Consider the following 57,671-nt stretch of genomic DNA (forward strand, 5'->3'; position numbering starts at 1 on the left):
CCCCCCGCCCTCTCCCGGGGGGAGAGGGAGCCTGACCGAGTTGTCTGGAAAGAATTTTGCAGTCTCAAAAAACATGACTGACTGGCCCGGCCTCAACAAGCAACCGCGATCAGTCCCCTCTCCCTCCGGGAGAGGGCTAGGGTGAGGGGTGGTTCCAACTGGCACCGCGCTCACCGCAACAACCACACAAATCTGCCCATATGGATTTCAAACGATGGACCTGACCCCACGCGAAAAAGACAAGCTGTTGATCTTCACCGCCGGCCTCGTCGCCGAGCGGCGTTTGGCCCGTGGTGTGAAGCTCAACTACCCGGAAGCCATGGCCTACATCTCCGCAGCCTTGCTCGAAGGCGCCCGTGACGGCCAGACCGTGGCCGAGCTGATGCACTACGGCACCACCCTGCTCAGCCGTGAGCAAGTGATGGAAGGCATCCCGGAAATGATCCCGGAGATCCAGGTCGAAGCGACGTTCCCCGACGGCACCAAACTGGTCACCGTCCACCAACCGATCGTCTGAGGCCGCGCCATGACTTACAGCATTCGCGATGCTTTACATGCCGACCTGCCGGCGATCCGCGACATCTACAACGATGCCGTGCTCAACACCACGGCCATCTGGAACGAGTCGGCCGTCGACCTCGGCAATCGTCAGGCGTGGTTCAGTGCCCGCCAAGCGCAGGCCTATCCGATCCTGGTGATCGTCGACAGCGACAACAGCGTGCTCGGCTACGCTTCCTACGGTGACTGGCGACCATTCGACGGTTTCCGCCACACCGTCGAACACTCGGTCTACGTACGCAGCGATCAGCGCGGCAATGGCCTGGGGCCCAAGCTGATGACGGCATTGATCGACCGCGCGAAACGCGGCGGCAAACACGTGATGGTTGCCGCCATCGAAAGCGGTAACGCCGCCTCGATTCGTCTGCATGAACGCGCCGGATTCGTCACCACCGGGCTGATGCCGCAAGTCGGCACCAAGTTCGGCCGCTGGCTCGACCTGACCTTCATGCAACTGACCCTCAACCCTGGCGCGGAGCCGCCCGATACCAACAAGGAGTGACACCGATGAACCCTGCCCAACTGCGACGCGTCAATGCGGAAAGTTTTGCGCACTATCGTCAGGGCCTGATTGACCTGCTGCTGGATGCCGTGGGTTATGGCGCCAGCGTCGGCTTCATGGCCGACCTCGATGCCGCTCAGGCCCGCGCCTATTTCGATGACGTTCAACAACAAGTGAACAAGGGCAGCGTGTTGCTCTGGGTGGTGGTCAAGGACGAACAGGTGCTGGCCAGTGTGCAACTGGGCCTGTGCCAGAAGGCCAACGGCCTCAATCGCGCCGAGGTGCAAAAACTGCTGGTGCGTGAACACGCCCGGCGTCGCGGTCTCGGTCAGCAACTGATGCAGGCGCTGGAGCAGGAAGCCCCCAAGCACAAGCGCGGCATGCTCTACCTCGACACAGAAGCGGGTTCGCCGGCTGAAGATTTCTACAAGGCCCTGGGTTACACCCGCGCCGGGGAAATCCCCGATTACGCCTGCGACCCGAATGGCACGTATCGAGCGACCGCCCTCTATTACAAGATTCTGCAAGGAGCCCAGTGATGATTCCTGGCGAGTATCAGATCCAGCCCGGCGACATCGAGCTCAATGTCGGCCGCCGCACCGTCAGCCTGAAAGTCGCCAACAGCGGCGACCGGCCGATCCAGGTCGGCTCGCACTTTCACTTTTTCGAAACCAACGACGCGCTGACCTTTGATCGCGCGGCCAGTCGCGGCATGCGCCTGAACATTCCGGCGGGCACGGCGGTGCGCTTTGAACCGGGGCAGAGCCGCGAGGTTGAGTTGGTCGATTACGCCGGGCATCGGCGGGTGTTCGGCTTTGCCGGGCGGGTCATGGGTGATCTCTAAATCATCGGGTGACTGCAAGAAAGCCATCGCGAGCAGGCTCACTCCTACATGAGACCGCGATCCCCTGTAGGAGCGAGCCTGCTCGCGAAAGCGAGCTATGCGAGCGATCTCAAATCCAATTGAATCCCAAGGCAAGCACATGAAGATTTCTAAACAGGCCTACGCCGACATGTTCGGCCCCACCGTCGGCGACAAGGTGCGCCTGGCCGACACCGAACTGTGGATCGAAGTTGAAAAAGACTTCACCACCTACGGTGAAGAAGTGAAATTCGGCGGCGGCAAAGTGATCCGCGACGGTCAGGGCCAAAGCCAGTTGCTGGCCGCCGAAGTCGTCGACACGCTGATCACCAACGCTTTGATCATCGACCACTGGGGCATCGTCAAAGCCGACGTAGGCCTCAAGGACGGGCGCATCGCCGCGATCGGCAAGGCCGGCAACCCGGACGTGCAGCCGAACGTGACCATCGCCATTGGCGCCGGCACCGAAGTGATCGCCGGTGAAGGCATGATCCTCACCGCCGGCGGCATCGACACGCACATCCACTTCATTTGCCCGCAGCAGATCGAAGAAGCGCTGATGAGCGGCGTCACCACCATGATCGGCGGCGGCACCGGGCCTGCCACCGGCACCAACGCAACGACGTGCACTTCCGGCCCATGGCACCTGGCGCGCATGCTGCAGGCCGCCGATGCCTTCCCGATGAACATCGGCCTTACCGGCAAGGGCAACGCCAGTTTGCCGGAGCCGTTGATCGAGCAGGTCAAGGCCGGCGCCATCGGCCTCAAGCTGCACGAAGACTGGGGCACCACGCCGGCGAGCATCGACAACTGCCTGAGCGTCGCCGACCAGTACGACGTGCAGGTGGCGATCCACACCGACACCCTCAACGAATCCGGCTTTGTCGAGACCACCCTCGGCGCGTTCAAAGGCCGCACCATCCACACCTATCACACCGAAGGGGCTGGCGGCGGTCATGCGCCGGACATCATCAAGGCCTGCGGTTTCCCCAACGTATTGCCGAGTTCGACCAACCCGACCCGACCGTTCACTCGCAACACCATCGACGAACACCTCGACATGCTGATGGTCTGCCACCACCTCGACCCGAGCATTGCCGAAGACGTCGCGTTCGCCGAAAGCCGCATCCGCCGCGAAACGATTGCCGCCGAAGACATCCTCCACGACCTCGGCGCCTTCTCGATGATCAGCTCCGACAGCCAGGCCATGGGCCGCGTCGGCGAAGTCATCACGCGCACCTGGCAGACCGCCGACAAGATGAAAAAGCAGCGCGGCCCGCTGCCACAGGACGGCGAAGGCAACGACAACTTCCGCGCCAAACGCTACATCGCCAAATACACGATCAACCCAGCCATCACCCACGGCATCAGCCATGAAGTCGGTTCGATCGAAGTGGGTAAGTGGGCGGATCTGGTGCTCTGGCGTCCAGCGTTTTTTGGCGTGAAGCCGACGTTGATTCTCAAGGGCGGCGCCATTGCGGCGAGCTTGATGGGTGACGCCAATGCCTCGATTCCAACGCCGCAACCGGTGCATTACCGCCCGATGTTCGCCAGCTATGGTGGCTCGTTGCATGCGACCAGCCTGACCTTCATCAGCCAGGCGGCGCAGGAAGCCGGATTGCCGCAAGCTCTGGGGCTGAAGAAGAAAATCGCCGTGGTCAAAGGTTGCCGTGAGGTGCAGAAAACCGACCTGATCCACAACGACTATCTGCCGAACATTGATGTTGATCCGCAGACTTATCAGGTCAAGGCAGACGGCGTGTTGCTGTGGTGTGAGCCGGCTGAAACTTTGCCGATGGCGCAGCGGTACTTTTTGTTCTGACAACAAAAAAGGCCCTTCGGGGGCCTTTTGCTTGTCTATCAATTACACCGCGTTTTCGTTCATCGCTGGCAAGCCAGCTCCCACAGGGTTTTGAGTTGAAACAGGGGTTTAAACTCGACGCAGGACTTGTGGGAGCTGGCTTGCCAGCGATGAGGCCAGATCAGCCCCACAAAACCTTCAGACAACCTACTCGCCCACCAACCGCCCCAGACGCTGGCGCAACATGCGGTTCTCGGCACGCAGTTCGCGCACCTCTTCGAGCAGATCCAGCGCGAGAGCGACGCCTTCCCACTCCAGGTCCAGATCGCGCCGCAGCTTGGCGGCGCGCTTGGCCAGGGCCAGTTCGTAATCGGTGAAACGCCATTCCCGGGGCTGCTTGCCCTGAGGTTCGAGGATGCCGTGCTCGACGATTTCGATCACGTAGACGTCCGATAAATCGGCTGCCTCACAGAATTCTGCCATGTCCAGTTGAACGATCAGGGGGGTGCTCATGATGGGCTACTCCATCGTCGGATTCAGAAGTTCTCTCGCGGATTGAAGGCGGCTTTCTTCGCCAGTTCCTGCCACAGCGCCTTGACCTCATCGTCGGACGCTTTCGGCATCACGGCCTTGAGTTGCACGAACAGATAACCGCGCTCGCCGGCCTTGTTTTTCAGGCCATGGCCCTTGGCGCGCATGCGCTGGCCATTCTGGCTGCCGGCCGGGACCTTGAGGTTGATCTTGCCGGTCAGGGTCGGTACGGCCACTTCAGCGCCCAGCGCCAGCTCCCACGGTGCCAGCGGCAGCGTGATGATCAGGTTCTCGCCTTCGACATCGAATTTCGGGTGCGGCGCAAAACGGATGGTCAGGTACAGATCGCCATTCGCCCCGCCACCGACGCCCGGTGCGCCCTGGCCCTTGAGGCGGATGCGCTCGCCGTCAGTGACGCCCGCCGGGATCTTCACGTTCAGGCTCTTGCTGGTGTTGCTGACGTGCTGGCCGTTGGCGTTGTATTGCGGCACCTGGAAGGTGACTTTCTTCGACTCGTTCGACAGCGTCTCTTCGAGGAAGATTGGCAGTTCCATTTCCACGTCTTGCCCTCGGCGCCCTGCACTGCGTTGTTGCCGACCTTCGCCGCCACCGAAACCGGGGCCGCGATTGCCGAAGATCGAACTGAAAAAGTCCGAGAAGTCGCCGGTGTCACCACCGCCGCCGCCAAAACCGCCACGGCTCTGCCAGCCCGGTGGGCCCTGGAACGGCTGACCGTGCTGGCCGTAGCGGCGCAGTTCGTCGTATTCGGCGCGTTTGTCGGCGCTTTTCAGCGCTTCATAGGCCTCCGAGGCATCCTTGAACTTGGCCTCGGCGTCTTTTTCCTTGCTGACATCGGGGTGGTATTTGCGCGCCAGCTTGCGATAGGCAGCCTTGATTGCCTTGTCGTCCGCTGTCGGTTCCACGCCGAGTATCTTGTAATAGTCTTTGAAGTCCATCGAAGGAATCACCATCCGTTATCGATTTCGCGCCGATGCCAGCATGCGCTCATTCGCGCGTGCCGGGTTGACCGATCTCAAGTTTGTGACCGGGTGGCGCAGCAAAAGTTTATCGGCAGTGGACGGCGGTTCTTGCGACCACCGGTGGTTCTGCCGACCCATGCCAGCAAGTTTGGGGCAAAGCCTGGACTTTCAACCCAGTCTAGTCGCGAAATAGCTGATGACCGGCCTTCGATTCTGCCGCGCACTGACATACACTGCGCGGCCGTTTTTTTGACCGGAACCGAAAGACATGAAAGACGCCTCTCCAGCCCGTGCCTGCGGCATTGACTTCGGCACGTCCAACTCCACCGTCGGCTGGCTGCGCCCCGGCATGGAAACGATGATCGCGCTGGAAGACGACAAGATCACTCTGCCGTCGGTGGTCTTCTTCAACATCGAGGAACGCCGCCCGGTGTACGGTCGTCTGGCGCTGCACGAGTACCTGGAAGGCTACGAAGGCCGCCTGATGCGCTCGTTGAAGAGCCTGCTCGGTTCCAAGCTGATCAAGCACGACACCAGCGTGCTCGGCACGGCGATGCCGTTCAAGGACTTGCTCGGCCTGTTTATCGGCCAGTTGAAGAGCCGCGCCGAAACGGCCGCCGGTCGGGAATTCGAACAAGTAGTGCTCGGCCGCCCGGTGTTCTTCGTCGATGACGATCCGCTGGCTGACCAGGAAGCCGAAGACACCTTGGTCGATGTGGCGAAGAAGATCGGTTTCAAAGAGGTGTCGTTCCAGTACGAACCGATTGCGGCAGCCTTCGACTACGAGTCGACCATCGAAAAGGAAGAGCTGGTACTGATCGTCGACATCGGCGGTGGTACGTCCGACTTCTCGCTGGTGCGCCTGTCGCCCGAGCGTCGTGGTCTCGATAACCGTCACGACGACATCCTCGCCACCGGCGGCGTGCACATCGGCGGGACCGACTTCGATAAACAACTGAGCCTGCAAGGCCTGATGCCACTGTTCGGCTACGGCAGCCGCATGAAGAGCGGCGCCTACATGCCGACCAGCCACCACATGAACCTGGCGACCTGGCACACAATCAACTCGGTGTACTCGCAGAAATCCAGCCTGGCGCTGGGCAGCATGCGCTACGACATCGAGGACACTGGCGGCATTGATCGCCTGTTCAAGTTGATCGAACAGCGCGCCGGGCACTGGCTGGCGATGGAAGTCGAAGAAACCAAAATCCAGCTGACCCACGCCGACAGCCGTCATGTGCCGCTGGACCGGATCGAGGCCGGGTTGAGCGTGGAACTGACTCGGGCGCTGTTTGAATCGGCCATCGATGCGCTGCTGGAGCGAGTGCGCGGCAGCGTCACGCAGTTGCTGAACGATGCCGGCGTGGCGGTGGAACAGGTCGATACGGTGTTCTTCACCGGCGGTTCGAGCGGGATTCCGGCGCTGCGCAACAGCGTTTCGGCGATGCTGCCGAATGCGCGGCATGTTGAAGGCAATATCTTCGGCAGCATCGGCAGCGGCTTGGCGATTGAAGCGATGAAACGCTACGGCTCCATGAACTGATCCGAGACCGCGTTGCGCCTATCGCTGGCAAGCCAGCTCCCACAGGATTGATGCCGCACTCAAAAGCGACGCATAACCTGTGGGAGCTGGCTTGCCAGCGATAGCATCAGTTCAGACAACACAGCTATACCGGTTCAAACCATCCCGCCCAGCTTCAACTCACTCTTCAGATACGCGTAATAAATCGGTCCCGCCACCACCCCCGGCAGGCCGAACGCGGCCTCGAACACAAGCATCGCCAGCAGCAACTCCCACGACTTGGCACTGATCTGCCCGCCGACAATGCGGGCGTTGAGGAAGTACTCGAGCTTGTGGATAAAAATCAGATAGCCCAGTGCGGCAAGCGCTACCCAGATCGACAGCGACAGGCCGACGATGGTGATCAGCGTGTTCGACATCAGGTTGCCGATCACCGGCAACAGACCCAGCAGGAAGGTCAGCACGATCAGGGTCTTGGTCAGCGGCAGCTTGATGCCGAACATCGGCAGGATCACCGCGAGGAAGATCCCGGTGAAAACGGTATTGAGCAGGGAGATCTTGATTTGTGCGAAAACAATATTGCGAAATGCTTGCACCAGCAGGTGCAGACGGTCGAACAGCGCAGCGGCCAGCGGTTTACGCTTGGTGACGTCCGGCACCCGCTGCAACGCGATGATCGCGCCGAGCACCATACCGATCAGCAACGTTACGAACATGTGCGCCGCGTCCTTGCCCACTAGTTGCAGGTCGGCCAGGTGCTTGCTCGCCCATTCGCCAATCGCGACGCGAAATTCGGCGGCGCTGGCCGGCAGATAGGCGTCAATGAACGGCGGCAACTGACCGCGTGCGCGATCGACCACGCCCATGAATTTGTCGAGCGAAGCCCCGGGATTTTCCGCCTCGTGCAGAAGGAAGCTGATCGCCCCGGCAAAGATCAGCGCCAGCACGCTGACCACCAGCGTGCCCAGCAACGCTACCGCCAGCCAACGCGCGCGACGCCCTTCGATCAGGCGTTGCAGTTGAGGGGTGAGCATGTTGACCAGCTCGAACACCAGCAACCCGGCCAACAGACTGGGCAACAAGCGCAGCGGCAGCACCAGCAGCAAACCGCCGAAAATGATGATGCAACTGACCCAGAACACTACATGACGCTCAGAAAACGTTGGCATACAGCCTCAAAACGAACGGCGTAAAAGGATTGGCAGTCTGCCAGCGATCCGGGATGAGCACTAGAAATATGCGGGCCAACCCCACGGGCCCCATCGCTGGCAAGCCAGCTCCCACAGGTTAAGGGTCGTACACAAAATTTTGTGGCCCAACCGAAACCCTGTGGGAGCGGGCTTGCCCGCGATGGGGCCAGCCCAGACGCCACAGGACCAGAGTGATTATTTTTTCTTCAGGCAATCACTCATGAACGTCTTGCGCGCATCGCCGGTCAGGGCTTTGGTTTTCGCGTCGGCGTTACAGGTTTTCATCTTTTCCTGCTGTGGGGTCAGGACCTTGGCGTCGTTGGCCGCTGGCGCCGCTTTCAGGCAGGTGCTCATGAAGGTTTTGCGCTCATCGCCCTTGAGGCTCTTGGCGGTCGCATCAGCATTGCAGGTGGTCATCTTGTTCTGTTGCGCCGTGGCGGCGAAACCCTGGGAACACAGGAGCAAACCAATCATCAACAAAGGGACACGCAACATCTTCATGGAGTTTTCTCCTTGTCGCCGCATCGATGGAGGCGGCCTCTGCAGGAGTGTAGCCAAATCCTGTTACATCTTCCTGCCTTCGAGGTGGCTGCGGCGGTACTGCTCCGGCGTGCATCCGGCTTGACGGGCAAACATGGCGATAAACGCCGAACCGCTGCTGTAGCCCAGGTCGAAAGCGATTTCCTGCACGCTGCGGGAAGTTTCCAGCGCTTCGATCGCGGCGAGATAACGCAGACGCTGGCGCCACTCGCCAAAACTCATCCCCAGTTCACGCACGAATTGCCGTGCCAGCGTGCGCTCGCTGACGTGCACCTGCATCGCCCAGTGCGCCAGCGGCTGATTGTTGCCAGGCTCGGCCTGCAAGGTTTCGAGGATCGTCAGCAGACCGGGGCTGCTCGCATAGGGCAGATAGCACTCATGCACGCGGGCCTGTTGCAGTTGATCGACCAACACCTGGGCCAGACGCTGGTCGGCATCGAGTTCGGGAATCTTCACGTCACGGGCGGCGAAGTCCTTGAGAATTGCCTTGAGGATGTCGCTGATCGCCAGGGTGCAGGCACGCTGGGGCAACTCGGCACAGACCTTGGGATCAAGACACACCGCCCGATAGTTGACCGGTTGATGGCTATAGAAACTGTGCTCGACCTGCGGCGGCACCCACACCGCGTATTGCGGCGGCGACATGAAGCGACTGCCGTCGACATCCATGTGCAACACTCCGTGGGCCGCATACTCCAGCGTGCCCCACGGATGGCGATGCGGCGCGGCGAATTCGTGGGCGTTGAAATCGGCGTAACGGAAGTACACCGTCGACGGCAGTTCGCTGAAATCCAGCAGATCGATGTGTTTACTGTTCATGCTGTCCGGTTTCAGAGGCAGGTTGTCCGGTTCGAAGTATAGGCCTGCATCCAGACAAGGGATAATCACGCTTCATCAACGTACTGGTTTCAAACTCATGCAATACGCGTTTCCTCTGCTGGCGATCTTTATCTGGGCCGGCAATACCGTGATCAACAAACTCGCGGTCGGGGCGATTTTCCCGGCCGAGATCGGTTTCTACCGCTGGCTGCTCGCCGGCCTGCTATTCACGCCCTTCATGCTTAAAGCGGTTATCGCGCACTGGCCGCAGATTCGCCCGAACCTTGGCAAGATTTTCATCCTCGGCGTACTCGGCATGGCGGTGTATCAAAGCCTCGCCTACTTCGCTGCGACCCTGACCACTGCGACCAACATGGGCATCATCCTCTCGCTGATGCCGTTGATGTCGCTGGCCATGGCGATCATCAGCCTCGGTCAGCGCCTGACAGCGGGCGCGTTGTTTGGCGCGGTGCTGTCGTTTGCCGGCGTGCTGGTGGTGGTGTCGTCCGGCAGTCTCAGTGCGTTGTTGCAGCACGGGGTGAATATGGGTGACGCGATGATGCTGATCGCGACCCTGGCCTACGCGATCTACAGCACCTTGCTGAAAAAATGGCAGCTGCGTCTACCGCCGCTGGTGTTGCTGTATTTGCAGGTGCTGGTGGCGATTGTGGTGTTGTTTCCGCTGTACGCCACTTCACCGAAAACCGGACTGACGCTGCAGAACATTCCGCTGGTGCTGTACGCGTGTCTGTTGGCTTCGATGGTTGCACCACTGGCGTGGATGCAGGCGGTGCAGCGCCTGGGGCCGAGCCGCACGACGCTGTTCTTTAACTTGCTGCCGTTGATCACGGCGCTGATTGCGGCGGTGGTGCTTAAAGAACAACTGGCGATGTATCACTTGGTCGGTGGCTTGCTGACCTTGGGCGGGGTGATTCTTTCCGAGCGCTGGACCACCGTGTTGGGACGAAAACTCAGCGTTGCCTGATCAGGCCTCATCGCTGGCAAGCCAACTCCCACAGGGTTGGGGTCGAACACAAATCTTGTGAACACCCGAATCAATGTGGGAGCTGGCTTGCCAGCGATGAACGATAACCCGGTGTGCCTGCTAAACCCCGGCAGCCTTGAGCCGCGCCGCATGCTCGACAAACAGCCGCACCGGATCGGCGCCCTTGCCGACCAATCCCAGCGACTGATTGATGATGTCGAAATGATCCAGCGGATAGTCATCGCCAATCACCGTCCCAAGATGCGAGCTGTAACGCCCGACCATCCCGTCACACTGCCCCGTTTCCCGCACAAAGGTTTTCGCGAACAAACGACAGCTGCGATTGGTCCCGTCAAACAAGTTGCCGCCGCGATCAGTCTTGCCCGGCTGCAACGTTCCCGACCATGAGTAATACCGCACGCCGTTGACCTCCTCCGGCCCGTGCCCGCCCCACGTTTGCGGCAAGCCCTGTGGATAACGCTGATTGAACAGCGCCACGCCCTCGGTGGTCAGCGACTGGTGCGAAGCGTGGATATCCACCGGCAGTTTCGGCCCGCGATATGCGGTTTCCAGTAAAGCCATCAGCCAGCCGACAAAGCGCAACAGTGCTTCAAGGATGCGCCCCTTGGCCGTGTCCGCCGGATAGTGTTTCTGCAGATAGTCGGCCAGTTCCGAACCATGGTTGGGCCCGGCCACCGAAGTCACCGAGGCCACTAGATCAGGGCGTTTCGCGGCGGCGTAACGGGCGGTGAGAGAACCCTGACTGTGACCGAACAGATTGACCTTCGCGGCGCCGGTTTCGCGCAGGATTTCATCGATCCGCGCCAGCAATTGCTCGCCGCGCACCTCGGTCGAATTCAGCGGCGAGACCTGCACGGCAATCACCGTCGCCCCACCCCGGCGCAACGCCTTGATGATCCCGTACCAGTACGGATAAATGATCAGCCGGATAAACCCGAGCATGCCCGGCACCAGCACCATTGGATAACGCGTCGACATGGGCGGACATCCTTGTGATCAGTGAGTGGCTGCAAGGCGTGCAAAACGCCCGCCAAGCATCCGTGCTGATGATGACAACTCGATGAGCAGCCTACTTCAGCCCCACCACTCCCGCCACAATCAGGCCGACCGACAGCAGTTTGACCAGCGTCAGGCTCTCGCCGAGCAGGACAAAGCCGAGAAACACCGTGCCCAACGAACCGATGGCGGTCCAGATCGGATAGGCGATGCTCACTGGCAAATCACGCATGGCCAGGGTCAGGAACCCGATCCCGCCGACCGCCGCGATCAGCGTGATCAACGAAGGTCACAGCCGAGTGAAGCCTTCGGCGTACTTCATGCCCATCGCAAAAGTCACCTCAAACCCCGCCGCGATCAGCAGGAACAACCAGGCCACCTAGAACTCCCGGGCCAGGTCGAGCAAGCGCTGCTCGGCCTCGGCCACCGACACCGCGAAGGTGCGCTCGGCAGACTCTTCTCCCTCGGCGGCGACTACGCTGACGTCATTGATGCCGACGAAACCCAATGCGCTGCGCAACCATGGATCGGCATGGTTGAGCGCCTCCAGCTCGCCGCCCGGGCCGAAACCGAAACCGCCACGACTGGTGACGATCAAGGCTTTCTTGCCCTGCAACAGCGGCGTGTACTGAGCGATACCGTTGTCCAGCGTGTGATCGAAGGTCAGGCCCAGCCGCACGATCTGATCGACCCAGGCCTTGAGGCCACTGGGCACGCTGAAGTTGTACATCGGCGTGGAAATCAGCAGCAGGTCGTGATCGAGCAATTCGCCGACCAGCTGATCACTCAGCGCCAGATCGGCCTGCATCGACAGCGGCCGCGCCTCAGGCTGTGGATAAAACGCCGCCGCAACGAAGGCTTCGTTGACCGCTGGAATCAGTGCGCGGCCGACTTCGCGTCGGGTCACCTGCGACTGCGGATGACGCAATTGCCAGGCACCGAGAAAACCTTCCGCCAGACGTCGCGAGTGCGAACGTTCCCCGCGAGGACTGGCATGGATTACAAGAATCTTGCTCATCTGAAACTCCTTGGGACTAGACTTGGGTTGCTGTGTGGCTGCAGATTGCAGCGCACTCGCATCCGTCTCAAATGAGCAAAAATCAGTCGGGATGAATCCATTTCATCCATGGAGTGTTCAATGTTCGCCTCGTTGCCGCTGACCGCCCTGCGCGCGTTCGAATCTGCCTCGCGCCTGCTGAGCTTCAAGGCTGCCGCCGAAGAACTGGCGGTGACGCCGACAGCGATTTCCCATCAGATCCGTGCGTTGGAGGACTGGCTCGGCGTCGCTCTGTTCGAACGTATGCCGCGCCAGGTGCGCCTGACCGAAGGTGGCGAACGCCTGTTCCGCAGCCTGCACGGCGCCTTTCTCGAAGTGGCGCAAAGCGTCGACACCCTGCGCCCGCAACGCAGCGCCAGCAGCCTGACGCTGTCGACCACCGCCGCGTTCGCCGCGCTGTGGCTGGTGCCGCGCCTCGGCCGCTTTTATGCGAAACACCCGGCCATCAATGTGCGTCTGGATACGCACTGCGAAGTCATCGATCTGCATCAGGACGCCAGCGTCGATCTGGTGCTGCGCTATAGCCTCGACGATTATCCGAACCTGTATGGGTTGTGCCTGTTCGACGAATCCTTCGGCGTCTACGGCTCGCCGGAGCAAGTGGCGCTGGCCGCTCGGCGCACGCCGACGCTGATCAGCGTGCGCTGGCACAATTCGAAGCTGTACGCCCATGGCTGGGAAGCCTGGTGCGCGAAGTCCGGCGAGAACTGGCTGCACCAGCATCCGGCGGTTCGTGAATACGATGAGGAACACTACGCGCTGCAAGCGGCGATTGCCGGGCAGGGGCTGGTGTTGGCGAGCAATATTCTGCTGTCGGAGAGCGTCGCCAGTGGTTTGCTGGTGCCTTACAAAGGTGATGTTCAGGTCGATGGCGCGGGCTATAGCGCGTTGTGTGTGCCGGGGCGGGAGCGGCATCCGCCGGTACGCGCTTTTTTTGCGTGGCTGCAGGAGGAGGCGGTTTTGTCAGGACTGACGCCGAGACCGCAACAAATTGCATAAAACTTTTTGCCGCGCGCATGACTCACAACCTGGGTAGGCGATTACGTCCGTAGAACGTGACGCCAATCGGATTAGCCTCCAGGAGACTGAAATGAGCGACCTGCATTTGTCTGATGTTCAAACCCTGCGCGAGCGCGCACGGCAACACGTGGAAAACGGCGCGGTGACGGAAAGCTACAGCGCCAACCGTGAAGAGGTGCTGCGCCTGCTCAATGAATCGCTGGCCACTGAACTGGTCTGCGTCTTGCGCTACAAACGTCACTACTTCATGGCCAGCGGTCTGAAAGCCAGCACGGCCGCCGACGAGTTTCTCGAACATGCTATCCAGGAATCACAACACGCCGACCGTCTGGCCGAGCGCATCGTGCAATTGGGCGGCGAGCCGGAGTTCAACCCTGACCTGCTGTCGAAGCTGTCCCACGCGCAATATGTCGCCGGGAACAGCTTGAAGGAAATGGTCTACGAAGATCTGGTGGCCGAGCGGATCGCCATCGACAGCTACCGCGAGATCATTCAGTACATCGGCGAAAAGGATCCGACCACCCGGCGCATCTTCGAAGACATCCTCGCGCAGGAAGAAGAGCATGCCGATGACATGGCCGACATCCTGAAAGACCTGTAAACCTTCGACATCGACATCGACATCGCCATCGCGGGCAAGCCCGCTCCCACAGGATTGCGCTGTACCTGTGGGAGCGGGCTTGCCCGCGATGGCGTTATGACAGGCGCTAAAGATTTACCAGGCTGAAGAATTACTTGGTTGGCTTGACGGTCACTGGTGCCTTGCCCGCCTTCATCTGTTCCAGCAACGGCGCACATTGATTCGGTTCGCCACCACTCGGTGCGACCAGCGCCAGCAATCCTGCCGCGGGTGCCGCAATCACCCCCAGCGCGACCATCCCGGCCCCACGCAGCAACAACGGCACAGCCTTGACCCCCGCATCCGGTTTGATGAACTTGCCACGCACGTACAACGGCGAACGCAAGGAGATCAAACGCCATCCCTTGGATTCCGGCGTCACCGTCAGATCGAGTTGCTCGGTGGCCATGTTCGCCGTGCCATCGATATAGATAATCGCGTTCTCGGTATCGAAGACAAACAGTCGCGTAGTCGCTAGCCCGGTCTTGATGTCGAAGTCAGCCGCCGCACAGTTGATCTTCACTTCCTTGTCGCCAAAGATCTTGCCGACCACATAGTTGCCGACGTTAAGTCCGGCCAGTTCCATCAGTTCACGGCTGATCGCGCCATCATTGATCAGCATCTTCAGATTGCCGTTGGCCCCGCCCAGCAGCTTCGCCACCGAATTACCGCGACCAGTAATATCGGCGTCGCCATTCAGCTCACCGAAACTGGTTTTCATCGGTTCGAAGGTCGGGAACAGCTGCTTGAGCTTGAACCCGCGCGCGGTCAGTTTGGCGCGGCCTTCCAGTGGCTCGGTACGACCGTTCAGGCGGATCTGCGCATCGAGATTGCCACCGGCCACGCCGAAGCGCAGCGGTTCGAGGCTGAGCTCGCCATCATTGAGTTTCAGGTGGGTATAGAGGTCAGTGAAGGGCAGTTTTTCACTGTGAACGATGCGCTTGCCGGTGAACTCGACGTCAGCGTCCATTGCGCGCCAGCGGTCAGTCTTGAACTCCTCCACTGGCAGCACTTTGTCCGTCGGTTGCTTGCTCTCGCCGCCGCGAGCCTTTTGCTTGTCGTTGGAGTCGGCGCCAATCAGCGGCGCGAGGTCGGCGAACAGCAATTGATTGGACAGCAGCGCCCCGCTGAGTTTGGGCCGTGGCTGACTGGCGACATAGTTGAGGTCGCCATGGATGTCGCTGCCGCCGATCTTGCCGTTGAATTTTTCATAGGTGAAATTCGCACCGCCAGCGTCGTGCAGTTTGGCAATCAAGTGGCCGTCGGTGGCATACGGCGGCGTGTCCGGCAGGGTCACACCGGTCAAAGGATAGAGATTGCCGAGGCTGGCGCCGGCGAGTTTCAGACGCAGGTCGAGGGCGCCGAGGTTGAGCGGATCAGTCAGGGTGCCGGCCAGTTCGATGCTGGTGTCGCCGATCTTCGCCTGCGCCTGGAGCGGGAACGGTTTGCTCGCGTCCTGCAAGGCGAGCAGCCCGCCGAGCTTGCCCTGGCCAGCGAGATTCTGACCGTGATACTGACCTTTTACTTTCACCGCGAAGGCATAGTCCTGCGGTGCAGCACCCTTTTCCTGCGCGGTTTTCGCTGCTTTGTCACCGACGATTTCGCTGAATGGAATCGGCTTGCCCAGCGGATCGATCAGCACATCCAGATTGGTCTTGAGGGTCTGGTCATCAAGCGTGACGTGACCTTTGTCGAACTTGATCGCGCCAATATCGACGACCCAGTTTGACGGTTCGGCATTCGGATCCTTGGGGTCGAACTTGAACGTCCAGTTCGCGCGGCCATCGGCCAGACGCTGCAACTCGGCGTTGGGTTCGGTCAGATCGATCCGCGGAATCACTACCCGTTGCGCCAACAGCGCCAGCGGCGAAATGCGCAGTTCGACGCGCTTGAGCGTGACCATCTGCGGCTTTTTCGACCAGTCCGGATTGCCCAGGCTCAAATCCTCGGCGACCACATGCGGCCACGGCACCCAGGCACGCCAGCCGCCCTCATCCGGCTCGCGCTGCCAGATCACCGCGAGGTTGCCGTTGATGGCAAACGGTCGGTGCAGCTCTTCCGAGACTTTGGCGTTGAGCGGCGGTTTGATCCGATTCCAGTCAAAAAACACGATGACCAACACCAGCACAGCCAAAAGCAATACAAGGGTGGCGAAGGTCCAGCTGAAGATTTTTCCAGTGCGCGTCATGCACAAAACTCCTGATCACGACCGCACGCCGAAAACCCGGCGCACAGCTGAAACGGCGGGCCAAAACGGCCCCTATGAAACCTGTGACTGGCAAAAGGCCCGCAGGTTTAATCAAAAGACAGATTAAGGCGCGAAAAGCCGCGCGAAATCTGACCAATCGGTCGAACAGCGTTACCGCGTCCCGCACTTTTGCGAGGCATGAGTGGGTCGAAAATACCCACAGCGGTGCAAAAGCCCTCCTCTGAAAGGCCCGAGCTAGAGCCTCCCCGCAGAACAATCAATTCTGTTGATTATTACCATTGCGTTTATGAACTTTTATATCGACTTATCGAGAGTAGCATTGCCCTCGTACCCACTTTATCGCCCTCCCAAGGAGCAACCCATCATGAAACGCCAATTACTGCTCAGCCTTACCCTGTCGATGCTAGCCAGCACTGCTTTCGCTCTTCCTGCTGCCGATCAAGCCACGCCGCAAGTCAAGGACAGCCACTCGGTGTTCAGCCAGACCCTCGCCGAAGACGGCTATGACCGCACACCACAAGGTCAGACCTTGGCTGAAGATGGCTACGACAAGACCCCACAAGGTCAACTTGCCGAGAACGGTCGCAACCGCCTGGAAGAAAAAGGCCTGGTTGAAGACGGCTATGACAAGACTCCACAAGGTCAATCGGTTGCCGAAGGTGGTAACGATCGTTTGAAAGAGAAAGGCCTGGTCGAAGACGGTTACGACAAGACGCCTCAAGGTCAGCTCGCCGAAGGTGGTGGTGACCGTGTGATCGAACGCAACAGCGCTGTGAGCTAAGCCCATGGCGGCCCTGAAAAAAAGCCCAATCCCCGGATTGGGCTTTTGCCTTTTCAGCCGAAGCCAATAAGAAGTCGCCCTGTCCCCACTGCATCTCCCCGCTGCCGTTCGACGCCGATTAGGCCGATTTGCTAGAGTGCGGCGCTTGTCTTGCCGAAGAACACACCTGCGATGCTGCCCCGCGCCGAACAGAAACAACAGACCCGCAACGCCCTGATGGATGCTGCCCGCCATTTGATGGAAAGCGGCCGAGGTTTCGGCAGCCTGAGCCTGCGCGAAGTGACCAAGACCGCCGGCATCGTGCCCACCGGTTTCTACCGACATTTTGCCGATATGGATGAACTCGGTCTGGTGCTGGTCAGCGAAGTCGGTCAGACCTTCCGCGAAACCATTCGCCTGGTGCGCCATAACGAATTCGTCATGGGCGGCATTATCGATGCGTCGGTGCGGATTTTTCTTGATGTGGTCAACGCCAACCGTTCGCAGTTCCTGTTTCTCGCTCGCGAGCAATATGGCGGCTCGCTGCCGGTGCGTCAGGCCATTGGCCGTTTACGCGAGAACATCAGCGCCGACCTGGCGGCGGATCTGACGTTGATGCCCAAGCTGCAGCATCTGGATGCTGCCGGGCTGAGCGTGATGGCTGACCTGATCGTCAAATCGGTGTTTGCCACTTTGCCGGACATCATCGATCCGCCCGCCGAAGCGTTGCCTGAACATCTGACGCCGCAGGCGAAGATTACTCAGCAACTGCGCTTCATCTTTATCGGGCTCAAGCACTGGCAAGGGCTGGGCAGTACCGAGTAGCGCCCCTCTTCCCGCAACACCACAAATCCCCTGTAGGAGTGAGCCTGCTCGCGATAGCGCTCTCTCAGTCAAATATTTGCTGACTGATAGAGCGCTATCGCGAGCAGGCTCACTCCTACAAAGGCGCAGCGTCTCGGCCTCTATTTGGTGCATGTAAAAAACTTCATGCACCAAAACCTCTCAGAATCCCGCAACATCTTGAAACATCCACTACGCTCCGACAGGGATTTCCTACATCTCGTCCGATTGGCAAGCCCCTTGCTCTAGCCTGAGTATTGTCCACTGCTGGAAGCTTTCCCCATGCTGGTGATTCATCGCAGAATCGACCCTCAACCCGTCTGGGCCGCCGAGTTGCACCTGACCTTCGAAGCCCGGAGCAAAAGCCGTTTGCGCTGTTTCAGTGCCGAAAACGAAGACGTCGGGTTGTTTTTGGAGCGCGGTCAGCCACCGTTGTATGACGGCGAATGCCTACAGGCCGAAGACGGCCGTATCGTCCGCGTCTGCGCCCGGCCCGAACAATTGCTGCACGTCACCTGCGTCAACGCCTTCGAACTGACCCGCGCCGCCTATCACCTCGGTAACCGCCATGTCGCCCTGCAAGTCGGCGATGGCTGGCTGCGTTTGCTCGACGACTACGTGCTCAAGGCCATGCTCGAACAGCTTGGCGCGCAAGTAGAAGCGATCGAAGCGCCGTTCCAGCCGGAACACGGTGCCTACGGTGGCGGCCATCACCATTCGCGACACGGCGACGAGGACTTCAACTACGCGCCGAAACTGCACCAGTTCGGCGTTCGTTTATGAACCCAGCTTGGGCGCTGCTGCGCCTGGCCAGTCCGCAATTGCCGATTGGCGGCTACAGCTATTCGCAAGGCCTGGAAATGGCGGTGGATAACGGCCGGGTGAACAACCCGGACGGCGCCCGCCGCTGGATCAGCGATCAGTTGTTGCTGAATCTGTCGCGCTTTGAAGCGCCGCTGTTGCTCGCGCATTGCCAAGCAGCGGCGGACGAGCAATGGGCCGAGCTGCTGATCCTCTGCGAAAGCCACCGCGCCAGCCGCGAGACTCGCGAGTTGCACTTGGAGAGCCGGCAGATGGGTTATTCGTTGCAGCAGTTGCTCAACGGCTTGCCCGAACTCGACACGCCGGCCCGTGACTTTCTCGCGCAGTGCACCGAACCGCATCTGGCCCTGTGCTGGGCGCTGGCCGCGCGCGCCTGGGGCATCAGCCCGCAAGACGCGCTTGCTGCGTGGCTGTGGAGCTGGCTGGAAAACCAGCTCGCCGTGCTGATGAAAACCCTGCCGCTGGGCCAGCAAGCCGCGCAACGACTGACCAGCGAACTGCTGCCATTGCTGCAACGAGCGCAGCAGGATGCCACCCGAATCAATCCCGAACACATCGGCAGTGCCGCGTTCGGTCTGTCATTGGCGTGCATGGCCCATGAGCGCCAGTACAGCCGCCTGTTCCGCTCTTAGGAGAAACAACCATGAATACACAACCTCTGCGCGTCGGCATCGGCGGCCCGGTCGGTTCCGGCAAAACCGCGTTGACCCTGGCCCTGTGCCTGGCGCTGCGCGAGCGCTACAACCTCGCCGTAGTCACCAACGATATCTACACCCGTGAAGATGCCGACTTTCTGGTGCGTAACGAAGCGCTGGCACCGGAGCGCATCATCGGTGTGGAAACCGGCGGTTGCCCGCACACGGCCATCCGTGAAGACGCCTCGATCAACCTGGAAGCGGTCGATCAACTGAACCGCCGCTTTCCCGGTCTGGACCTGATTCTGGTGGAGTCGGGCGGCGACAACCTCTCGGCGACCTTCAGCCCGGAACTGTCCGACCTGACCATCTACGTGATCGACGTTTCGGCCGGCGACAAGCTGCCACGCAAGGGTGGGCCCGGAATCTGCAAGTCGGACCTGTTGGTGATCAACAAGATCGACCTCGCGCCGCTGGTGGGTGCCTCGCTGGAAATGATGGACAGCGACACCAAGCGCATGCGCAACGGCAAGCCGTTCGTGTTCAGCAACCAGAAAACCGGCCAGGGCCTGGAAGCCATCATTGCCTTCATCGAACGCCAAGGGTTGCTGAGCGCAGCCTGATTCATTTATCAACAAGGAAGCTTATCCATGACACTCAATCGTATTCTCGGCGCCGTGGCGCTGCTGCTGACCCCGGCACTGGCCTTTGCTCACCCTGGGCATGGCGACAGCGGTTTGATCGCCGGCATCAGCCATCCGATCGGTGGCCTCGACCATTTGCTGGCGATGGTTGCTGTCGGTCTGTGGGCGGCGCAGCAACAAGGCGCAGCACGCTGGGCGCTGCCGTGCACGTTTGTCGGCACCATGCTGATCGGCGGCATGCTCGGTTTTGAAGGGCTGGAATTGCCGGCACTGGAAAGCGGGATTGCCGCGTCGGTACTGGCGCTGGGCCTGGCCGTAGCGCTGGCGGTGCGTCCGCCGCTGGTGATGGCGGTGGCGGCGACGGCGGTGTTTGCGCTGTTCCATGGCGTGGCACATGGCCTGGAATTGCCGGAGATGACCAGCCCATGGGCGTATGCCGCTGGTTTTGTGGCTGCAACGGCTGCATTGCATGCTGCCGGTTACGCCGTGGTGCGTTTCCTGCCTCAGGCGGCTGCACCGTTGGTGCGCCTCGCAGGGGCTGCCTCGGCTGTGACCGGTGCCTGGTTGCTGGCAGGCTGATCGCTGTCGCCTGTACCGGCCTCATCGCTGGCAAGCCAGCTCCCACAGATTATTGGGTAAGCCCACAATTGTGTGAACACCAATGATCCCTGTGGGAGCTGGCTTGCCAGCGATGACGGCCGATCAGACACCGGGCCTCTAATGTCGGTCTCTCTGCTACCATGTCGCGCAATCGCCCCAGCCGTGACGACGTCCGCCAATGCCCCATGCTTCCCGCTCCGCCTCCCTGCCTGAATTGACCGCCCTGTTCAGCGATGTGCAACAGCACTTTGTGAACGTGATCGTGCCGCTGTGGCAAGGCCCGGGCTGGAATGCCGACATGGCCCTGCCTTACGAAGCGCTGGACGCCGCCCACCAACCGCTGCCACCGCAACGCTATCGGGCGATGGCCTGCGCACGGCAGTTGTATCTGTTTTCCAGCCTGATCGGGGTTGTGGATAACGCCGAAGTACGTGCAGCGGCGCTGTTCCGTTCCCTGCAACGGCACTTTCATGACGCCGAGCACGGTGGCTGGTTCTACAGCATCGATGCGCAGGGCAAACCGCTCGATCAGCGCAAGGATCTGTACACCCACGCCTTCATCCTGTTCGCCTGCGCGCATTATTGGGAAAAGTCCCGTGAGCCGCTGGTGGAATCGACGCTGAACGCCGCGCTGGAAGTCATCGGCCGACGTTTTGCCACGGGTGACGGCTTGTACGAAGCCTGCCTTGAGCGCGACTGGGTCACCTTGCAAACCGGCCCTTTGCAAAACCCGCTGATGCACTTGGCCGAAGCGTTTCTTGCCACCCTTTCAGTGCGCGAAGATGCCGCGACGCAGCAGATGCTGATCGAGTTATGCACAGCCATGCACAAGCACTTCGTCGACCCGCAACAGGGCGTGTTGATGGAGAAACCGCTGGGGGCTGTGGATAACTGGTACGAGCCGGGGCATCAGTTCGAATGGTATTTCCTGCTCGAATCGTCGCCATTGCTGCGCGGCTCGAAACTGCATGCCGCGCTGGACAAGGCTTTCGCGTTTACCGAGCAATTTGGCGTCGAACAGCCCTCCGGCGCGGTGCGGGCGATGCTCTATCTGGAACTGGACGGTCGCCCGAAAGATTCGACTCAACGGATCTGGGCTCAGGCTGAATACCTGCGCGCCCTGACGTTGCGCCCCGACAGCGAAGCCGCGGTGTTACGCCAATTGCAGGCGCTACAGCAGCGCTTCCTGCATGCGGGTGGCTGGCATGAGTGTCGTGATGAGCAGGGTGAAGTCAGCCGCAAGGACATGCCGTCGACGACGCCGTATCACCTTGCGACTTGCTACAGCGGCCTTACCGAATACCTACGCTGATCTCATGCAAATGAGATCTGCTGTGATGAAGGGATCTATTGTGGCGAGGGGATTTATCCCCGATGGGCCGCGAAGCGGCCCTGAAGAAAGCGCGGCCCATCGGGAATAAATCCCCTCGCCACAAACTGTGTTCTCAGCAGAGAACCGGGTTACATCAAGCAACCCACTTCTTGTCGCCCGTAAAGCTGATGGTCAACCACCGCGCCGCATCCGGCTTGCCCAGCTTCGCCGAAATATCCTCGCGCAACACATCCAGCTGGCCGACGCTGCTCAGCGCGTAATCCGCCGGCAGCACCACATGAATCTCGATAAACCGCGCCCGCCCGTGCTTCTGCACGTACGACACGTAATCATCGAAACCATGCTCGACTTTCGCCGCATCCATCACCTGACGCACCTGGTCATCCAGCGTGTCCGGCGCGATACCCAACACGTCGCGCAACGCCGGGCCGAGAATCTTGAACGCCGGTGGCAGCATGGTCAGAGCCAGCACGATCAGGATCAGCGGGTCGACAAACCTTGCCCACTCGCCATAGCCCTGGGACTTGAGCAACAGCGCCGCGAGAAAACTGATCAACAGGCCGACCGACAGCATCGCGTCCACCAGCCAACTGATGTTGTCGAACTGAATCAGTGTGGATTTGAGCTTGCGATTGCGCCGGCGCACGTAGAAGAAGTAGCCAAACTCAACCACGGTAAACACTGCGGCATAGATGATCACCAGACCCAACTCGATCTCGCGCCCGCCATTGATGATGCCGAACACACCGTTGAGAAACGCATAGATGGCGATCAACAGCAGGAAACTGCCTTCGATCAGCAGCACCATCGGTTCCAGATGCCAGAAGCCGAACTGGAAGCGGTGATTGCTTTCCTTGGCGATCAACCTGGCGGTGATCAGCATCAGGACTTTGATGAACGTTGCGATCAGCGAAAAAAAACCATCGAACAGGATGGATTGGGAACCCGATACAAAACCGGTGACGATCCCGGCGATCGACACCGCGAACATCAGGATGGTCGATTGTTTGAGCAGCGACTGCTCACCTCGGTTACTCACTTTGACTCCTCGAAAAACCTTGAAAACCGCAGGGTGCGGTTGGGTTGTTGCGAGGGGAGTTTACCTTATTGCCATGTTTTGACCGTTTCGGCCTCTTCGCGAGCAGGCTCGCTCCCACTTTGGAACGCATTTCAATGTGGGAGCGAGCCTGCTCGCGAATGGCCTCAACGCGGTGTTATGCCTTGTTACGCTCGATAGCAAAACCGGCCCAGGTCTGGCTCACCGGCATCAACTCCAGGCTGTTGATGTTGATGTGCGCAGGCGCATTCATCACCCAGAAAATCGTCTCGGCGATGTCCTGCGGCTGGATCGGCTCGGCACCGGCGTAGGTGGCGTTGTAGCGCTCCTGATCGCCCGCGAAGCGCACCAGCGAGAACTCGCTCTCGCATAGCCCCGGCTCGATGTTGCTGACCCGCACGCCCGTCCCCTGCAAGTCGCAACGCAGGTTCAGCGAGAACTGTTTAACGAATGCCTTGGTCGCGCCATAGACGTGGCTGCCCGGATACGGATAGTTACCGGCGATGGAGCCAAGGTTGACGATGCCGGCGCCACGGCCATGGGCGATCAGGCGCGGCAGCAGCAGACGAGTGGCGTACATCAGGCCTTTGACGTTGGTGTCGACCATGGTGTCCCAATCATCCAGATCGCATTTCGGCGCAGGGTCCACACCCAGCGCCAGGCCGGCGTTGTTGATAAGTCCGCGCAGCTTGGCGAACGATGGCGGCAGGTTGGCAATTGCCTCCTCCATCGCCTTGCGATCCCGCACATCGAGTACCAGGCCATGCACCTCGGTTTGCTTCGACAACTCGGCGCACAGCGCGTTGAGGCGTTCTTCACGACGACCGGTCAGCACCAGTTTCCAGCCAGCCTCGGCAAAACGACGGGCGCAGGCTTCACCAAAACCGGACGTTGCGCCGGTGATAAACAGGGTGTTGGACATCGTGTTCTCCTTGCTTCGGCCACCGGGGCAGCCCTTGGAATAGAAAATCAGCAGCCAGCATGCCCGGCCCCGCATTCACGGGCAACACCCACGCGCTGTACAAAAAACAACCAACCGTACCAACGGCACAGCCACCGTGGCCTGCAGCCATATGCGCGCACGTTATCCACAAGCCCTTCCACAGTTTCCGGGGGCAAGTGGAAATGCGCAAAGCCGCGCCACACAAGGCTTTGCGGCGTGAATAGAAAGTTTTTTGCTTGACCCTGAAGGAACAGATGTGCGGGACAGGGCATTTTGCACGACCGAACAGTCACAGCAGTGATTGCGCGAGGCCAGCAATTACGCTGCCTAGCGCAGTCTTTCCAGAGTTTAATCACAGACTTATCCACAGGTCAGCACACAGCGAATCGCCTGCTCTGTGCCCACCATAAAAAGGTTGACAACCACGCCTGACGCTCCTGCCAAATCACCTGATCAAAAAACAATCACAACGCCACAGGCCACGCCATACAAGGCTTTCAGCCAGCTACTCCCACGTTATTCACAGCCAGCTCCACAGCAAACGGGGACAACTCAAAACTGTGGAAAAACAGCCATTTGCAGCGTCTATATGTCGCGCTTTGGCAGGTAGCGGAATTTGTTTTCCACAATTTTGGCGAAGGTCGCACTTTTAACTGTGGGAGCTGGCTTGCCAGCGATGAGGGAGTCACTGCCAACATCATTGTTTAGGGGGAAACCGCTATCGCTGGCAAGCCAGCTCCCACAGGAGTTATGGTGGGTTTCCGGGCATGAAAAAGCCCCGGGACTTGCGTCGCCGGGGCGGTGTGTAGCTGGGGATAACTCAGTGGCCGCCAAGATAGGCGTTACGCACCTCCTCGTTCACCAGCAATTCCTTGCCGGTACCGGACAGGCGAATCTCGCCGTTGACCATCACATACGCCCGGTCAGACAACTTCAACGCATGGTTGGCATTCTGCTCGACGAGGAAAATGGTCATGCCGGTTTTCGCCAGTTCGCGCAGGGTCGCGAAGATCTGCTTCACCACGATCGGCGCCAGACCCAGGCTCGGTTCATCGAGCAGCAACAACTTCGGCCGGCTCATCAACGCACGGGCAATGGCGAGCATTTGCTGCTCACCACCGGACATGGTCATCGCCCGTTGCGTGCGGCGCTCTTCCAGCCGTGGAAACAGCTCGAACATGCGCTGCATGTCTTCCTTGGCGTACTTGTCGCCAATCGGAATGGTGCCCATCAGCAGGTTTTCCTCGACGGTCATGTCAGGGAACACCCGCCGCCCTTCCGGCGACTGCGCAATACCGTTGGAGGCGATGTAGTGCGATGACTTGTGGGTAATGTCGACGCCTTGATAAAGGATCTGCCCGCCCGCCGCCCGTGGCTGGCCGAAGATCGACATCAGCAACGTCGATTTACCCGCACCGTTGGAGCCGATCAGGCTGACGGTTTCCCCTTCGTTGATCTGCAGTGATACGCCTTTGAGCGCCTGGATCGGCCCGTAGAACACGTCCAGGTCTTTGAGTTCGAGGATCGGTTGGCTCATACCAGCTCCTCTTCGTCGGCGCCCAGGTAGGCGGCAATCACTTTCGGGTCGTTGCGAATGGCTTCAGGCCCGCCTTCGGCGATGACGATGCCGTGGTCCAGCACCACGATGTGGTCGGAAATGCTCATTACCATACCCATGTCGTGTTCGATCAGCACCACGGTCAGATCGTGCTCGTCGCGCAGCAGCCGGATCATCGCGCTCAGCGCTTCGGTTTCCTGAGGGTTGAGGCCGGCGGCCGGTTCGTCGAGGCAGATGATCTGCGGGCGCGTGCACATGGCGCGGGCGATCTCCAGACGGCGTTGCTGACCGTAGGACAGTTCACCGGCGAGACGGTTGGCGCAGTCCACCAGATCGACCACTTCCAGCCAGTAGAACGCGCAATCCAGCGCATCGCTTTCTGCCTTGCGGTAGCCCTTGGTGTTGAGGATGCCGGCGAGCATATTGCGGTTGACCCACATGTGCTGGGCCACCAGCAGGTTTTCCAGCACCGACATTTCCTTGAACAGGCGAATGTTCTGGAAGGTCCGGGCCAGGCCTGCGCGGTTCACCAGATGGGTGCCACCGAACATCTTGTAATACAGACGGCTGAGGAAGTTTTTCGGCGAGACGAAATCGGTCGGTTTGAACGACTCGCCCAGCAGCTTGATCACGTTGGTTTGCTGGCCACGCACGTTGAGTTCGATCTTGCCGCCGGAGGCTTTGTAGAACCCGGTCAGGCAGTTGAACACCGTGGTCTTGCCGGCGCCGTTCGGGCCGATCAGAGCGAAGATCGAGTTGCGTTTGACCTTCAGGCTGACATCACTCAGGGCCTTGATACCGCCGAAATGCATCATCAGTTTTTCAACAGAGAGTACGACTTCACTCATGGCGCAGTCCTCTCATAGTGAATGGCACCTTTGCGTGGAGTGACCCCGGTGCGGCTGATGCGGATCAGCCCACGTGGTCGCCAGATCATCATCAACACCATCAGGATGCCGAACAGCAGCACGCGGTATTCAGCGAAGCCGCGCAGCAGTTCCGGCGCGACGGTCAGCACGAATGCGGCGATCACCACGCCGATGGTCGAGCCCATGCCGCCGAGCACGACGATGGCGAGGATCAGCGCCGATTCAAAGAAAGTGAACGAGGTCGGGTTGACGAAGCCTTGATACGTGGCAAAAAACACCCCGGCGAGACCGGCAGTCGAGGCACCGATGGTGAACGCCGAAAGCTTCACCAGTACGTGGTTCAGGCCCATCGAACGGCAGGCGATTTCATCTTCACGCAAGGCTTCCCAGGCGCGGCCGACCGGCATTTTCACCAGACGATGCTTGATGTACAGCACGGCTAATACCACCAGGAACAACACCGCGTAGATGAAGTAGTACTTCACGTCCGGGTTGTAGGCGATGCCGAAGAACTCGTGAAACGGCACCCCGCCATCCTTCGCCCGCTTGCCGAACTCCAGACCGAAAAATGTCGGCAGCGGCGCCGGCATGCCGTTCGGGCCGCCGGTCAGCGACAGCCAGTTGTTGAGTATCAGACGGATGATTTCACCGAAGCCAAGAGTCACGATCGCCAGATAGTCACCGTGCAGGCGCAGCACCGGGAAACCGAGGATGCAACCGGCCAGACCTGCGGTGATCGCCGCCAGTGGCAGCACCGTCCAGAACCCCAGACCGAGATACTGATAACCGAGCGCCAGACCGTAGGCGCCGATGGCATAGAACGCCACGTAACCGAGGTCGAGCAAACCGGCCAGGCCCACCACGATATTCAGCCCCAGCCCCAGCAACACGTAGATCAACCCGAGGATGACCACGCCCAGCAGATAGGAGTTGGAGACGAACGGCACGATGACCGCCAGCACAATCAGCAGCGGGATGATCCAGCGCAGCGAGGATTTGTGATCGGCAGGCAACACATGAACACCGGAACCGGTGCTCTCGAATCCGTCGAGAATCTTCAGGCCCTTGGGCGTCTGCAGAAACAGGCTGAGGGCAAACCGGCCAATCATGACAATGCCGATAATCCACGCGACGCGGGTCGGCTCAAGATTGAAGCTGTAGCCCTCGAGCACGACGCCGACAATCGGGCCGAACACGATCAGGGCAATGAGGCCGGCAAGAATCGCCTCAACCAGGCTTTTTTTGATATCGATGTTTTTTTGAGTGGTTGAAGACATCGCTTACACCTTCGACACAAGAGGACGGCCCAACAGCCCCTGCGGCCGGAAGACCAGAACAAGTACGAGCAGCGAGAAGCTGAACACGTCTTTGTAGTCGGAGTTGACCAGACCGGAGAACAGCGACTCGGAGATGCCGAGAATGATCCCGCCCAGCATCGCGCCCGGCAGCGAACCGATCCCGCCGAGTACCGCGGCAGTGAAGGCTTTGATGCCGATGACGAAACCGGCGTAGAAGTCGAACGTGCCGTAGTTCATGGTGATCAGTACGCCGGCCAGCGCCGCCATGGCTGCACCGATGATGAACACATAGGAAATCACCCGGTCGGTGTTGATCCCCAGAATCGAGGCCATCTTGCGGTCTTGCTGAGTGGCGCGGCACATGCGGCCGAGCTTGGTGTACTTGATGACATAGGTCAGCAGGCCCATGCCGACGAAGGCGGCCACCAGAATGAAAATCTTGGTGTAGGTGAGCTGCACGAAGCCGGTGCCGATATCGATGCGCCAGGCGCCGGTGAGCAACGTCGGAACACCCTGTTGGCGGGCGCCCTGGCTGATCTGGGCATAGTTTTGCAGGATCAGGGAGATACCGATGGCGCTGATCAGCGGTGCCAGTCGGGTGGAGTTGCGCAGCGGTTTGTAAGCGATGCGTTCGATGACCCAGCCATACACCCCGGTAACGACGATGGTGAAGACCAGTGTGCCGAGCATCAGGAGCGGGAAGGATTCAATACCGAAGTAAGCCAGCAGAGCCAGACTGATTGCCGCCAGGTAAGCAGAAATCATGTAAACCTCGCCGTGGGCGAAGTTGATCATGCCGATGATGCCGTAGACCATTGTGTAGCCGATGGCGATCAGGCCATAGACCGACCCGAGGGTCAGGCCGTTGACCAGTTGCTGCAGGAAAATACCATCCATAACGCAATCTCACGCAATGAGAACCTGCACACCTGTGGGTGTGCGGTTCTTCTAGGAAAAATACAGATGTACGTCGGAGCAATGTCAGAGCGCGAGTTCAGCCCCACTGATCTCCTGTGGGAGCTGGCTTGCCAGCGATAGCGGTAGAACATTCAACAAAGGTGTCGACTGTCGAGCCGTCATCGCGGGCAAGCCCGCTCCCACAGGGCCTTGTGGGTTGAACTGATCGCGTCAGCCCTTACTTCTGTTTTTCCAGCTGATGGTATTTGCCGTCCTTGTCCCACTGGTAAACCACGTAGTCGGAGACTTTCAGGTCGCCCTTCTTGTCCCAGGCCTTCTCGCCCATGACGGTTTTCACCGGGTTGGTTTTCAGCCACTCGGCGGCTTTCTCGCCACTGTTGGACTTGGCGCCGTTGAAGGCGGCAGCCAGGGTCTGGACCGAGGCGTAGGCGTACAGGGTGTAGCCTTCAGGTTCGGTGCCGGCCTTGCGGAATGCATCCACTACAGTCTTGCTGTCTGGCAGCAGGCGCGGGTCGGCGCCGAAGGTCATCAGCACGCCGTCGACGTATTGCGGGCCGCCAGCGGTGGTCACCAGTTCGTCGGTCACGATGCCGTCGTCAGACATGAATTTCACGTCTTTCAGGCCTTCGGTACGCAGCTGTTTAACCAGTGGACCGGCTTCCGGGTGCAGGCCGCCGAAGTAGACGACGTCGGCACCAGCCGCGCGGATTTTTGTGACTACGGCGCTGAAGTCTTTCTCGCCACGGGTCAGGCCTTCATACAGCACCGGCTTCACGCCGCGTTTTTCCAACTGGGCCTTGGTGGCGTCCGCCAGGCCTTGGCCGTAGGTGTCCTTGTCGTGCAGCACCGCGACTTTCTTGCCCTTGAGCACGTCGACGATGTAGTCGCCGGCAACGATGCCTTGCTGGTCATCACGCCCACACATACGGAACATCGCGCTGAGGCCGCGCTCGGTCACTTGCGGGTTGGTGGAACCCGGAGTGATCGCGATGACACCGGCTTCGTCGTAGATTTCCGAGGCTGGAATGGTGGAAGAAGAGCAGAAGTGCCCGACCACGCCGGCAACCTTCTGGTTGACCAGGTCCTTGGCGACCGTCACCGCTTGTTTCGGCTCGCAGGCGTCATCGCCCTTGACCAGAACGATTTTTTCACCGTTGACGCCGCCTGCCGCGTTGACCGCATCCGCCGCTGCCTGTGCACCCTTCATGTACTGCTCGCCAAATGCCGCGTTGGCGCCAGTCATTGGACCCGCTACACCGATTTTCACATCAGCTTGAGCAAACGCAGAAACACCCAACGCAGTAGCCACTGCGAGGGCCAGAAAGCCTTTCTTGTAAAACGTCTGGGACATGAGGTGGTGCTCCAAGGTTTTTTTTAGTTGGCACTGCGACTTCACTTCACTGAATGCTCTGAGCAAGCGCCGTGCCATCGGTTTTTTATTCTTCAAAAAGTCGCTGCTTTCTTGTTATTTCGACTGTTTCGTTCCCATTTTCATTGGGCGTGCAACCGTCTAAACCGCGGAAGGTGAAACCATTTATTTTTTCAGGCGCAACCCGCATGCGCCATCATTGCAACCGCGGCGCCAAACGACGTGCAACCAGCCTGTAACAGCCCGCGTCACCGAACTGCACACTGCTGGTGCGGGACTGCTACAACCCGCACCATTACAGGCTAGTCGCTACATCGAAAAGCGCCGCTTCCGGCAACATATTTCAACACTCAAATCACGATGCGCAGGCACTGGCCTGCGTGATACAGCGAGAACCCGGCCTCATACAGGCAACTGCGCAAGCCCACGCCCGCCAGAGGCTGCATTGGTGCAAAGGGAATCGGCAGGGCTTGCGGATTGCCGTGACACAGGTAATCAGCGAAAGCCTTGCCGACCACGGTGCCGGTGGTCACCCCGCGACCGTTGTAGCCGGTGACAGCCACCAGTCCCGGCGCCGGTTCGAACAAGCGCATGAGGTGATCAGGGGTAAAGGCAATGCGCCCGGTCCAGGTGCACTCCCACTCGACCGGTTTCAGATTGGGAAAATAATGCTGCTGAACGCGGTCGGCCCAGGCCTTGAGAAACCAGGTCGGCTTCTGGTTGCCGTTGCCGAGACTGCCGAGCAGCAGCCGCCCTTCCTTGTCGCGGCGAATGCTGCTCAAAACCTGGCGGGTGTCCCACGAGCCCTGCCCGCCCGGGAGAATTTCTTGCGCGGCGTCTTCACTCAGCGGCACCGAGGCGACCTGATAGTAATAACCGGGAAAGAAGTTGCGCTTGAGTTCGGTCCAGTCGCCTTCGGTGTAGGCGTTGGAGGCGATGACCACCTGCTCGGCCAGTACCGAACCGTGCTCGGTCTGCACGGACCATTGCGGGCCGATGCGCTCAAGACGAGTAACCGGCGAATGATCAAACATCTGCCCACCGAGCCCCTTCACGGCGTTGGCCAGCCCGGTGACATAGGCCATCGGATTGAGCGTGCCGGCGCGTCGGTCGAGCAACGCGGCGGCAATTTTTTGCGTGCCGGTCGCTTGCTCGCACGCCTTGCCGGTCAGCAGCTCAACCGGTGCGCCGCGACGTTTCCATTGCTGTTCGCGACTGCGCAAATCCGCCTCACCCTTGGCGTTGTGCGCCATGTGCAAGGTGCCTTCGCGGCGCAACTGGCAATCGATGTTGTACTTATCCACAAGGCTGAACACCAGCGCCGGTGCCGCACCCAACATGCGGTTGAGCTGACTGCCGACCGCCTCGCCAAACCCGGCCTCGATCTCGTCCGGCGGGATCCACATGCCGGCGTTGACCAGCCCGACGTTGCGTCCGGAACCGCCGTGACCGGCCCGATGGGCTTCCAGCACGCAAACGGTCTTGCCTTGTTCCAACAGATGCAGCGCCGCCGACAATCCGGTGAACCCGGCGCCGATCACGCAGACATCGACTTTGACTTCGCCCCTGAGCGCGGTGTTATCCGGCCTTTGCGGCGTGAGTTTTTCCCACAGACATTCTTCGCGTAACGGCATTGCCAGACTCCAACAGAAACCTGCCAAACACAGCAAAATGATCGTTCCCACGCTCTGCGTGGGAATGCAGTCAGGGACGCTCTGCGTCCCAAAAGCGAACGCGGAGCGTCCGGTGAGGCATTCCCACGCAGAGCGTGGGAACGATCGACCTGACCGGAAAGACTCAGTCGAAGGTGATGCCCTGCGCCAGCGGCAACTCCAGCGAATAGTTCACGGTATTGGTCTGGCGACGCATATATGCGCGCCAAGCGTCGGAGCCCGACTCACGACCACCACCGGTCTCTTTCTCGCCACCAAAGGCGCCGCCAATCTCGGCGCCGCTCGGGCCGATGTTGACGTTGGCGATGCCGCAATCGCTGCCGACCGCCGACATGAACTGCTCGGCCTCACGCACGTCAGTGGTGAAGATGCACGACGACAGGCCTTGCGGTACAGCGTTGTTCAGGCGCAACGCTTCCTGGAAATCGCTGTAACCGACCACGTAGAGAATCGGCGCGAAGGTCTCGCTGCAGACCACATCGCTCTGTTCCGGCATTTCAACGATGGCTGGCGACACGTAATAGGCATTCGGGAACTGATCTTCCAGTTGGCGCTTGCCGCCGAACACCCGGCCGCCTTCGCTCAACGCTTGCTCCAGCGCGTCCTGCATGTTTTCGAAACTGTGTTTGTCGATCAGTGGGCCAACCAGATTGCCTTCCAGCGGATGGCCGATGCGCACTTTCGCGTAGGCGGCTTTCAGACGGGTGACGATTTCTTCTTTCACCGACTCATGGGCGATCAGGCGGCGCAGCGTGGTGCAGCGCTGACCGGCGGTGCCGACTGCGCTGAACAGAATGGCGCGTACCGCCATGTCCAGATCGGCGCTTGGGCCGAGGATCATCGCGTTGTTGCCGCCCAGTTCGAGAATGCTGCGGGCAAAACGTGCGGCGACTTTCGGCGCCACTTCGCGGCCCATGCGGGTGCTGCCGGTGGCGCTGATCAGCGCCACACGCGGGTCATCAACCAGCGCTTCGCCGGCATCGCGACCACCAATGATCACCTGGCAGAGATTCGCCGGAGCATCGCTGAAATTCTTCACCACACGGTCAAACAGGGCCTGACAGGCCAGTGCTGTCAGCGGAGTTTTCTCCGACGGTTTCCATACCACCGGGTTGCCGCAGACCAGCGCCAGGGTGGTGTTCCACGCCCACACCGCGACCGGGAAGTTGAACGCGCTGATCACCCCGACCACGCCCAGCGGATGCCAGGTTTCACGCATATGGTGGCCCGGGCGCTCGGACGCGATGGTCAAACCGTACAACTGGCGGGACAGGCCGACAGCGAAGTCGCAGATGTCGATCATCTCCTGAACTTCGCCCAGGCCTTCCTGGGTGATCTTGCCTGCTTCCCAGGAAACCAGCTCACCGAGATCGTTCTTGTATTCGCGCAACACCTCACCAAACTGGCGCACCAATTCACCGCGACGCGGGGCCGGGACTTTGCGCCAGGCTTCGAACGCATGATCTGCGCGACTGATGTGCTGCTCGACTTCCGCCGGACCTTCCCAGTTCACGGCGGCGATGCGGCTGCCGTCGATGGGCGAATGCACCGGCACTTTGCCGTTCTGGTACAGGGCCGGGTTCACACCAAGACGATCAAGCAATGCGGCAACCATGGGTCACTCCTCAAGCAAAAAACTGAATGTGTGCGGCCGCTGTTGCACGACCGGGCAGGCCTTTAGTTGTAGCGTCAGTACGGCGAGTCAACAAACGACCTTTACGCGAGATATCATTCCGTTTATTCATGCTGCGCATAGAAAGACAAGAAAAGGATCCGTCATGCTGAACAAACGCCACCTGCCGTCGATTACTGCGTTGCAGTGCTTTGAGGCCGTGACCCGGCACCTGAGCTTCACCCGGGCCGCCGAGGAACTGAACCTGACCCAGAGCGCCGTGAGCAAACAGGTCGCGCAGCTTGAGGAATTGTTGCAGCACTTGTTGTTCCGCCGCGTACGTCGGCGTTTGCAGATGACCCCGGCCGGGGATTTGTATCTGGTCGAAGTACGAAAAATCCTCACGCAAGTGGAAATGTCGACGCATTACCTGCGTTCCTACGGCGGCGAGACCGAAGTCCTGCGCGTCTCCACACCATCGACCTTCGGCGCCCGCTGGCTGGTGCCGCGTCTGAAGGGCTGGCGTCTGCGCCATCCCTCGATTCATCTGGATTTGTGCAACGAACAGGAAGCGGATGATCTGCTGCAAGGCCGCAGCGATCTGGCGTTCTATTTTGGTCAGGGCTCACGGCCCGGCACCGAATGCCTGAAGCTGTTCGGTGAAGAGCTGGTACCGGTCTGCGCCCCCGGCAGCCTGCCCGATCAACCGTTTACTGACCCGACGCAACTCACCGATCTGGTGTTACTGCAGAATGCCTCGCGGCCACAGGCCTGGCATGACTGGTTCGACAGTCAGGGTTATCAGACCGAACACAGCTACCACGGACCGCGCTTCGAAACCTTTTATATGTGCATCCGCGCCGCGCAGGTCGGCTGCGGCGTGGCGCTGTTACCACGGTTTCTGGTGGAAGAAGAGTTGGCCGACGGCAAACTGGTCATTCCCTGGCAGCATGCAATGCCCAGCAGTGACGCCTACTACCTGGCGTACCCGGAGCACTCGGCGGAGGTGCCGAAGGTGCGCGATTTTGTAAAGTGGATGCTCGAACAGATCGACACTCCGGGCTGAAACCCGCCCCCTTTGGCGAGGGGATTCATCCCCGATGGGTCGCGCAGCGGCCCCAAAATCTCAAGAGCGACGACTGCTTTGCAGCCGGTCGGGGATAAATCCCCTCACCACAATTGACCTGACCCAGAACAGAAATCGCTGGCAATTCCCACCGCTGATATGCGCCACTAGCGCCATTGATTGATACCGCGCCAACGCGCGGCGCACCCGGAGACCCGTTTATGAGCGAGAGTGTGTTTGCCGATCGCATCGTGCAGAACCTGCTCGACACCGACTTCTACAAGCTGACGATGATGCAGGCGGTGCTGCACAACTACCCCAACGTCGAAGTCGAATGGGAGTTTCGTTGCCGTAACAGCGAGGATCTGCGCCCGTATCTGGCCGAGATCCGCTATCAGATCGAGCGTCTGGCCGAACTGAGCCTGAGCGCCGATCAACTGAGTTTTCTGGAGCGCATCAGTTTCCTCAAACCGGATTTCCTGCGCTTTCTCGGACTGTTCCGCTTCAACCTGCGCTATCTGCACACCGGTATCGAAAACGGCGAGCTGTTCATCCGCCTGCGTGGGCCGTGGCTGCATGTGATCCTCTACGAAGTGCCGCTGCTGGCGATTGTCAGCGAAGTGCGCAACCGCTATCGCTACCGCGAAACGGTGCTGGAACAGGCCCGTGAACAGCTCTATCGCAAATTTGACTGGCTGACCGCCAACGCCTCGGCCGACGAACTGGCGCAATTGCAGGTCGCCGATTTCGGTACCCGCCGCCGTTTTTCCTACCGTGTGCAGGAAGAAGTGGTGAACGTGCTCAAGCACGATTTCCCCGGGCGTTTCGTCGGCACCAGCAACGTGCACCTGTCCCGCGAACTGGACATGAAACCGCTGGGCACCATGGCCCATGAATGGATCATGGCCCATCAGCAACTCGGCCCGCGATTGATCGACAGCCAGATCGCCGCGCTCGATTGCTGGGTGCGTGAGTACCGGGGTTTGCTCGGGATCGCCCTCACCGACTGCATCACCACGGATGCTTTCCTCGGCGACTTCGACCTGTTTTTCGCCAAGCTTTTCGATGGCCTGCGCCACGACTCCGGGGACCCTGTGGCCTGGGGCGAAAAATGCATCGCCCACTACCACAAGCTCGGCATCGACCCGATGAGCAAGACCCTGGTGTTTTCCGACAGCCTGACGCTACCCAGGTCTCTGGAAATATTCCGCGCGCTGCACGGTCGGATCAACGTGAGCTTCGGCATCGGCACCAACCTCACCTGCGACATTCCGGGTGTCGAACCGATGAGCATCGTGCTTAAAATGACCGCCTGCAACGGCCAACCGGTGGCGAAGATCTCCGACGAGCCAGGCAAGACCCACTGCAAAGACCCGAATTTCGTCGCCTATTTGCGACACGTTTTCCAGGTTCCTGCCGATTCCAGTCTATCTAGCAAGGAGTGAATTCATGCAAGCCGTACAGCGTGAGATTGCTGAACAGCTCAAGGTGCAACCGCCGTTCGCCGACTACAAGGCCCTGCAGGCCGAAGTCGCCCGGCGCATTACCTTTATTCAGGATTGCCTGGTCAATTCCGGGCTCAAGACGCTGGTGCTGGGCATCAGCGGCGGTGTCGACTCGCTGACCGCCGGCCTGCTGGCCCAGCGCGCAATGCGTGAATTGCGCGACCAGACCGGTGACAACAGCTACAAATTCATCGCCGTGCGTCTGCCGTATGAAACCCAGTTCGACGAACACGATGCCCAGGCCTCGGTGGACTTCATCGCCCCGGACGAACGCCACACCGTCAACATCGGCCCGGCGGTGAAATCGCTGGCCAGTGAAGTGGCAGCGTTTGAAGGCAAGCACGCGGTGTCGGTGGACTTCGTGCTCGGCAACACCAAAGCGCGCATGCGTATGGTCGCCCAATACACCATCGCCGGCGCGGCGAACGGATTGGTGATCGGCACCGATCATGCGGCGGAAGCGGTCATGGGGTTCTTCACCAAATTCGGTGATGGCGCTTGCGACCTGGCCCCGCTCAGCGGTCTGGTGAAAAACCAGGTGCGCGCGATTGCACGCAGCTTTGGTGCACCGGAATCGCTAGTGGAGAAAGTCCCGACGGCGGATCTCGAAGACCTGTCGCCGGGCAAACCGGACGAAGCGTCGCACGGCGTCACCTATGCCGAAATCGATGCGTTCCTGCATGGCGAGGCGGTGCGTGAAGAGGCGTTCAACATCATTGTCGCGACCTACAACAAGACCCATCACAAACGCGTGATGCCGTTCGCGCCTTGATTGGCAACGCGCATCGGGTTTCCCGGCCCGGTGCGCGTGACAAACAGGCTTATGCTATTACGGCAATATACTGACAACCCATGATTCGGACTCACGGTCCGCCGTGGACCTCGCAATGAAGCGATATTCTCGACGCTCCAGATGAGGAATATTGACCTCCCAGTCGTTGTTTTTGTCGGCCTGGAACGGAAATAGATCTTGTGGAGGGCTGACGGAACCATCAACGATGTAACCGTGCTCTCCCCGCTCTGCTCGACCTATCAGCTTCAAAGTAGTGAACCGAGTCTCACCCGGGTTTCCAATAGGAACCAGATCATCGCCCCTGACTGATTGTATAAAGAGCTTGGTCTTTTCTCGGACCTGGACTTTCCAAGCGTTGGAACGCTGCTCGGAATCTGACGCTTTTGCAAAGAACACATAATCCTTGATCTCTGACAGTGAAACGCTGGCAGTCCAGTTCCCGTTATCGAGAACCGTTGCATCAGTCAGATAATCATCACCGTCATAAATTTTCAGTCCCAACGTATTTTCGGGTGCTCTGCCACGAAGTTGCAGTTGCAACTCCCCCGTTTCACCGCCGTCAGCAATTTCACCCTGGCTGTCTCTTATGCTGTCGATAGTTAGCAGCAATGCCGGTTTCACGGTAATACGCCACGCAACCGACTGCTGCTCCCCGTCCGGCGTCTTTACAATGAAGTCATATTCCTTTTCTGCAAACGTGTGGGCAGGCGTCTGCCACCGCCCTTCACGAATGTCGAGGCCGCTGAAAACGAGCTGTTCACCATCATAAAGATCTAATTTGCCTGCCCCGCGGGAAAACCAGCCGAACAATTGCAGTTCGGGGTCATACGTACTACCACCATTTTCAATAGGTCGCAGAGAGTCCCTGATTTGATCTATCCCCAGATCCACTCTCGGATTGACCGTGAAAACCCGTTGTTCCGAAGGGAACGTCAAATCATCCGTCTTCGCTTGAATAGCATGCAAAGTGGGCTTGAGATTCACCAGTTCCGCGATCCAGGTACCCGATTGCGTTGCAATCACATGCACGCTGTAGACGCCTCCTACAGTCGATCCTACACGGACGGAAATAAAAGGAGACGCTCGCCCGGTCACGGTTACTTGAGTTTCGTAAGTAGTGCCATTTTGTAGAATTTCCCCTTTGGAATCTCTGACAACGTCAATGAAGACCGGACTGGGGGCCTTCATATTGATCCTCCAATCATCCGACGGTAGACCATCGCCACCTGTTGCAGTGAGAAAATACATCTTCACTTCGTTTGCAAAGGGTCTGGCTTTCCAGTTTCCCAAGTCGTCAGCTGAAACCGTATCAAGCAGGCGCCCTTCATCCTTGATATGGATCTGATCAAAAGGTTGCCCCCTGCCGAATATCGTCAATAATGCGTCGGTAGTGTCAGCGCCAGACTCCAGGAGTCGTTCGTTCGTATCCTCCACCCTATCGATCGTCGTCTGATTTTCTTGACTGCGCATCATGAAGTTCCTTTTCGCGAAAAATGAAACCTCATTCAGCTTCGTTTCGCGTAACTCGTCTACTGTCAGAAATTACAGGGTGGTACGTTTTTCCGACCAACGGTCTCCGAGAAACCAAGGCAAAAAAACACTCCAAATCAGATGCAAAAAAACGCCGCTGCGACCATGCCGCAACGGCGTTTCCAGTGAAAGCTGCCCCCTGAATTACTTCAGGGTCACAGTGCCTTTCATCATCGAAATGTGGCCAGGGAAGGAGCAGAAGAAACCATATTTTTCGTTGGCATCGAGCTTCGATACATCAAAGGTCAGCGAATCGGTTTCCTTCGCGCCGATGATCTTGGTATGCGCGATGACGCGAGCATCACCGTCCTTCAGGTAGTTCTTGTCGATCCCGGCAGCCAGGCCATCGGTAGCGATAGGCTGCATGTCAGCTTCTTTGCTGATCACCAGGTTATGCCCCATGACGTTCTTCGGCAGGCTGCCGGAGTGGGTCAGTTCGACGGTAAAAGTCTTGCAGCTCTTGTCGATCACGATTTCCTTGGTGTTGAAGGACATCTGATCGGTGGAGTCAACGGTGGTTTTGCACTCGGCAGCCATCAATTGGCTGCTGGCCAGCGCCAGCAGGGATACCGCAACAACTTTGGAAAACATGGTGAATCTCCAAGGCAGGGTTAACAAAATCACGAATGGTTGAAAGACTGCCTGAAATCTTCGCAAGTTCCTATGACTTGAGTCAAAAATTGTATACAACTTTCAGGCTATGACACTCATCGACACAATCTAACGGCCAGATTCTCCTGCCAGCCCTATGATCGGCGCATCTACTGAGACGGAGTGCCTGTCATGTTCTTTAACGGTCTGTTGTGCAGTTTGCTTGCCGCCTACGCCTGTGGTGCCAGCGGTACCTTTGAATCGCCGGAACGCGAAGTCTAGACCTTGGATCAAGGCGTGCCAGCCAGTACCCTGTGACGGATTGACCCAGGAGAAAGGCATGTCTCTGAAATCCGTGTGTGTATTTTGTGGTGCCAACGCTGGCACTGTTCCGGCTTATACCGAAGCGGCTGTTGCCCTTGGCAAGGCCCTCGCCGAGCGCAAGCTGACGCTGGTCTACGGCGGTGGCGCTGTCGGTTTGATGGGGATTGTCGCCGACGCCGCGCTGGCCGCTGGCGGTGAAGTGATCGGCATCATTCCGCAGAGTCTGATGGACAAGGAAATCGGCCACAAAAGCCTGACGCGTCTGGAAGTCGTCGACGGCATGCACGCCCGCAAGGCACGCATGGCCGAACTCAGTGACGCCTTTATCGCTCTGCCGGGCGGCCTTGGCACGCTGGAAGAACTGTTCGAAGTCTGGACCTGGGGCCAACTCGGCTACCACGGCAAGCCGCTGGGCTTGCTGGAAGTGAACGGTTTCTACAGCAAACTCACTGCTTTTCTTGACCATATCGTCGGCGAAGGCTTCGTTCGCGCGCCACACCGTGACATGCTGCAAGTGAGCGAATCGCCGCAAACACTGCTCGAGTCTCTGGATAACTGGCAACCGACCGTCACACCCAAGTGGGTCGATCAGAAACCCGGCTAACCGTCGGGCACCGATACAGGGCAGAATACGCGCCGCTCAACCTCACCTTCGACCTAGAGGATCGCCCATGGCCAAACCCAATTATTCCTTCGCCAAACGTCAACGAGACCTGGCAAAGGAGCAGAAGAAAGAGGAAAAGCTTCAGCGCAAGAAACAAACCGCTGAAGAAGCAGCACTGAACCCTGAGGGTGAAGTGGCAACAGAAGATGATGTTGATGCAACCGAAACACCGAAAGATCAGGCGCCTGACGCCTGAGCCCCACCGGGTTTGATCATCGAATCAGACCCAGCGGATTTGTGACGGGGCTGGCGGCTTCACCGCCGGCCCTCACAGCCTTCACTCCTCAGAATTCGATACGAAACCCTGTGGGAGCGGGCTTGCCCGCGATGGCTGCGGCACATCCAACAAAGTCGTCACAGACACTCCGTCATCGCGGGCAAGCCCGCTCCCACAGAATTCGTTATCACTCATTCAATGGCATTACCGTAACGCGGACCTCGGGATCGTGGCTGCCGCCACCGAGTATCACCCCACGCAACGGCGAAACATCGGAAAAATCCCGCCCCCACGCCAATGTGATGTGCTCCAGCGCGGGCCGCACGTTATTGGTCGGATCAAAATCCACCCAGCCCAGTACCGGGCAAAACACCGAAACCCACGCATGCGACGCATCGGCACCAATCAGCCGTGGCTGCCCCGGTGGTGGCTGCGTGAGCAAATATCCGCTGATGTAACGCGCCGCCAACCCTCGCGAACGCAAACAGGCCAGCATCAGGTGGGCGAAGTCCTGACAGACACCACGGCGCCGCTCCAGCACTTCCACAAGTGGCGTTGCCACCTGGGTCGCTTCGGCATCAAAAGTGAATTCGCTGAAGATCTTCTGCATCAACGCCTGCACGCCCAGCATCAAGGGCTGGCCCGGTGGAAAACAACTCTGTGAAAACTCGACGAAGCTGCGTTTCAAATGCACGTACGGCGACTGAAAACGGTAGCGGCACGCCTCAAGCAACTCGGCAGACAACGGCTGGCTGCTGTAGGTCAGCGCATTGCGCGTCAGCTCCCACGCCGGCGACTGAGTGAAATCCAGCGCCGGCCGCGCCAGCACTTCGACGGTAAGGCGAGCATTGACCTGCAACTCATCATGCGGTCGCTCGAACGCCAGCCGGGTCAGCGGATTGCCGAACACATCCAGCTCATCACGCCGAGCCGTCGGCTCCGGGCTGATCAGCAATTGCTGCTCGGTGCAGCGCTGCCAGCTGCACTCGCGCGGCCACAGGTGCGCCAGTTGCTGCGCCAGGGAAACCGGGCTGTCGTAGTGATAACAGGTGTCGTGAAAGATTTGGTAATGCGCGCTCATCAGACGGACACCGTACGCTGGCTGACATCATCGACGTGGGCGAAATGGCGCAGGGCCAGGCGATCCGACACCTGTCCGCTGGCATCGGCAATCTCTTGAAGCAGATCCGCCAGGCCATCGAGTGCCGCACGAACGCTGGACTCGCCGAACAACGGATTCTCCAGGCAGCCCAGATCAAATCGCGCCAGATGCTCGACCAGTTGCGGCAATCCGGTTTCCCGTGGCACGCCGAAATCATCGTTCAAGCGCTTCAAGGTGCGGGTCACCAGTTTCAACTGGAACAGCACCGCATGCGGGTTCTGTTCATCGAGCAGCAACAGGTCGAGCACCGGAATTAATTGAGCCACCGCCAGATAACGGGAACGGTAGGTGATGCTGCTGTTGCCCAACTCCAGCAGCCATTCAAGACCTGCCTGATCAAACGCCCCGGCCCCGCGCAGGAACGCCGCCAGACTGCTGCTGAGAAACTGCAGGCGCTCGATGCGCCGACCGATCATCAGGAAGCGCCAGCCTTCGTCGCGGGTCATGTCGTCGAGCGCGAAACCCGATAGCGCCGCCAGCGACATCACCAGACGGTTGAGAAAATCCAGCAGTTCGCCGAAGTCCGGCTCGTCGGTGTCCAGCTCCATCGCTTCGCGCTGCAATTCGACCAACGCCTGCCAGTTCTCCCGCGAGAGCTTGCCGCGCACCTGCGAGGCCGCCCACTGCAAGCGTTGCAGGTTGGAGCGCAGGCTGAATGACCAGTCCTCGCCCAGCAACGCCGCCAGCAATCGCTCCGGCAACTCGCCCTCCTCCGGCAGCAGCATCAGGCGCTCGCCCAGTTCGACAGCCGCCTGTAAGGCTTGCGGATCGTCGCCATCGACATAGCGCGCGAGCATGATCCGCAGCAGTCGCGCACTGTCATCGCAACGCTCGCAATAACGCCCGAACCAGAACAGGTTTTCCACCACTCGCGATGGCAAATAGGGATCGCGGCGCACCAGATCGTGCACGCCGACATTGCGTTGGGTTTTCCATTGCTCGCCACTGGGCGGTCGATCACCCAGCACCCACGTGTCCTTGCTCGCGCCGCCGCGCTGCATCGACACCACTTCGGCATCCGCCTCGGCAGCCACGCGGGTCAAACCACCGGGCAGCACTCGATAACCTTCTTGACTGGCTGTAGCGTAAACACGCATGCCGATGGCTCGCGGTTGCAGCTGTCCGTCCTCGGCCTGCCAGATCGGCGCCTGCGACAGCTGGGCCAGTTCTTGCGCTACATACGCATAAGGTCGCGCCTGCATGCGCTCGGCGAGGGACTGGCGCTGTTTTTCACTCAGATCACGGCCAAATACCGGTGCGAAGCTTTGTGAGGGAAACGCCGGTTTGATCAACAGCTCAGGCAGTTTTTCCAGCGCCTGGGCCAATACCGGCGCCTCGCCACACCACCAGGTCGCAATGGACGGCAGAATAAGTTCTTCGCCGAAGAGGAATTGGTTGATCCTGGGCAGAAAGCCGAGCAAACCCGGCGACTCGAGCACACCGCTGCCGAGCGCGTTGGCGACCAGTACCCGTCCCTGGCGTACCGCCTCAAGCAAGCCGGGAACGCCCAGCGCAGAGTCCGTGCGCAACTCCAGTGGATCGCAGAAGTCGTCATCGAGCCGGCGCATGATTGCGTGTACCCGGCGCAGGCCGCTGAGGGTTTTCAGGTACACCGTGGCATCGCGCACCGTGAGGTCGCCGCCCTCTACCAGCGGATAGCCGAGCTGGCGCGCCAGATAAAGATGTTCGAAATAGCTTTCGTTGAATCGTCCCGGCGTGAGCAATACCACCAGCGGCGCGTCATCGTCGCAGGGTGCCTGCCGGACCAGGGTTTCCTGCAAGGTGCGAAAGAACCCCGCCAGATGCTGCACCTTCAGATCACGGTACAACTCGGGGAAGGCGCGGGAGACGATGGTGCGGTTTTCCAGCGCATAGCCCGCGCCCGACGGCGCTTGCGTGCGATCTGCGGTGACCCACCAGCGCCCGTCCGGCGTGCGCGCCAAATCGACTGCGTATAGATGCAGAAACGCTCCTTCCGGCGGCGCGATGCCCTGACAGGGCCAGAGAAAATTGTTGTGCCCGAACACCAGTTCCGCCGGCAGCAGGCCTTCGCTGATCAAGCGTTGCGGCCCGTACAAGTCGGCCAGCACGGCATTGAGCAACCGCGCCCGCTGGGCAATCCCGGCCGACAGTTGCTGCCACTCATCCGCCGCAATCACATGGGGCAGCAGATCCAGCTCCCACGGGCGATCTGCACCTTTGGGGTCGGCATAGACGTTATAGGTGACGCCGTTTTCCTGAATCTGCCGCGCCAGCAACGCCTGACGCTGCACCAGTTGAGCGGGTGTGCTGCGCTGCAATTGATCGAACAGCCGTTGCCAATGCGGACGCACCGCACCACTGCTATCAAGCAGTTCGTGATAAGTGCCCGCCGTCAGCGGGTAGCGGTCTAGCAGGTCAGGCATGGAAAGCTCGGCAGACAGCAAGGAACGGTCAGACTAACGCAGGCACATGACGCGCGGATATACGAAAAATCCGCGTGTCGCGTGCGATTCAGAAACGTCGTAAATCGAGAGTCATGGGTAGCTCGTCGGAGATGGTCAGATCAGGTACAGGAAGTTTCCCAGGCGTGTGTCCGATCCGGAAAAACCGCGCCATGCGCCGGCTCTCCGCTTCGTTGGCGTTTACCGGCAGCGTCTCGTAATTGCGCCCGCCCGGATGGGCGACGTGGTATTGGCAACCACCCAGAGAACGGCCCATCCAGGTGTCGAGCAAGTCGAACACCAACGGTGCATGTACCGCAATCGTCGGTTGCAAGCAGTTGGCCGGTTGCCAGGCGCGATAACGCACGCCTGCCACGAACTCGCCAACACGCCCGGTCGGATGCAGCGGCACCGCAACGCCATTGCACGTCAGCAGATAGCGCTGCGGCGGCAAGCCCTTGAGCTTGACCTGCAAGCGCTCCAGCGATGAATCGACGTAACGCACCGTGCCGCCCGTCGCACCCTCCTCCCCCAGCACATGCCACGGCTCCAGCGCCTGACGCAGCTCCAGTTCGATACCGTTGACGGCGTAATCGCCGACCTTGGGAAAACGAAACTCCAGATGCGCCGCAAACCATTCCGCCCGCAGCGGATAGCCAGCGCTATTGAGCTCGACGATCACGTCGGCGAAATCCTGCTCGATGAAGTGCGGCAGCATGAAGCGGTCGTGCAACTCAGTGCCCCACCGCGCCAGTTTCGGCGGCGCATACGGCTCGCGCCAGAAGCGTGCAACCAGCGCCCGCAGCAACAATTGCTGAGCCAGGCTCATGCGCGCATGCGGTGGCATTTCAAAGGCGCGCAATTCCAGCAGGCCAAGCCGCCCGGTAGCGCCGTCCGGCGAATAGAGTTTGTCGATGCAAAACTCGGCTCGGTGCGTGTTGCCGGTAACGTCGATCAGCAAGTTGCGCAGCAGGCGATCCACCAGCCACGGTGCACATTCCTCACCTGGCTCGGGCATCTGCGCGAAAGCGATTTCCAGTTCGTACAGTGCGTCGTTACGCGCTTCGTCGACCCTCGGCGCCTGAGATGTCGGGCCGATGAACAACCCGGAAAACAGATACGACAACGACGGATGGTTGTGCCAATAGCTGATCAGGCTGCGCAGCAGATCGGGACGGCGCAAAAACGGCGAGTCCCCAGGCGTCGCGCCACCGAGGACGAAGTGGTTACCGCCGCCCGTACCGGTATGGCGACCGTCGATCATGAACTTTTCAGTGGTCAGGCGCGTCTGCCGCGCCTCTTCATAGAGAAACTCGGTGCGCTCGACCAACTCATCCCAGGTCGCTGACGGCTGCACGTTGACCTCGATCACGCCCGGATCCGGGGTGATGCGAAAATTACTCAGACGCCCATCACTCGGCGGCTCGTAGCCTTCCAGCAGCACCGGGCAATGCAATTCTTCGGCGGTGGCCTCGATGGCCGCGACCAACTCCAGATAATCCTCGACTCGCTCCAGCGGCGGCATGAACAGGTACAAGCGCCCTTCGCGGGCCTCGGCGCAGAACGCGGTGCGGGTCAGCCAATCGGCGGACTCGTCGATCTGCGGCGCACGCTCGTCCGCCGTTGCCGTTTCGCCATGACTGTTGAGCTGTGCGGTATCCGGCAGCGCCGGGAAGTCCTGATTCGGGTCCTGAGCATGAATAAACGGATACTCGGCCGCTTTTACCCAAGGCTGCGAGCCCAACGGCAAACGGTAGCCCAGCGGTGAATCCCCAGGCACCAAGCGGCAATGCTCGTCGCGCAGATACCAGCGCCCGCTCTGCCATTGATCGCCCTTGGCGGTGCGTGCCAGCGGTAGCACTTGGCCGATCACCTTATCGAGGCCCTGACTGAAGACCTTGCGCAGCCGCGCACGCTCCAGCGGCTCTTCCAGACGCGAATCTTCGGCGCTGACGTTGCCGGGCAATGTGCCCTCGCGCCAGAGGTAATAGAAATTGTCCTCGTAGGCCGGGAATACAAACCGCGTGGGAATTTTCAGGCGTTCGGCGACGCTCCTCAGAAAGCGTCCGGCCAACTCACCATCAGCGCCGTAATCTTGCTGTTCGTCGGCAATCAACGCGGCGTTTTGCCAGATCGGCACGCCATCGCGGCGCCAATAGCAATTGAGCGACCAGCGCGGCAGTTGCTCACCGGGGTACCACTTGCCCTGGCCAAAATGCACCAGACCTTTGGGGGCGTAATGCTTGCGCATGCGCTGGAACAGCTCTGCAGATAGGCGGCGCTTGTCCTCGCCCAAGGCAGCCGTGTTCCACTCGGCGCCATCCGGGTCATCGATTGACACAAAGGTCGGCTCGCCGCCCATGGTCAGACGCACGTCGCCGTCCAGCAGGTCAGCGTCGATCTGCCGGCCCAGGGCTTGAATCGCCAGCCATTGCTCGTCGGTATAGGGCTTGGTGACACGCGGCGCTTCCCAGATCCGTTCAACCGACATTTCGTGGCTGAACTGTGTCTCGCAGGGTTCGACCATCCCGCTGATCGGCGCTGCCGAGGACGGATCGGGACTACAGGCCAGCGGAATATGTCCTTCACCGGCAAATAACCCGGAAGTGGCATCGAGGCCGATCCAGCCTGCGCCCGGCAGATACACCTCACACCAGGCGTGCAGGTCGGTGAAGTCAACCTCGGTGCCGGACGGGCCGTCGAGGCTTTTCACGTCCGCCGTCAGCTGGATCAGGTAACCGGAGACAAATCGCGCCGCCAGCCCGAGATTGCGCAGCAGTTGCACCAGCAGCCATGCCGAATCGCGGCACGATCCGGAGGCGTGTTCGAGGGTGTGTTCCGGGGTTTGTACGCCCGGCTCCATGCGGATCAGATAATTGATGTCTTCGCTCAGACGCTGATTGAGCGCGACCAGAAAATCCACCGCAGGCAATGGCGTGCGGTCGATGCCGTCCAGATAGGCCTGGAACTTTGGCGTCAGCGGCAATGTTTCGAGGTATGGCGCCAGCTCTTTGCGTTCATCGGTAGCGTAGGTGAACGGGATTTTCTCGGCATAGGGTTCGAGGAAGAAGTCGAACGGGTTGAACACCGCCATCTCGGCCAACAGATCGACTTCGATCCGTAGCTCATCGGTTTTTTCGGGGAATACCAGCCGGGCGAGGTAATTGCCCTGCGGGTCTTGCTGCCAGTTGATGAAATGCTGCTCGGGCGAGACTTTCAGCGCATACGAGAGAATCCGCGTGCGGCTGTGGGCGGCCGGGCGCAGGCGGACGATCTGCGGGCCGAGTTCGACAGCGCGGTCGTAGCGGTAATGCGTGACGTGATGCAATGCGACATGAATCGACACGGCGTGCCTCCTGCGAGCCTAAGCGTATTCGAAAGCGCGCAAGACTTATGCCATGCAGTGGCTTGGGCGCTTTCCTGGAATGCTTAGGGGAGTACAGCACCAAAATCGGGCGATGCGGGGAAATGGTTTGGCGAGTTTGCGCCTAAATGTGGCGAGCAGGTGTTTATGGGGTGTCTGACCTGACGCCATCGCTGGCAAGCCAGCTCCCACAGATTTCTCTGTCGCCCATAGAACCGTGGCCACTAAAGATCCCTGTGGGAGCTGGCTTGCCAGCGATGAGGCCAGTGGTAACAACACATTTCGGGAGACCTGAAATGCCAAACGCCAACCCGAAGGTTGGCGTTCTGTTTTAGCGCGGTACGACCGGCTTGCGAGCCGGCTTCGGCCCTTTGCCCTTGGCCGCGTCTTTACGCTCCTTGGCGGCCTGCTGGTTGCGGGCAAATGCCGCAGCCTTGGCCTGTTCACGCTTGTCCCAAGGATTACCGCCATCACTGGCACGCGGCGGCAGACCGGTGTGCTGAGTGAGGATCTTGGTGGTCTTCTCTTTGCCTTCCTTCGCCACTTTATGGCTGCCGGCCGGCGTCGAGTTTTTACGACGGGCGCTCTGGTAGCTGTCGGTGGCCGGCTGATGCAGCGGGATCAGCTGATCCTTGCCCGGACCGATCAGGTCGCTACGGCCCATGCGTTGCAGCGCTTCACGCAGCATCGGCCAGCCTTTCGGGTCGTGATAACGCAGGAACGCCTTGTGCAGACGACGCTGCTCTTCGCTCTTGACGATGGTCACGCCGTCGCTCTTGTAGGTGACCTTGCGCAGCGGGTTCTTGCCCGAGTGGTACATCGCGGTGGCGGTGGCCATCGGCGACGGGTAGAACGCCTGCACCTGGTCGGCACGGAAACCGTTGCCCTTGAGCCACAGGGCCAGGTTCATCATGTCTTCGTCGGTGGTGCCCGGGTGGGCGGCGATGAAGTACGGAATCAGGTACTGCTCTTTGCCCGCTTCCTTGGTGTACTTCTCGAACATGCGCTTGAACTTGTCATAGCTGCCGATGCCCGGTTTCATCATCTGGTTGAGCGGACCTTCCTCGGTGTGTTCCGGGGCGATCTTCAGGTAACCGCCGACGTGGTGGGTCACCAGCTCCTTGACGTACTCCGGCGACTCGACCGCGAGGTCGTAGCGCAGGCCGGAAGCAATCAGAATCTTCTTCACACCCGGCAACGCACGGGCGCTGCGGTACAGCTGAATCAGCGACGAGTGGTCGGTGTTCAGGTTCGGGCAGATGCCCGGGAACACGCACGAAGGCTTGCGGCACGCGGATTCGATTTCCGGCGTCTTGCAGGCGATGCGGTACATGTTCGCGGTCGGGCCGCCGAGGTCGGAAATGACGCCGGTGAAGCCCGGCACCTTGTCGCGGATCTCTTCGATTTCGCGAATGATCGACTCTTCGGAACGGTTCTGGATGATCCGGCCTTCGTGCTCGGTGATCGAGCAGAAAGTGCAGCCGCCGAAGCAGCCACGCATGATGTTCACCGAGAAACGGATCATGTCGTAGGCCGGGATCTTCTCCTTGCCGTACGCCGGGTGCGGAACACGCGCGTAAGGCATGCCGAACACGTAGTCCATTTCTTCAGTGGTCATCGGAATCGGCGGCGGGTTGAACCAGACGTCGACTTCGCCATGCTTCTGCACCAGCGCACGGGCGTTGCCCGGGTTGGTTTCCAGGTGCAGCACGCGGTTGGCGTGAGCATAAAGAACGGCATCGCCACGGACCTTTTCTACCGATGGCAGACGAATCACGGTCTTGTCGCGGGTCATGCGCGGGCTGGCCAGGATCTGCACGACCTTGGCTTCCTGCGGATCTTCGACCGGACCCTTTTCCTGCTCGATGGCGCAGGCCTGAGTGTCCTGGGTATTCACGTACGGGTTGATGATCTTGTCGACCTTGCCCGGACGGTCGATGCGCGTGGAATCGACTTCGTACCAGTCTTTCGGCGTATCGCGGCGAATGAACGCGGTGCCGCGCACATCGGTGATGTCTTCGATCTTGTGCCCGTAGGACAGACGCTGGGCGACTTCGACAATCGCGCGTTCGGCGTTGCCGTACAGCAGGATATCGGCGCTGGCATCGATCAGGATCGAGTTACGCACGCGATCCTGCCAGTAGTCGTAGTGGGCAATGCGGCGCAGAGAGGCTTCGATGCCACCGAGCACGATCGGCACGTGCTTGTAGGCTTCCTTGCAGCGCTGGCTGTAAACCAGGCTCGCGCGGTCCGGACGCTTGCCGGCCATGCCGCCCGGGGTGTAGGCGTCGTCGGAGCGGATTTTCTTGTCGGCGGTGTAGCGGTTGATCATCGAGTCCATGTTGCCGGCCGCGACGCCGAAAAACAGGTTCGGCTCGCCGAGCTTCATGAAATCGTCTTTGGACTGCCAGTTCGGCTGCGCGATGATCCCGACGCGGAAGCCTTGCGACTCCAGCAGCCGGCCAATGATCGCCATGCCGAACGATGGGTGATCGACGTAGGCATCTCCCGTAACAATGATGATGTCGCAGGAATCCCAGCCAAGCTGATCCATCTCCTCCCTGCTCATCGGCAGGAACGGCGCTGGCCCGAAACATTCGGCCCAATATTTTGGATAGTCAAATAACGGCTTGGCTGCTTGCATGTCGGACGACCGGTGTTGAGATGAAAAATCGCGGGCGCGGAATATAGCACAAAATTTGACCAATTCCGACGGCAATGGTCGGTTTCTCTCTGGGCTCGTGCCATTGGCCCAAAAACCGCCCGACCGCGCACATTTCTGCACCGCGACCCGCGCCAGTCGAACCCGATACACCGTTGCCCTCCGGGGCATCGCGCCCACTACGACAACCCTTCAAGGATGAAGAAATGTCACCCAAACCGCCCACTAGAGGCACTGTCACCGTAGAGATCCACGCTCGCCCCGGCGAACCGGCAGGCGGGTCTGCGCCAAGGCGCGATACAACAACGCCTGTCGATTCCAGCCCCGCGACGGCGATAGCGGCACCGCGTGTCGTGCGCCCGGGCAGAACACCGGCCGCCGTCGACCTTGATGCAATCCAGCCAGTGCCCGCCATCACCATCCAGCCAACACCCGCGCCGCTGCCCGCAGCCGCACTCGGGGCAATGCCGCTGACGCATTACCGGATCAGCACCGATGCGCATCTTCCGCCAGCCAATGAGCAGGGCTTGCGAACCTACAAAGGTCGCCAGTACGTCGATGTTCCCGGCGGCACCGTACAAGTCGCGGCAATTGCGGAAAACGGCCCGTATCGCGCCCGGCTGGCGAGCGAGCTGAGCCCTTCCGGGCCCGTGCTGGTGAGGGCCGCCGACGGCAAACTCTGGCACCCGTCAGTGGAGCCTGCCGCCGAGATGTTGTATTCGTTGACCGAAGCACGTCTGCAAGGCTTTCTCACGGATCTGGACTTCACCGATGTCGAGCCCGACAGCCATGGATTGCACAGCTTCGACAGCAAACGCTACGCGGTGATTGAACGCCGCGCCTATCAGGTTCTGCATGATCCCGAGGCCTCCACCGCGCAGATTTCGGTGATGCGTATCGTGCGCCCCGACGATGCCGTCGCCGCAGACGGCGACAACCGCTTTGTCGCCACACGCCCGGGAAGATCCGAGCCGATCGTGTTCGATGAACAACACGGCTGGCGGGGCATCGTCATTGCCGGTGCAGGCGGGATGCGCCGCTCGAAACCCGACAAGGTGCAACGTCTTACCGCAGCTGATCTGATACTCGAGTTGCAGACCCAGACCGAGTTGATCCATCAGGGCGCAACGCGTATTGACGATCTGGACGCTGCCTGGCGTGTGGTGAAAGGCACAGAACTCGAGAAAGGCGCACTCGTCCAGCTCGAAGTACAGCTTCATCGACAACTGGCAGCGTTGGAGAAGGCCGCCAACTTCTACATCAATGAACGGGATACCCTGCAACCCCTCAAAGGCAGCGCCCTCTACGCCAGCGACCTGCACAACATTCAGAAAAAACGCATTGAAGCCTATACACGGCTCATGAGTGCCGGTGATTCGCGCAAACGGCTGGACATCTCTTTCTACAATGATCCTTTCGAGGCCTATCGCTCGACGGTCAATTACCTGAAAAGCAAACTGGCCCTGCTGGAAAAGCGCCAGCAGATTGCCCTCGACATACTCAAGCGAACGCGTGCGTCGGAAAGCGAACTGATCGACATCGGGTTCTACCCGACAGAAATCCATGAGACCAAGGCGTTCTGGGTCGATGCCAAAAGCCGCTTGCTTACCGATGTGCCGATTACCGACAACAACTTCAAACCGATCCACCTTGCTTACGCTTTTACCGAAACAACGTTTGCCTTTCGTGACATCGACAGTATCCCGGTGGCGGCACGCATCGCGGTGCTGAGCAACCTGGTCGACCAGTGCGCGGCGATCAGAGCCTCGTACGAAGACCTCGAACTGCCACCTGGGCCGGTGCATGCCAGCTCGCGGCAGGAAATCATCGACGCCATTCAGGCCTTTGAAAACACCCTCGAAAACCGCATCGCTGTCGATCACCGCGACCTTGAAAGAACCACGTCGCTGCCATCACAGGATCAGTCGATCGATTTCGACTTCATTCCTGCACAACGCAAAAACCAACCGGCACCGCAAGCGAAAAGAATGTTTCGCAGCAAACACCACGGTGTCTACAAGATCCGGGTCGGACAGACACGCCGCAACGCCTTGGGCGAAGAGTTGATCGATGTCATGGATCCGCACAACCCGGCAAAGGTCATGCAAACCTACGAGCGCCGCGAAGGGGAATGGCAGCGATTGGTGGCCACGCAAGAAAGAAATCTGTCGACCCTGATCACCCAGGCCAGCGTGCATCTGGAACAGACCGAGACGCACCTCAATACCGCCCGCAAGGATGAGCGGGCAAAACGCAACGCCACCAACATCGTCGAGCAACTGGGTGATGCCGCCGAAGCGCTAGACGACCTCGGTCAACAGATCGAACGCGCGCCGAACCCGGCGAAAAACGACATCGCCGTGCTCGTTCAGCGCCTGCGGCAAGACAGTGAGCGCTTGCGCCGCGAGGGCGAAGACATCCGGATCCGCTTGTACAAGGACAAGTCCTTTCTGAGCGCCGACCGAGTGGCGTATCTGATCAGCCAGGATCACCTGAGCGTGAGCAAAATCCAGGTACGGCTCGAGCAAGGCAGGGGCAAGTACAAACACTTCATCGATATCTATTCGCTGAACGACAGGCATACGGGCGAGCCGTTGTGGCAGGCGCATTTCCATTACGAAAAACGCAACAGCGCCGCGCTGGATTTCATGGTCAAGGGCGGCCACCTCAAGACCCTTGCACAAAGCGCGACGGGCAGTAACTCGCAACGTCGGGATGAGCAGGCCGGGCGGCCGCATGTGGCGATCTGGCGGGAAACCCTCGATGGTCGAACGGCACAGAAAATCTTCGAACTGGCGCCCTGAGACCGTTACAAAAACCAGCCCCCCCTCTTCAAGGATGAAGACATGTCACCGAAACCACCCGCAAAAGGCGTCACCCGCGTAGATGTCCATACGCGCCCTGGCGAACAGCCAACCGGCCCTGTACGGCGCCCGATTGACTCCCACACCGCACGCGCTGTGCGTACCACTCAACGATCGGACAGCACGCTGGCCGACGCTGACCTGGAGGCAATCACTCCAGCGCCAACCGTAAGCATCAGTCAGCCTTTATCCACCCCTGAAGTGGTCAATCCGGCATCGCAACAACCGCTCAGGCATTACTGGATCAGCGCCGAGGCCCAGCTTCCGCAAGCTGACGCCGAGGGATTCAGGACTTTCAGGGGACGTCGTTACGGCAATGTGCCGGAGGGCGGCGTCGTGCATATCGTGACCGAGCCGGAAACAGGCCAGTACAAGGCAAAACTGCCGAGCGAATTGCAGCCTTCTGGTCCGATGCTGTCCTACGACCTCGGCAGTCAGCTGTGGCGCCCGCTGGCTGACTTTGCCCCGATCACCTACCCGTTGCCGATCGGTCGCCTGCTGGGTTTTCGCACTGACCTGGATTTCACCGGCGTCGAGCCCGGCCCTGACAAGCTGCATCGCCATCAGGGAAAACTGTACGTGGTGATCGACAAGCACGCGTATCAGATTCTCCATGATGAGGATTTTTCCTCGCCGCAGACACCGGTCAAGCGCATTGTCCGGGCAGAGGATGCTGTCGCCCGTGACGATCAGAACCTTTACGTCGCGACACGCCCGGGCCGCTCGGAGCCGATTGTCCACGACGCGGTGGAAGGCTGGGTGGGCATTCTGGTCGGTGGCATAAGCGGCATGCCGAGGGCCAGAAAAAGCAGCATCGCGGCAACGGCAGTGGCCAGTCTGGAGCTGCGCCTGAAAAACGACACGGAGGCGATCAATCAGGCGGTAGTGGATTCCAGGCAACTGGAAACCGAGTGGCGCGAGGCAAAAGGCAAAGAGGGCGAAAGAGGCGCAGCGATTGCGATGGAAGTACAGATTCGCCGATTGATGCTTCTACTGGATGACTCCGCCAGTTTTTACCTGAACCAGCGCGAGGCGTTGGCCATGGTCAAAACCAGCACCGTCTACAAAAAGGAGTTGATCGAAAGGCAGATAGCGCAAATCGCTGCCTACACCCGCCTGATGTTCGTCAGGGATGCGCGGCACATGCAGGAACTGCGCACGCCCGTGGATATTCTCGAGGCCTATCGCACGGCCGCGACCTATCTGGCGAACAAACTGACGCTGATGGAAAAACGCCAGCAAATCGCAAGTGACGTCCTCAAAAGCTCGCCCTCGTCACAGAGTGAATTGACCGAAGTGGGTTTCGACCCCACTGATATTCACGCCGTGACCGCACGCTGGGTTGATGCGCGCAGCCGTCTGCTGACGGAAGTGCCGATGGGTGCAGATTTTGTTCCGGCGCAACTGGCGATCGCGTTCTCGGAGGCGACCACCGCTTTTCAAGCCATCGAGCGCATGCCCGACGACGCCCGAATCGCCGTACTGAGCATGTTGCTGGACCAGTGCGCGGCCATCCGCGCTTCTTACGAACGTTTTTCCCTGCCGCCTGATCCAGCGCATGTGAACTCGAGAAACGAAATCACCCAGGCGATACGAGCCTTCGAAAATGCCCTGGAAGAACGCCTGACGCGCTACCACCATGATCTGGAAAGAACCATGGCGCTACCGATCCACGACCAGCCCATCGACTTCGACTTCATCCCGGCCCAGGAGCGTACCGGGGTAACGCCACCGCCCAAGCGAGTATTCCGCGCCCGCCATCATGGCAACTTCAAGATCTGTATCGGCCAGCCTCGGCGAACCCCGGCGGGCGATGAAGTGATTGATGTGATGAGCAGCGACAACCCGACTCAAACGTTGCGAACTTATGAACGCAAGGAAGGCGAATGGCAAAGGATCGTCGCAACGCAAGACAAGACCCTGGGCGCCCTGATGGCAGAAGCCGACGACAGCCTTGCAGCCGTCGAGGCACACCTGGCCAGTGCCCGCCAGGACGAGAGAGCGAAGGAAAGCGCAGGCAACATACTCGATGCACTGGGTGCCAAGGCGGAAGAACTCGATGACTTGCGCGTGCAGATCGAACAGTCGCCCAACCCGCTCGCCACCGATTTAGAGCCGCTGATCCAGCGCCTGCGCCAAAGCAGTCAGCGCTTGCGCAGCGAGGGCGAAGACATTCGCGTACGCCTCTATAAGGACAAAACCGTTCTGAGTGCCGACCGGGTGGCGTATCTGATCAGCCACGGTCACCTGAGCGTCAAGCAGACCCACGATCGGGTCGAGCGAGGCAAAGGCCAGCAAAAGGAATTTCTCAGCATCTACTCGGTGAATGACAGGCAAACCGGTGATCCCCTATGGCATGTCCACTTTCATTATGAAAAGCAGGACAGCCCGGCGCTGAACTTCAAGGTCAAGGGTGGCCATCTGAAAACCCTCGCGCAAAGCCGATCCGGCGTGACATCGCAGCGTCTGGATGAACAGGCCGGCAGACCTCACGTGCGCATTTGGCGCGAAACCATCGATGGCAGGACCGCGCAAAAAATCTTTGATCTCGCGAACTGAACAATTGCACCGACCGGCACAGCAGTGCCGGCCGGTAACCGGTCATATCCCGTTTTAACTCGGCAATGACGCCGAAAACTGCTCAGCAATTCCCTTACGGAAACTGACGCAACACTATTCAAGGACGAAACTTTCATGCCTGTAAAACCACCCACTCGAAACACCGTCAGTGTCGAGGTGCACACACGTCCCGTGCAGACAGACAGTCCACGCCTGCCGCGACCGGACATCCTGCCGCACCTGGACTTCGATACTCCGACCGTGACAAGGCCGCGCCACCCGACACCTGCGGGCAGCACACCCGCCCACGCCGACCTGGACATCATCACCCCGGCGCCGGTCACTATCAGCCAGACTCCCTCCCCCGTCATCGTCTCCGCACCTGCGCCGCGACCACTGGAACATTACCGGATCACGACAACTACGCCGCTTCCGCTGGCTGACGCCGATGGCTTCATTACTCTCAAGGGACGCCGCTATGTCGAGGTGACGGAGGTTGGCGTCGTCCCGGTCGGAGTGGATCCGCACACCGGCCAGCACCGCGCCAGACTGAGCAGCGAACTGCAACCTTCGGGGCCGGTGCTGGTTCGCGATCCGCAGAGCAAACTGTGGTATGAGCTGGACGACTCGCCCGTCACTTTTGCGCTGAGCGACAGTCGCTTGCAGGCTTTTCGCACAGAACTGGACTTTACCGGCGTCGAGCCCGGCAACGATGGCCTGCACCGGTTTGACGGCAAGCTCTATGCGGTGATTGAAAAGGTCGCCTATCAAGCCTTGCACGATCCTGAAGCCACCACGGCCCTGACGCCGGTGATGCGCATTGTCCGGGCCAACGATGCCGTCGCCGCCAGCACCGACAACCAATATGTCGCGACACGCCCGGGCCGCTCGGAAGCCATTGTGTTCGATCCGCTGGACGGCTGGCTCGGGGTCAATCTCCCGGGTGCAGGCGGCATGCACCGCGCCGGGCAAACTCCGCACCGCCCACTGATGGAGCGTTTCACCAGCGCACTCAATCGCTTGAACAGCCCGGCGGCGCGCGCGCGCAAGCTGTACCCGTCGTTTAGCGAAGAGCAAGTCACGACCTTTATCCAATCGTTGGGGGATGATGTCCCGGGCGGTCTGGTACGTCGCGAAACCGATTACAAGACCCTCAAGAAAGAATTGACGGCCTGGTCTCGCACCCACACGCAATCGCCGGTGCCGGCCGCCAGCAAAGCCTGGATAGAGCTCGCCGTTGTGGAGATCAAACGCTGTTGGCGCCAGCAGACCGGGACAACGCTGAAACTGCTACCTGCCCCGGACGGAACCACGTTGCCGCCGCTCAAAGCGGACTTCGGCCATGTCCGGACGCTCGAGCTGGACAAGATTACCTGGTCAGACACCGCCGACACGTTTCTCAGCAGTTTTTCGGGGCTGGAGCACCTGACCGTCACCCGTACCACCCTGGAAAAGCTGCCCGACGCTGTCGCCACCTTGAAAACCCTGAAGGCGCTGGACCTGAGTTCCAACCGTATTCAGCTGGATGCCCCCGCTGCCGCCAATTTGAGCACCCTCTCCCGGCTTGAGCGAATCGACCTGTCCGGCAATCCCCTTGGACAGACACCGGACTTCAGCGCCATGGCAGCGTTGAAGGTCGTCAATCTGAGCAATACCCGCATCGACCAGTGGCCGACGGGCCTGGAACAACAGACAGGGCTGGAACTCGTCGATCTGCGCCAGAACCGTCTGAGTGAAGTACCGGAAACGATCCTCAATCCACCGGCCGATCAGTTGCAGGCACGCGCACGGATCAACGGCGTCACGCTGCTTGAAGACAATGCGTTTGCGCAGGGTTACTGGAGAACGCTGGAAGGGTTTTGGCGACGCGTCGCCGCTGCACACCCGGAGCTCGCGCCCCACACTGGCAGCGGCGCGTTCAGACTGGACGGCGACACCGCCGACATCGTCATGGTGCAACGCCTGCATCCCGACAAGGATGCGCAAGCGGTCAAGGACTTCGTCCTGGAAATGGACGACGCCGCGCGAACCGGACTGGCCGCACGCGTGCAGGAACTTGAGCGGCTGGAGACGCAACTGGAGGAATACGTTCGTAGTCACAACAGCAGCGCCACAGCTGATGACTCAACAAAAAAGTCGGTGCAACGAATCGCGAGGTCAATCAAGGCGTGCTGGCTACGCACTACCCGGCATTCACTGTTGTTTTTCCTGGAGGGCGGACCACTCCCGAATCTGAACGCGGATTTCAGCCACGTTAGTTCACTGACCCTGAAAAGCATTGTCTGGTCGGATGCGGCCGACGTGTTCCTGTCCAACTTCGCCCATCTGGAGCACTTGTCCATCACTCACTCCGGGATTGGAAAATTGCCCGGAAAAATTAACGAGATGAACAAACTCAAGCACCTCGACTTGAACACGAACCGTATTGAACTGGACGAGGAAAGTGCAGCAACACTCAGCGCGTTGAGTCAATTGGAAACGGTCAATCTTGCCGATAACCCGGCGCTCAAACTGACGCCTGACTTCAGCGCCATGTCTGGCCTGACCTCCCTGAGCCTGAGCCATACAGGAATCAGTCAGTGGCCTACCGGCTTGCAGGACAAGACCGCGCTGACCAACCTGGATCTACGCAACAACCGCCTGCGTGAGGTACCGCATGCACTCCTTGATCCGCCCGTTGAGCAATTGCCCTTGGTCGCTCGGATCAACGCCGGTACCTTGCTTGAAGGCAATGCCTTTCCCTCAGCGTACTGGAGAAAATTCGACGGTTTCTGGCGACGTCTGAACGCGGCTCATCCCGA

At 59.8% G+C, this 57,671-nt stretch carries 47 protein-coding genes and 1 pseudogene (1 of these 48 running past the window's edge); 24 read left to right on the forward strand and 24 right to left on the reverse strand.

What is annotated here, in order from left to right; genetic code table 11:
- Positions 1-214: 214 nt before the first annotated feature.
- From ureA to ureC, 5 genes are all read left to right on the forward strand, one after another.
- Positions 215-517, forward strand: a complete 303-nt coding sequence (ureA, locus tag AC3WMT_RS11170; RefSeq protein ID WP_003221215.1) for an urease subunit gamma — start codon at positions 215-217, stop codon at positions 515-517.
- A gap of 9 nt (positions 518-526) precedes the next feature.
- A complete protein-coding gene (locus tag AC3WMT_RS11175) occupies positions 527-1,060 on the forward strand; it encodes a GNAT family N-acetyltransferase (RefSeq protein WP_103304712.1) in 534 nt (177 codons plus the stop codon).
- Between the two features lie 5 nt (positions 1,061-1,065).
- Entirely contained in the window at positions 1,066-1,599 is a 534-nt protein-coding gene (locus tag AC3WMT_RS11180) for a GNAT family N-acetyltransferase (protein ID WP_103304711.1), read from the forward strand.
- A complete protein-coding gene (locus AC3WMT_RS11185) occupies positions 1,599-1,904 on the forward strand; it encodes an urease subunit beta (protein ID WP_103304710.1) in 306 nt (101 codons plus the stop codon). The genes AC3WMT_RS11180 and AC3WMT_RS11185 overlap by 1 nt, the downstream gene beginning before the upstream one ends.
- A gap of 139 nt (positions 1,905-2,043) precedes the next feature.
- A complete protein-coding gene (gene ureC / locus AC3WMT_RS11190) occupies positions 2,044-3,744 on the forward strand; it encodes an urease subunit alpha (protein ID WP_103304709.1) in 1,701 nt (566 codons plus the stop codon).
- 186 nt (positions 3,745-3,930) lie between these two features.
- On the opposite strand, the gene AC3WMT_RS11195 is transcribed toward ureC, so the two are convergent.
- Positions 3,931-4,236 carry a chaperone modulator CbpM gene (locus AC3WMT_RS11195; protein ID WP_103304708.1) on the reverse strand — a complete coding sequence of 102 codons (306 nt, stop codon included), beginning with the start codon at positions 4,234-4,236 and terminating at the stop codon, positions 3,931-3,933.
- Positions 4,237-4,259: 23 nt separating this feature from the next.
- On the reverse strand, positions 4,260-5,210 hold the full coding sequence (locus tag AC3WMT_RS11200) for a DnaJ C-terminal domain-containing protein (RefSeq protein ID WP_038360467.1): 951 nt from the start codon (positions 5,208-5,210) through the stop codon (positions 4,260-4,262).
- 292 nt (positions 5,211-5,502) lie between these two features.
- Here AC3WMT_RS11200 and AC3WMT_RS11205 point away from each other — a divergent pair, with 292 nt between their 5' ends.
- Positions 5,503-6,777, forward strand: a complete 1,275-nt coding sequence (locus AC3WMT_RS11205) for an Hsp70 family protein (RefSeq protein ID WP_103304707.1) — start codon at positions 5,503-5,505, stop codon at positions 6,775-6,777.
- A gap of 134 nt (positions 6,778-6,911) precedes the next feature.
- Here AC3WMT_RS11205 and AC3WMT_RS11210 read toward each other — a convergent pair whose 3' ends face one another.
- From AC3WMT_RS11210 to AC3WMT_RS11220, 3 genes are all read right to left on the reverse strand, one after another.
- Positions 6,912-7,925, reverse strand: a complete 1,014-nt coding sequence (locus tag AC3WMT_RS11210; protein ID WP_103304706.1) for an AI-2E family transporter — start codon at positions 7,923-7,925, stop codon at positions 6,912-6,914.
- Positions 7,926-8,141: 216 nt separating this feature from the next.
- The gene (locus AC3WMT_RS11215) at positions 8,142-8,447 is read right to left on the reverse strand and encodes a PsiF family protein (protein ID WP_003221193.1); all 306 of its coding nucleotides are present in this window, start codon (positions 8,445-8,447) and stop codon (positions 8,142-8,144) included.
- Between the two features lie 63 nt (positions 8,448-8,510).
- Positions 8,511-9,305 carry an AraC family transcriptional regulator gene (locus AC3WMT_RS11220; protein ID WP_103304716.1) on the reverse strand — a complete coding sequence of 265 codons (795 nt, stop codon included), beginning with the start codon at positions 9,303-9,305 and terminating at the stop codon, positions 8,511-8,513.
- Between the two features lie 97 nt (positions 9,306-9,402).
- Here AC3WMT_RS11220 and AC3WMT_RS11225 point away from each other — a divergent pair, with 97 nt between their 5' ends.
- The gene (locus tag AC3WMT_RS11225; RefSeq protein WP_103304705.1) at positions 9,403-10,290 is read left to right on the forward strand and encodes a DMT family transporter; all 888 of its coding nucleotides are present in this window, start codon (positions 9,403-9,405) and stop codon (positions 10,288-10,290) included.
- A 120-nt stretch (positions 10,291-10,410) separates the two neighbouring features.
- Here the strand turns inward: AC3WMT_RS11225 and AC3WMT_RS11230 are convergent, their stop codons facing one another.
- The 3 genes and pseudogenes from AC3WMT_RS11230 to AC3WMT_RS11240 all read right to left on the reverse strand — a co-directional run bounded on the left by AC3WMT_RS11230 (position 10,411) and on the right by AC3WMT_RS11240 (position 12,325).
- Positions 10,411-11,289, reverse strand: coding sequence for an esterase/lipase family protein (locus tag AC3WMT_RS11230; protein WP_103304704.1), 879 nt, complete (start codon positions 11,287-11,289; stop codon positions 10,411-10,413).
- Positions 11,290-11,380: 91 nt separating this feature from the next.
- Positions 11,381-11,686: pseudogene (locus AC3WMT_RS11235) on the reverse strand (DMT family transporter).
- Entirely contained in the window at positions 11,687-12,325 is a 639-nt protein-coding gene (locus AC3WMT_RS11240; RefSeq protein ID WP_103304703.1) for an FMN-dependent NADH-azoreductase, read from the reverse strand.
- Positions 12,326-12,433: 108 nt separating this feature from the next.
- On the opposite strand from AC3WMT_RS11240, the gene AC3WMT_RS11245 reads away from it, so the two are divergent.
- The gene (locus AC3WMT_RS11245) at positions 12,434-13,363 is read left to right on the forward strand and encodes a LysR substrate-binding domain-containing protein (RefSeq protein WP_177431409.1); all 930 of its coding nucleotides are present in this window, start codon (positions 12,434-12,436) and stop codon (positions 13,361-13,363) included.
- A gap of 91 nt (positions 13,364-13,454) precedes the next feature.
- Positions 13,455-13,985 carry a ferritin-like domain-containing protein gene (locus AC3WMT_RS11250; RefSeq protein ID WP_103304701.1) on the forward strand — a complete coding sequence of 177 codons (531 nt, stop codon included), beginning with the start codon at positions 13,455-13,457 and terminating at the stop codon, positions 13,983-13,985.
- 130 nt (positions 13,986-14,115) lie between these two features.
- On the opposite strand, the gene AC3WMT_RS11255 is transcribed toward AC3WMT_RS11250, so the two are convergent.
- Positions 14,116-16,191, reverse strand: coding sequence for an AsmA family protein (locus tag AC3WMT_RS11255; protein WP_103304700.1), 2,076 nt, complete (start codon positions 16,189-16,191; stop codon positions 14,116-14,118).
- Between the two features lie 385 nt (positions 16,192-16,576).
- Here AC3WMT_RS11255 and AC3WMT_RS11260 point away from each other — a divergent pair, with 385 nt between their 5' ends.
- The 7 genes from AC3WMT_RS11260 to AC3WMT_RS11290 all read left to right on the forward strand — a co-directional run bounded on the left by AC3WMT_RS11260 (position 16,577) and on the right by AC3WMT_RS11290 (position 21,828).
- Positions 16,577-16,993, forward strand: a complete 417-nt coding sequence (locus AC3WMT_RS11260; RefSeq protein WP_103304699.1) for a hypothetical protein — start codon at positions 16,577-16,579, stop codon at positions 16,991-16,993.
- Positions 16,994-17,164: 171 nt separating this feature from the next.
- Complete coding sequence (locus tag AC3WMT_RS11265; protein WP_103304698.1) at positions 17,165-17,797, forward strand: TetR family transcriptional regulator; 633 nt, start codon at positions 17,165-17,167, stop codon at positions 17,795-17,797.
- A 300-nt stretch (positions 17,798-18,097) separates the two neighbouring features.
- Positions 18,098-18,598 (forward strand): urease accessory protein UreE, encoded by a 501-nt coding sequence (gene ureE, locus AC3WMT_RS11270; RefSeq protein WP_103304697.1) that lies wholly within the window; start codon positions 18,098-18,100, stop codon positions 18,596-18,598.
- Positions 18,595-19,269 (forward strand): urease accessory protein UreF, encoded by a 675-nt coding sequence (locus tag AC3WMT_RS11275; protein ID WP_103304696.1) that lies wholly within the window; start codon positions 18,595-18,597, stop codon positions 19,267-19,269. The genes ureE and AC3WMT_RS11275 overlap by 4 nt, the downstream gene beginning before the upstream one ends.
- Positions 19,270-19,280: 11 nt before the next feature.
- Positions 19,281-19,895: an urease accessory protein UreG gene (gene ureG, locus AC3WMT_RS11280; protein ID WP_103304695.1), complete on the forward strand. Its 615-nt coding sequence runs from the start codon at positions 19,281-19,283 to the stop codon at positions 19,893-19,895.
- Between the two features lie 27 nt (positions 19,896-19,922).
- On the forward strand, positions 19,923-20,495 hold the full coding sequence (locus AC3WMT_RS11285) for a HupE/UreJ family protein (RefSeq protein WP_103304694.1): 573 nt from the start codon (positions 19,923-19,925) through the stop codon (positions 20,493-20,495).
- A 199-nt stretch (positions 20,496-20,694) separates the two neighbouring features.
- Positions 20,695-21,828, forward strand: a complete 1,134-nt coding sequence (locus AC3WMT_RS11290; RefSeq protein WP_103304693.1) for an AGE family epimerase/isomerase — start codon at positions 20,695-20,697, stop codon at positions 21,826-21,828.
- A gap of 154 nt (positions 21,829-21,982) precedes the next feature.
- Here AC3WMT_RS11290 and AC3WMT_RS11295 read toward each other — a convergent pair whose 3' ends face one another.
- The 9 genes from AC3WMT_RS11295 to amaB form a co-directional block, all read right to left on the reverse strand.
- Positions 21,983-22,888, reverse strand: coding sequence for a cation diffusion facilitator family transporter (locus tag AC3WMT_RS11295; RefSeq protein WP_103304692.1), 906 nt, complete (start codon positions 22,886-22,888; stop codon positions 21,983-21,985).
- 175 nt (positions 22,889-23,063) lie between these two features.
- Positions 23,064-23,828, reverse strand: a complete 765-nt coding sequence (locus tag AC3WMT_RS11300; protein WP_007915905.1) for an SDR family oxidoreductase — start codon at positions 23,826-23,828, stop codon at positions 23,064-23,066.
- Positions 23,829-24,669: 841 nt separating this feature from the next.
- Positions 24,670-25,386, reverse strand: a complete 717-nt coding sequence (locus AC3WMT_RS11305) for an ABC transporter ATP-binding protein (RefSeq protein ID WP_103304691.1) — start codon at positions 25,384-25,386, stop codon at positions 24,670-24,672.
- A complete protein-coding gene (locus AC3WMT_RS11310; protein ID WP_103304690.1) occupies positions 25,383-26,255 on the reverse strand; it encodes an ABC transporter ATP-binding protein in 873 nt (290 codons plus the stop codon). The genes AC3WMT_RS11305 and AC3WMT_RS11310 overlap by 4 nt, the downstream gene beginning before the upstream one ends.
- Positions 26,252-27,553 carry a high-affinity branched-chain amino acid ABC transporter permease LivM gene (gene livM, locus AC3WMT_RS11315; protein WP_103304689.1) on the reverse strand — a complete coding sequence of 434 codons (1,302 nt, stop codon included), beginning with the start codon at positions 27,551-27,553 and terminating at the stop codon, positions 26,252-26,254. Before livM ends, AC3WMT_RS11310 begins: the two co-directional genes overlap by 4 nt.
- A gap of 3 nt (positions 27,554-27,556) precedes the next feature.
- On the reverse strand, positions 27,557-28,471 hold the full coding sequence (locus AC3WMT_RS11320; RefSeq protein WP_103304688.1) for an ABC transporter permease subunit: 915 nt from the start codon (positions 28,469-28,471) through the stop codon (positions 27,557-27,559).
- 238 nt (positions 28,472-28,709) lie between these two features.
- Positions 28,710-29,843, reverse strand: a complete 1,134-nt coding sequence (locus AC3WMT_RS11325; protein WP_103304687.1) for an ABC transporter substrate-binding protein — start codon at positions 29,841-29,843, stop codon at positions 28,710-28,712.
- 368 nt (positions 29,844-30,211) lie between these two features.
- Positions 30,212-31,495 (reverse strand): L-pipecolate oxidase, encoded by a 1,284-nt coding sequence (gene amaA, locus AC3WMT_RS11330; protein WP_103304686.1) that lies wholly within the window; start codon positions 31,493-31,495, stop codon positions 30,212-30,214.
- Positions 31,496-31,658: 163 nt separating this feature from the next.
- Positions 31,659-33,149, reverse strand: a complete 1,491-nt coding sequence (gene amaB, locus AC3WMT_RS11335; RefSeq protein WP_103304685.1) for an L-piperidine-6-carboxylate dehydrogenase — start codon at positions 33,147-33,149, stop codon at positions 31,659-31,661.
- 163 nt (positions 33,150-33,312) lie between these two features.
- Here amaB and AC3WMT_RS11340 point away from each other — a divergent pair, with 163 nt between their 5' ends.
- The 3 genes from AC3WMT_RS11340 (at position 33,313) to nadE (ending at position 36,489) form a co-directional block, all read left to right on the forward strand.
- Positions 33,313-34,212 carry a LysR family transcriptional regulator gene (locus tag AC3WMT_RS11340; protein WP_103304684.1) on the forward strand — a complete coding sequence of 300 codons (900 nt, stop codon included), beginning with the start codon at positions 33,313-33,315 and terminating at the stop codon, positions 34,210-34,212.
- A gap of 221 nt (positions 34,213-34,433) precedes the next feature.
- Positions 34,434-35,657 (forward strand): nicotinate phosphoribosyltransferase, encoded by a 1,224-nt coding sequence (gene pncB, locus AC3WMT_RS11345; protein WP_103304683.1) that lies wholly within the window; start codon positions 34,434-34,436, stop codon positions 35,655-35,657.
- 4 nt (positions 35,658-35,661) lie between these two features.
- Positions 35,662-36,489: an NAD(+) synthase gene (nadE, locus tag AC3WMT_RS11350; protein WP_103304682.1), complete on the forward strand. Its 828-nt coding sequence runs from the start codon at positions 35,662-35,664 to the stop codon at positions 36,487-36,489.
- Positions 36,490-36,546: 57 nt separating this feature from the next.
- Here the strand turns inward: nadE and AC3WMT_RS11355 are convergent, their stop codons facing one another.
- Both AC3WMT_RS11355 and azu read right to left on the reverse strand, forming a co-directional pair.
- Positions 36,547-37,980, reverse strand: coding sequence for a hypothetical protein (locus AC3WMT_RS11355; RefSeq protein ID WP_103304681.1), 1,434 nt, complete (start codon positions 37,978-37,980; stop codon positions 36,547-36,549).
- Positions 37,981-38,184: 204 nt separating this feature from the next.
- Positions 38,185-38,631: an azurin gene (gene azu / locus AC3WMT_RS11360; protein ID WP_103304680.1), complete on the reverse strand. Its 447-nt coding sequence runs from the start codon at positions 38,629-38,631 to the stop codon at positions 38,185-38,187.
- A gap of 340 nt (positions 38,632-38,971) precedes the next feature.
- Here azu and AC3WMT_RS11365 point away from each other — a divergent pair, with 340 nt between their 5' ends.
- Both AC3WMT_RS11365 and AC3WMT_RS11370 read left to right on the forward strand, forming a co-directional pair.
- On the forward strand, positions 38,972-39,559 hold the full coding sequence (locus AC3WMT_RS11365) for a cytokinin riboside 5'-monophosphate phosphoribohydrolase (protein ID WP_103304679.1): 588 nt from the start codon (positions 38,972-38,974) through the stop codon (positions 39,557-39,559).
- A 67-nt stretch (positions 39,560-39,626) separates the two neighbouring features.
- Positions 39,627-39,815, forward strand: coding sequence for a hypothetical protein (locus AC3WMT_RS11370; RefSeq protein ID WP_095121840.1), 189 nt, complete (start codon positions 39,627-39,629; stop codon positions 39,813-39,815).
- 208 nt (positions 39,816-40,023) lie between these two features.
- On the opposite strand, the gene AC3WMT_RS11375 is transcribed toward AC3WMT_RS11370, so the two are convergent.
- From AC3WMT_RS11375 to AC3WMT_RS11390, 4 genes are all read right to left on the reverse strand, one after another.
- Complete coding sequence (locus tag AC3WMT_RS11375) at positions 40,024-40,917, reverse strand: transglutaminase family protein (RefSeq protein WP_103304678.1); 894 nt, start codon at positions 40,915-40,917, stop codon at positions 40,024-40,026.
- Positions 40,917-43,403: a circularly permuted type 2 ATP-grasp protein gene (locus AC3WMT_RS11380; protein WP_103304677.1), complete on the reverse strand. Its 2,487-nt coding sequence runs from the start codon at positions 43,401-43,403 to the stop codon at positions 40,917-40,919. Before AC3WMT_RS11380 ends, AC3WMT_RS11375 begins: the two co-directional genes overlap by 1 nt.
- 88 nt (positions 43,404-43,491) lie before the next feature.
- The gene (locus tag AC3WMT_RS11385) at positions 43,492-46,767 is read right to left on the reverse strand and encodes a transglutaminase family protein (RefSeq protein WP_103304676.1); all 3,276 of its coding nucleotides are present in this window, start codon (positions 46,765-46,767) and stop codon (positions 43,492-43,494) included.
- A 349-nt stretch (positions 46,768-47,116) separates the two neighbouring features.
- The gene (locus tag AC3WMT_RS11390; RefSeq protein ID WP_103304675.1) at positions 47,117-49,429 is read right to left on the reverse strand and encodes a YgiQ family radical SAM protein; all 2,313 of its coding nucleotides are present in this window, start codon (positions 49,427-49,429) and stop codon (positions 47,117-47,119) included.
- Positions 49,430-49,653: 224 nt separating this feature from the next.
- On the opposite strand from AC3WMT_RS11390, the gene AC3WMT_RS11395 reads away from it, so the two are divergent.
- From AC3WMT_RS11395 to AC3WMT_RS11405, 3 genes are all read left to right on the forward strand, one after another.
- On the forward strand, positions 49,654-52,251 hold the full coding sequence (locus tag AC3WMT_RS11395) for a hypothetical protein (RefSeq protein WP_146041244.1): 2,598 nt from the start codon (positions 49,654-49,656) through the stop codon (positions 52,249-52,251).
- A gap of 42 nt (positions 52,252-52,293) precedes the next feature.
- Entirely contained in the window at positions 52,294-54,870 is a 2,577-nt protein-coding gene (locus AC3WMT_RS11400; RefSeq protein ID WP_103304673.1) for a hypothetical protein, read from the forward strand.
- Between the two features lie 135 nt (positions 54,871-55,005).
- On the forward strand, positions 55,006-57,671 hold the 5' portion of the coding sequence (locus AC3WMT_RS11405) for an NEL-type E3 ubiquitin ligase domain-containing protein (RefSeq protein ID WP_256583545.1). Its footprint extends 1,981 nt past the window's final position; the window shows 2,666 of its 4,647 coding nt (coding positions 1-2,666); it begins with the start codon at positions 55,006-55,008; its stop codon lies beyond the right edge, outside the window.

Source organism: Pseudomonas sp. FW305-7 (genome assembly GCF_058786735.1).

What these genes read in the sequence shown, in the direction of transcription:
- ureA (WP_003221215.1), top strand. Translation starts at nt 215, where the DNA reads ATGGACCTGACCCCACGCGAAAAAGACAAGCTGTTGATCTTCACCGCC.
- AC3WMT_RS11175 (WP_103304712.1), top strand. Translation starts at nt 527, where the DNA reads ATGACTTACAGCATTCGCGATGCTTTACATGCCGACCTGCCGGCGATC.
- AC3WMT_RS11180 (WP_103304711.1), top strand. Translation starts at nt 1,066, where the DNA reads ATGAACCCTGCCCAACTGCGACGCGTCAATGCGGAAAGTTTTGCGCAC.
- AC3WMT_RS11185 (WP_103304710.1), top strand. Translation starts at nt 1,599, where the DNA reads ATGATTCCTGGCGAGTATCAGATCCAGCCCGGCGACATCGAGCTCAAT.
- ureC (WP_103304709.1), top strand. Translation starts at nt 2,044, where the DNA reads ATGAAGATTTCTAAACAGGCCTACGCCGACATGTTCGGCCCCACCGTC.
- AC3WMT_RS11195 (WP_103304708.1), bottom strand. Translation starts at nt 4,236, where the DNA reads ATGAGCACCCCCCTGATCGTTCAACTGGACATGGCAGAATTCTGTGAG.
- AC3WMT_RS11200 (WP_038360467.1), bottom strand. Translation starts at nt 5,210, where the DNA reads ATGGACTTCAAAGACTATTACAAGATACTCGGCGTGGAACCGACAGCG.
- AC3WMT_RS11205 (WP_103304707.1), top strand. Translation starts at nt 5,503, where the DNA reads ATGAAAGACGCCTCTCCAGCCCGTGCCTGCGGCATTGACTTCGGCACG.
- AC3WMT_RS11210 (WP_103304706.1), bottom strand. Translation starts at nt 7,925, where the DNA reads ATGCCAACGTTTTCTGAGCGTCATGTAGTGTTCTGGGTCAGTTGCATC.
- AC3WMT_RS11215 (WP_003221193.1), bottom strand. Translation starts at nt 8,447, where the DNA reads ATGAAGATGTTGCGTGTCCCTTTGTTGATGATTGGTTTGCTCCTGTGT.
- AC3WMT_RS11220 (WP_103304716.1), bottom strand. Translation starts at nt 9,305, where the DNA reads ATGAACAGTAAACACATCGATCTGCTGGATTTCAGCGAACTGCCGTCG.
- AC3WMT_RS11225 (WP_103304705.1), top strand. Translation starts at nt 9,403, where the DNA reads ATGCAATACGCGTTTCCTCTGCTGGCGATCTTTATCTGGGCCGGCAAT.
- AC3WMT_RS11230 (WP_103304704.1), bottom strand. Translation starts at nt 11,289, where the DNA reads ATGTCGACGCGTTATCCAATGGTGCTGGTGCCGGGCATGCTCGGGTTT.
- AC3WMT_RS11240 (WP_103304703.1), bottom strand. Translation starts at nt 12,325, where the DNA reads ATGAGCAAGATTCTTGTAATCCATGCCAGTCCTCGCGGGGAACGTTCG.
- AC3WMT_RS11245 (WP_177431409.1), top strand. Translation starts at nt 12,434, where the DNA reads ATGGAGTGTTCAATGTTCGCCTCGTTGCCGCTGACCGCCCTGCGCGCG.
- AC3WMT_RS11250 (WP_103304701.1), top strand. Translation starts at nt 13,455, where the DNA reads ATGAGCGACCTGCATTTGTCTGATGTTCAAACCCTGCGCGAGCGCGCA.
- AC3WMT_RS11255 (WP_103304700.1), bottom strand. Translation starts at nt 16,191, where the DNA reads ATGACGCGCACTGGAAAAATCTTCAGCTGGACCTTCGCCACCCTTGTA.
- AC3WMT_RS11260 (WP_103304699.1), top strand. Translation starts at nt 16,577, where the DNA reads ATGAAACGCCAATTACTGCTCAGCCTTACCCTGTCGATGCTAGCCAGC.
- AC3WMT_RS11265 (WP_103304698.1), top strand. Translation starts at nt 17,165, where the DNA reads ATGCTGCCCCGCGCCGAACAGAAACAACAGACCCGCAACGCCCTGATG.
- ureE (WP_103304697.1), top strand. Translation starts at nt 18,098, where the DNA reads ATGCTGGTGATTCATCGCAGAATCGACCCTCAACCCGTCTGGGCCGCC.
- AC3WMT_RS11275 (WP_103304696.1), top strand. Translation starts at nt 18,595, where the DNA reads ATGAACCCAGCTTGGGCGCTGCTGCGCCTGGCCAGTCCGCAATTGCCG.
- ureG (WP_103304695.1), top strand. Translation starts at nt 19,281, where the DNA reads ATGAATACACAACCTCTGCGCGTCGGCATCGGCGGCCCGGTCGGTTCC.
- AC3WMT_RS11285 (WP_103304694.1), top strand. Translation starts at nt 19,923, where the DNA reads ATGACACTCAATCGTATTCTCGGCGCCGTGGCGCTGCTGCTGACCCCG.
- AC3WMT_RS11290 (WP_103304693.1), top strand. Translation starts at nt 20,695, where the DNA reads ATGCCCCATGCTTCCCGCTCCGCCTCCCTGCCTGAATTGACCGCCCTG.
- AC3WMT_RS11300 (WP_007915905.1), bottom strand. Translation starts at nt 23,828, where the DNA reads ATGTCCAACACCCTGTTTATCACCGGCGCAACGTCCGGTTTTGGTGAA.
- AC3WMT_RS11305 (WP_103304691.1), bottom strand. Translation starts at nt 25,386, where the DNA reads ATGAGCCAACCGATCCTCGAACTCAAAGACCTGGACGTGTTCTACGGG.
- AC3WMT_RS11310 (WP_103304690.1), bottom strand. Translation starts at nt 26,255, where the DNA reads ATGAGTGAAGTCGTACTCTCTGTTGAAAAACTGATGATGCATTTCGGC.
- livM (WP_103304689.1), bottom strand. Translation starts at nt 27,553, where the DNA reads ATGTCTTCAACCACTCAAAAAAACATCGATATCAAAAAAAGCCTGGTT.
- AC3WMT_RS11320 (WP_103304688.1), bottom strand. Translation starts at nt 28,471, where the DNA reads ATGGATGGTATTTTCCTGCAGCAACTGGTCAACGGCCTGACCCTCGGG.
- AC3WMT_RS11325 (WP_103304687.1), bottom strand. Translation starts at nt 29,843, where the DNA reads ATGTCCCAGACGTTTTACAAGAAAGGCTTTCTGGCCCTCGCAGTGGCT.
- amaA (WP_103304686.1), bottom strand. Translation starts at nt 31,495, where the DNA reads ATGCCGTTACGCGAAGAATGTCTGTGGGAAAAACTCACGCCGCAAAGG.
- amaB (WP_103304685.1), bottom strand. Translation starts at nt 33,149, where the DNA reads ATGGTTGCCGCATTGCTTGATCGTCTTGGTGTGAACCCGGCCCTGTAC.
- AC3WMT_RS11340 (WP_103304684.1), top strand. Translation starts at nt 33,313, where the DNA reads ATGCTGAACAAACGCCACCTGCCGTCGATTACTGCGTTGCAGTGCTTT.
- pncB (WP_103304683.1), top strand. Translation starts at nt 34,434, where the DNA reads ATGAGCGAGAGTGTGTTTGCCGATCGCATCGTGCAGAACCTGCTCGAC.
- nadE (WP_103304682.1), top strand. Translation starts at nt 35,662, where the DNA reads ATGCAAGCCGTACAGCGTGAGATTGCTGAACAGCTCAAGGTGCAACCG.
- AC3WMT_RS11355 (WP_103304681.1), bottom strand. Translation starts at nt 37,980, where the DNA reads ATGCGCAGTCAAGAAAATCAGACGACGATCGATAGGGTGGAGGATACG.
- azu (WP_103304680.1), bottom strand. Translation starts at nt 38,631, where the DNA reads ATGTTTTCCAAAGTTGTTGCGGTATCCCTGCTGGCGCTGGCCAGCAGC.
- AC3WMT_RS11365 (WP_103304679.1), top strand. Translation starts at nt 38,972, where the DNA reads ATGTCTCTGAAATCCGTGTGTGTATTTTGTGGTGCCAACGCTGGCACT.
- AC3WMT_RS11370 (WP_095121840.1), top strand. Translation starts at nt 39,627, where the DNA reads ATGGCCAAACCCAATTATTCCTTCGCCAAACGTCAACGAGACCTGGCA.
- AC3WMT_RS11375 (WP_103304678.1), bottom strand. Translation starts at nt 40,917, where the DNA reads ATGAGCGCGCATTACCAAATCTTTCACGACACCTGTTATCACTACGAC.
- AC3WMT_RS11380 (WP_103304677.1), bottom strand. Translation starts at nt 43,403, where the DNA reads ATGCCTGACCTGCTAGACCGCTACCCGCTGACGGCGGGCACTTATCAC.
- AC3WMT_RS11390 (WP_103304675.1), bottom strand. Translation starts at nt 49,429, where the DNA reads ATGCAAGCAGCCAAGCCGTTATTTGACTATCCAAAATATTGGGCCGAA.
- AC3WMT_RS11395 (WP_146041244.1), top strand. Translation starts at nt 49,654, where the DNA reads ATGTCACCCAAACCGCCCACTAGAGGCACTGTCACCGTAGAGATCCAC.
- AC3WMT_RS11400 (WP_103304673.1), top strand. Translation starts at nt 52,294, where the DNA reads ATGTCACCGAAACCACCCGCAAAAGGCGTCACCCGCGTAGATGTCCAT.